Here is a 51,706-nt window from a genome sequence, read left to right on the forward strand (position 1 = left end):
GCCAGCGCCCGATGGCCGCGGCCGGGCCTGGCTGCGGCAAAGACCTCCTCCATCGCAAAGCGGCGGCGCCAGGATTCGTCCCGTGCCTCCTGGCTCGCGACGAACTCGTCGAACGGGATCGGACGGTGACGCGTCCAAATTCCGCCCGGCGAGCGGAAGTCGGGAATGCCGCATTCGGTCGAGATGCCGGCGCCGGTGAACGGGACGATGGTCCTTGCCTCGGCGATCATGTCGCCGAGCCGCTCGATCCCGCTCTGAACATCCGATGCGATCACTCGCGCCTCCCGAGTCCGTTTGGCCTGACAGCAACATGCGCAAGCGGCAAGATCGTTGACGCCGTCATCAAGCGCCAACGCAAGGCGCTCGGCAATTTCTTCCGACCTTCGCATATCACAATCCTGCAATGCCTCCTCCCCATTGACGCCCCATTCGGGAGTGCCAATGGATGTGTTGACGCGACTCAACGTGCGGCGGCAGTGCTTGAGTTCGGATGTGCACATACTCAAGGTGTAGAGGGGATTTGACATGACCGAAGACGAACAACGCAAAGAGCGCGAACGCGAGGAAATCGCCGCCCGTGTCGCCGCCTTCCGTGCCACCCAGGAAAAGTTCAAGCGCGAGCGTGAGGAATATTTCGTGTCGACGCTGGAGAATGCCCGCAAGGTCGAACGGCCCTCGCTCTGGCCGTAGCATCGTCGCGCCGGCAGGCACGACGACATGCGAATGAAAAAGCCCGGAGCAGCGCTCCGGGCTTTTCGCTATTGGCGATCACTCAATTGCTGACCTACCAATGGCTCCAGTGATGGTGGTGCCGGTAATACGGCCCGCCGTAATAGGCATACGGACCCGGTCCGTAATAATAGCTCGGGCCGTCATAATAGCCGTAGCCGGGACCGTAATACCCGTAGGGATGGGAGGCTGCGACCGCGCCCGCGGTGATCGCGCCGGCGGCAAGGCCGAATGCGAGGCCCGGCCCGATGCCGCGGTGACGTGCCTCGGCGGGCGCAGGAGCCGCGACCGCGGTTACGCCAACGGCTGCGACGGTGGCCAGAACTGCAAGTAGCTTCTTCATGCTCTTCTCCTTCGCGTCTTGCGGGAACAAGGAGCGCCTGCGATGGTTGCGCGGCGCGCGGGAACCGATCGCCGCCAAAAAATGTCGATGCAGTGGGAACCAAATCGCCTGCGGCGGATTGATGTTGCAAGTGCGGAAGCCTCCGCCATCCGGGTTGAGGCGACAGCACGAAGACCCCGTCAGCATCTCCGCGATGCTGGCGGGGTTTTCAGTTTCCCGGGAGCAGATGGCAGCAAACCATGACGGTTGCCAGCGGGGACGACGATTAAGGAGGAGAGTTTGCCCTTATCTGCTTTGCTGGCCCGTATCCGCAAATTGGTTCCCAGATCCGACGATGAGCACTACGACGAGATCGTCCGCAGCTTCGGTGACGGCACGCTGCGCCCGCCGCCGACGCCGATGAGCGACCGCGAACTGGCGCAGGCCATCGCCGAGTTCCTCAAGGAGCAGCCGTCGAGCGAATCCGTCGCCACCCTCGGCCGCCGGCTCGACCCGTCCACCCCGCTCTGAATTTCCTGGCGGGAGCATGGAACCAGGAATGCGCGCGGACGTTGAGTCCGTCCCTTGCTGAGCGGAGAGAAAGAGATATGCCCGCCTGGCTCGAAGTCTTGCTCAACCTGTCCGGCTATGCCGGCTTCGTGGCACTCGCCTCGCGCGGCGTCGGATGCTCGCAGGCGCGGGCCGACGACCGTCGCTGCGGCGACGAGCGCTAATTGGCGCGCGATGCCTGGCCTGCCGTGCGCACCAGCCGGTCGGCCTTGACCGCAACGCGCGTGTCCTCGGTCTGCGGCCGTAAGGAAAAGCTGATCACGACGAAAGCAACACAGAACAGCGTGCCGACGACGGCGACGCGCCGGTAGGTGTGCCGGTCGCCTTGGAAAAAGGACGGAGCTGAAAAAGGCATCATGGCAATTGCTGCTCGGCCAAATTGCTTCTTGGCAGGATCGTTTCTTGCCTGTCTTTGCCGGACACCTACCCCAACCCGCGGCAAGCGCAAACGCGATTGGGCTTTTAACCTAACCGAATAGGGTTATCGGCATCCGCAAAAGCTATCGTTAGCCACACCGCACCGGCACCTTCGCGGCGAGCGCGGCGCAACAACGACCGGCCTTGTTCCAGCTTCGACTCCGTTTCGTTCGCGAAGAACGAATCGGAGTCGCGAGAATGGGCGCAGAGCAAATCCTAACGATCAATGAAGCGTGCACGCTCACACGTTCGACGCGGCAGGACCCTTCTGCGATGAGACTCTTCTGCGGTCAGACTCTTCTGCGCAACACTCTTCCGCGACGACAAGCACAGCGGCGACAGATCAACGCGCACCCTCAGAGCGGGATCGCGCTTACATATCGCCGCGTGGCGTCGACGAGGGTCAGGCCGCCCGCTTCGGCTTCTCCTTCGAGAAGCATTCGAGGATCTGGATCCGAAGCTCTTCCGCCGCAGGGCCCTCGACCTTCCTGAGCTCGTTCCAGAGCCTGATCACTTCGCGCTGCTTTTCGACGGTCATGAGGCACCTCCAAGGGTCTACAAGGGTCTACCAAGGCAGCTCATGCTAGAACAAAACGAGAACAAAAGTCCAGCCCCGCGCGTAAAGATTTCGATGGGGGCGGCGTTGAACCTTTTTGGCGCTGCAAGCACCCATGGAAGCTGGGGATTTCAGCGCCCAGTTACACGGCAGCGCCGCCTGACGAACATACTCCGTCATGGCGGCGCTGTTGCTTTTTGCGATTTCAACTTTAGGTTAGTGCGATGGCTGTCGGCCAGGCGCTGAAATCCCAACGCCGTCAGCCAGAAAAGCCTCGCGCGAACGCGCGGGGCTTTTTCACCAACATCGCCTGCACGTCAGACGGCGTCCTTGGCAACCTTCAGCGGCGAGGCCTTGACCGACTTGCTGGCGGGCTTCGCCGCAAACTGCATCGGCTCCTTGGTGAAGGGATTGATGCCCATGCGGGCTTCGGTCGCCGGCTTGTTCACGACCGACATCTTCACGAATCCGGGAATGACGAACTCGCCGGACTCGTTGAGCTCCTTGTAGCCGACGGTCGCCATGTACTCGATCACCGACTTCACGTCGTTCTTCGAAAGCTGCGTGCCCTCGGCAATTGCATCGATCAATTGGGTCTTCGTCATCTTTGCCATGGTCTGAATTCCTTTGAATGGGTGCGCGGAGCAATTTGCTGCTGGGACGCGGCCGGACCCGCGAGTGCGCGCTGCTGATTCATGCCAGAGGTCATGAAGTGATCGGGCTTAGACCCTATCGAGGCCGAAAACGCAAGCACGGGCTCTGCGAGGTTCCCGACTTCCTGTGCAAGACGCTGCAGGACCTGCAATTTTCCCGAACCTTTCAGAGCAGCGTGACTGCTATAAGCCAGGAAAGGTATCTGATGGGGTTCTGATGAAGGTCGCTATCGTCATCGCAGGTTTGATCGTGGTCGCTGTCGCAGCCCTCGTCGCGATCCAGCCAGGCTTCTTGAAGCCTGCGGCCTTCGCCCTCGTGAAGAAGTCCGACATCTTCGGCTTCTCGCCCGGGATGTCATTCGAGGAGGCCAACAAGCTCGTTGCTCAACGCCACTATCTCTGCCGGCCGAGCCGAGGTCCGTACACGCTCGCGTGCGAGATCAACGGCGCCAAGGTCGCCGTTGAGGGCGAGGAGACCGACCCCAGGCATCCGATCTGGCGCGTCAATGCGACGCTGAACAATCCGGGATCGCAGGAAACTGCCGTCAAATCCATCTCCGACCAGTTCAACGCGCCGGCGATCAAGGACCGGGAAGGCTGGACCTGGATCGTCGGCCGCGGTCTCAAGCTGAGCTATGATGGCGCCAGCTTGACTCTCGTGGACGAGGCCGCCGAGGCCAGGCTGCGCAAGGAGGACGCCCGGCGCTAGATCGCATCGCGCTTAGAGCTTGGAATCACCTCGTCGTGAAACTTGTGGCTCCGCGCCCGTTGTTGACGCTTCGGTAACCTAACGCGACCAAGCTTCAGTCAGGTTGGTTGCGTTGGAGTATCCTGAACGTGCTGGATTTTAACGAGCTGCGTGAACTCGCGGCAGATGTTCGTATTTTTGTCGATGTCGCCGAAGACAAGGCCGAGGCGCTCAGAGCGGTGATCGCGGCCTACGACGTGGTGCTGGCGATCTTCCCGGTCGATGACGGCATGGGCCTCCACGTCATCAAGGGCAAGGAGATCCTGGACCGGATCGCGACGTCGCGGACACACGCGATGTACAGCCACACGGCGATCGCGGTTCCGGATCTCGCGCATGCCGAAGCGCTCAAGTTCCTGACGGCACCCGTCGAACACCGGATTGCGGCCTAGCCCGGCCGCAGCAAGGGCATGACGTGCGCACCGGCTTTCGGCGATGGAGGCAGGTCGCTGAGCAGCCTTGTCCGGACGCGCGGGCTTAAGCGGTTCGCCGCTTCCGTCGCAGCCCGATGCGCGTGCCCGGAAGATTGATGCCAAGCTCGATCGCACGCGACCTGATCGATGCGATGGGACGCTTGAGCTTCACGATCATCAGCGTCAGGCTCTTTCCGCTTTCACACATGGATCGAAGCAGCCGGTCGTCGTCTTCCGACCAGCGTTCGTGGTTGTAGGTGCGGGCAGCCATGGACGTTTGCCTCTGAGGCCAATGAGGCGGGACCTAAGCGGGAGAATGTCAAAGGACCCAGCTTCGCCTGTTCTGAGCGCGGCGGCTGGGTGTCAGTTGAAGGGCGGCTTGTTACGCTGCCGCCTGACGCACAGATAGTTTTTCGGCGTCGATTTTCAACCGACTTACGGATTTGTAATTGCCCGGCACGCGTGCATCGGCGTTCCAGGAAGCGGCGCGTTTTCCTGTTGAACTTTTCTGGCCTTCGCGCGTCTTACAGTTGAAGCGTCCCTAAGCTTCACCTCGACAGAGAACCCCGCTTCCCCCAGCTCGCTCTTACCCGGGAAGGCGCTCAGTTGAGCGCGCTGGAGACGGTATTGACGTCGTCAGCGCTCACGGAATGTCCGCGGCCTTCCTGTTGTCCCCGATCGAAACCGGCTTGTTCAAAAAATACTCGCGGTTGCCTGTCGCGGCTTCCGCGTATTGGTCGATGGCGACGATGATGGCCTGGACGTGGGCATAGCACCACCCTTCCCGCGTCGCGCGTCGGCGAACGTCCTCGAGCGCGGTGAGGAAGGGCGACAGGTCTCTCTCGTCGTCGAACCACCGCCTGCTCACCACGTCCTCCCGCCGAGCACCCGGCCCTTGGTCTGGCGCGGCTGCGCGGCCTTCAGCGCGTCGCGTTCGGCGCACAGGCTCTCGACCTTCGCCTCCATCCGCGACAGCAGCGCTTGTGCCGAGGCCGTGCCGATCCCCGCCCGCTGCAGCTGGAGGATCTCCTTCCTCTGCCTGCCCATCTGGATACGCATCCGTTCGATCTCCCGCCCGAGAAAATCCAGGTCCGGCATTGTTCCGCCTCGCGAATTCGAGATTTGAGCCATGAGAACAAAAACGGAACGAAGAGTCGAGTCCGACGTTCTACGGAAAACGGAATAGGAGATGTGCGATGGCCGACAACACCCGGAAGGACCCGAAGGACTGGGTTTCCGGCGACGACCCGATGACCGGAGCCCAGGAATCCTATCTCAAGACCCTCGCCGAGCAGGCCCACCAGGACCTGCCCGAGGAGGAGCTGACCAAGGCCGAGGCCTCGGAGCTGATCGACAAGATGCGGCAAAAGGCCGGGCTGGAGCAGTGAGCCGTCCGGTTGCGGGAACCCGGCTCCGTGCCTATGCAAACGAAATTGGGAATCGAGAATGCCTTATTTCGTTTGTGCCCGCGACGGAGCGGCCAGATCATCTTGAAGCGAGACACAAGGGAAGCGGCCGAGAAGAAAGCCGCCGAGCTGCGCGACATGGGCTATTTCGAAGTCGAGATCGTCGCGAAGGACGACGAGGAGACGGCGTGAGGGATCACGCTTCCCTCAGCACCTTGAAAGCGCTGAGAATGACGAAAGCACCCAGACCATAGATCAGCGCATTCACGACCCAGCAAATGGCGATGCCGAGGAAGGTGGATCCTCCGACCGCTCCCCAGAAAAAATACGCTGCGGTGATGCCCGGCCACTCCAGCCAAAGAAACGCGAAGTCGGTCAGCGGCTCCAGGACGAGGAGCACCGCCGAGATGAGCGCCCCCACGGCCAATGCGATGACGAGGTGTGTCCTTGCGAAGGGCATCAAAGACCCAGCAGGCCGGCGATCACAGGAATGAGGAAAAAGGCGGCGATCCCGAGAAGCCCGCCCACGACAAAGCGTGCAGCGCAGCTGTGAATCTTCATATCGAGCCACGCACAGATGGCCACCGCAGCCTGTCTCAGCCAGCTCCCCACGAGGGCTCTGACGAGATCGAACAGGAATTCTGCAACGAGGGCGGCCATGGCGTTTGGTCGGCGCCACCTCTGGCGGGGTTCACGAGGCCGGTCATCGCGGTGTCTCGATCGGCCAAACGCGGGCCGCTACGATGATGGCACCGCAACGGTTAGCGAGTCGGCGCCGCAGTCTCTTGCCGCCCTTGCTCTCGTCATTCAATTGAATTACATTGACCTATGGCATTCGGAGGAGGCAGACATGGCCGCAAATGCCCTTGTCCAGACACGCATCGACGCCGAAGTCCGTGATCGCGCCTCCGCGGTCCTTGAGAAGATGGGGCTTACGGTATCGGACGCGGTCCGCATCCTGCTGACCCGGACCGCCAACGAGGGCGCGCTACCGCTCGAACTCCTCACCAACAGCAAGGCTCATGACGTCAGGTTCCGCGCGAAGGTTCTGGAGGCATTGAACGATACGCGAGCCGATGTCTCTGACGAACAGGCAGAAGCGCATTTCGCAAAGCGGCGCGCGGCGGCTCGGCGTACTACGGACGAACCGAAGTCGTGAAGCTCGTCTGGTCCGCCTTCGCGCTGTCGGACCGCGACGGCATCTTCACCACATCATCGCTGAAAATCCTCGCGCAGCCATAGCGCTCGACGAGCGGATCGCTGCCGCTGCGCATCGACTTGTCGAATTTCCCGAGAATGGGCGCCCTGGCCGTGTGGCCGGCACACGCGAGCTCGTCATTGTCGGCACCCCCTATGTCGCAGCTTATACCGTAACGTAAACCTCGATCCGGATATTGCGCATCCTGCACGGCGCCCAGAAGTGGCCCGATGAGCTTCCTGCGGATTGAGTCTGCAGCAACCGTCGCGGCTCCATGAATTACAGCGCGTGCCGCTCGCCCGCTGCGCCGCTGGACTGCACCTCCCGAATAACACAAGATGGTTTCAGTGTCCGTGCAGCAGATGGCCGGCGGCCAACGTGAGTTACGTACGCCGCAATAAAAAAATGGCAGGGAGGAACGATGCAGCGAACAAGAAATGTGGCCCTTGATGGTGCCTTGGCTTGCCTGGCTCTGGTCGCGGCCATCATGGTCATTGCGATCTCGCCGGCAAGCGCCGACGATTCAGCCAACATAGCACCTGCGCTCAAATGCGCTGACTTGACCGGCTGGAAGATGCCCGTATCGACGGCAACAATCACCAAGGCCGAGGTGGTGCCGGAGGCGCCGCCTGGGACCGTGCAGCCGTCGCCGCCGGCGCCGGCCTCCGTATCGGTGGCGCTGCCGCAAAACTGTCGCGCGGATGGCGTGATCGATCAGCGCGTGGGGGTGGAGGGCAAGTCCTATGCGATCGGCTTTGCCGTCGCCCTGCCTGATCGCTGGAACGGCCGGTTTTTGTTTCAGGGCGGCGGCGGTTTGAACGGCTCGATCCGGCCGCCGCTGGGTTACCAGGCGGCCGGCGAGGTGCCGGCGCTGGCGCGCGGCTTTGCCGTGGTCTCGACCGATAGCGGTCATCAGGGCGCGGTGTTCGATGCCTCCTTCCTGAAGGATCAGGAAGCCGCGCTCAACTTCGCCACTGCATCCGTCGGCAAGGTGACGATGGCCGCCAAGGCGATCGTCGCGCATTATTATGGCCAGCCCGCAAAACGGTCCTATTTCACGGGGTGCTCGACCGGAGGCCGCGAAGGCATGCTGGCGTCGGCGCGCTATCCCGAACAATTCGACGGCATCGTCGCCGGCGCGCCTGCGATGCGCACCGGCAACTCCAATATCGGTCTCGCCTGGGCCAACGCTGCCTTCAGCCAGATCGCGCCGAAAGATGCGTCCGGCAAGCCGGAGCCCGCCAAGACTTTTTCCGCGGGCGAGCGCAAGCTGATCACGAACGCGATCCTCGACGCCTGCGACGCCACAGACGGCGTCAAGGATGGCTTGATCTTCGACGGCAAGGCCTGTCAATTCGATCCCGCGGTCCTCACCTGCAAGGGCGACAAGACGGATGACAAGACGGATTCTTGCCTGGCGCCGCCGCAGGTAGATGCCCTGAAGAAAGCTTTTGCCGGACCGAAGAATTCACGCGGCACGCAGGTCTATCCGCCGTTCCCCTGGGACAGCGGCGTGGCAGCCGAAGGCGTTGCCATTCCCGGCATTCTGACCACTGGCGCGCGCAGTCCGGTCGGACCTCCTGTTTGGCAAAGCATCGACGTCGATCAGCTCGAAGACCGGGTCAACGCCAGCGGGATGGATCGCCTCACCAACACCGCCTACTGGACCAACCTTTCGAGCTATTTCGGCCGTGGCGGCAAGATGCTGTTCTACCACGGTGTGAGCGATCCCTGGTTCTCGGCGTTCGACACCGTGAATTACTACGAGCGCATGGCGGCGGATTCCGGCGGCATGGAATTGGTGCGGGAGAAATCGAGCCGGGCCTTCCTGGTGCCCGGCATGGGTCACTGCTCGAGCGGCGCAACGCTCGATCGTTTCGATCTCCTCAGCGCGGTCGTGGACTGGGTGGAAGACGGCAAGGCGCCCGATCTGGTGGTCGCGACAGGACCAGCCTTTCCCGGCCGCAGTCGGCCGCTTTGCGCCTATCCGCAACGTGCGCAGTACAAGGGCCAAGGCGATCCGGAGAGCGCGGCGAGTTTTGAGTGCAAGTAGGGGAGATGTGCGCGGTCAAATGCGAACCATAGAACGCGATGCCAAGGATTGGCGCACGTGGCAGGACCATGACAATGCAAGCAAGCTCTCAGAACGTCGCGCATCGAGCTACGGTGACAGTGCACTCAACGCATCTTGCAGAGACTTCGAATAGTGGGCGGTGGAAAATTGAGTGCACTGTCACCGAAATTCCCAGGCCGTGATCGACGCCGGGGTGGATGCGGCTGAACTCGAAGGCTACACGTGGGGCTGGGGGCAGGAAGAAGAGTTGGTCAAGCGGGTCTGCCGGGCAATGGTGGCAGCGGCGTCATCGGGAAAATGCCCCCATTCGAGCGGTTCATAAGTTTCCAGTGGATGTGTCGAGTGACTTTCCCTGCATATATGAGCCTTGGCATTACGCCGGTCACTTCAGGGACGGTCATTTCCTTTAGTTTCCAGTGGGACCAAAACGAAGGAGCTCCATTCTCGTCCTGAAGGACTCTGCCGTGAGCAAGCATATTTCGTGCTTTTTGAACGTGAGCCATCGCCCAGCGCAGTTCCTTCACGAGATGAACGATTTCTTGGTCTGTTTCGGATCGCGAGGCGATCTTTATCTCTTGTAGTTTGGCGCTAAGAGTCTCTCCCGCGAGTCCCTTAGTTGGGCCTGCTTTTGTTGCTTCCGCTCGGAAGGACATGAGGACATCGTCAACCTGGTTTTCGAGGATGGCGCAATATACTATGAGCAAGCCCAATGACTGGAGTTCTTCTGCAGAAAATCCGAAGGTCGGGTAGTTCATGACCAAATCGCCCCAGATAAATACAGCGATCGAGAAGCCCAAGAGCGTTTCGAGGCTGCGCTACGTGGCGCGCTCAAGACGCCAGCGAAGCCATTGAAGGAAAAGCCGAAGAAGCGACCCGCGATTACGGTGACAGTGCACTGTGCACTGTCACCGTAAATTCCAAAGCTGATTGCTTGAGCATAGGACTATCTGACGCCGAAAAGCTTGTTGCAACGCCAACAAAGAAACCCATGAGGACTTTCGCCGTATCGATGGCGAAGGTTAGGCGGCGAGCGTGATTGGAGAACAGGATCATCCCGTCTCGGCGCTTGGCCCAGTATATGGAGTCCAACAGGAGGGCCAAGCAAGAGTTAGCTTCGTTCCGACTTGGCTTTCGCCAGCTCTCTTGCGCTTCGAGACATCGGTATCGGATCAATCAGATGCCTTTCATGTTTCTCGATTTTGCGCCACTTGAGGCCACCACGTTCATCGAAGCCTGTGCTTACAAATCCAAGCGCGCTCGCCGTTGAGTTATTTGCGCTGAACAAGCGATTGAGATTGCCTTCAAAAACATCTGCTGAATCCTGCAATTTTTCGCGCGGAGCCACGCCTGCGATCTCTTTCTTCAGTTTTTCAAACCCGGCCTTCGCTTCGGCAACCTCCTTAGTCGCCGCGTCGGCCCTGTCTTTCGCGAAGTTGAGCCGTTGGTCCAAAACCTCAACCTTACCCTTGAGTTCGGCGATTTCGCCTTCGGACAACTTTCCACCGAGCCACCACGCAAACCACACGATTCCCGCGAAAGCGGCCACCAGTATCGGTGCGGCCCAGTTGAAAAATGCAGGTGCGGCCAGATACAGCTCGCCCGCTTTTGTAAGAAAGTCTTTGAATGCGTCCATATCCACCCGCCCCGCAGGAAATATCTTCCCTACTACCACCAATTGAATGTAGGTTGTTCAAAAAATGCTCCCGATTACCCGTTGCGGCTTCCGCATATTAGTCGATCGAGGCCGCCCGTCCTTCGGACCTATTTGGGGAACCCACCCATCCCGCTTGCTGCACATCGACAGTGTTTTCCGAGATAGACAAAGGGCGACGACAGGCAGTGTGCTTGAGGCCGTGACATAGCGCCCCACAAAGCAGAAAGGCATGCCACTTTGCAGTGACGGGTATTCAACTCGCAAACTGCGGCTTGAGGTTGAGTGCACTGTCACCGAAGGAGGCGAAAAGATCCGAACGACCAGCACGCCCAAAGCGGGAAACGCACCGGGCCCAAGGGAGAGCCGCCGAACGACAACCAGCCGAGGGCGGTCTAAAACAAGAGAAGGTCTTGTCCCTCGGGTGGCTCAGCGGGCTCAAAAATGGACTCGTTGAAAAACTTGAGAACGTTGGTGCGCTTTTGCGCCGTCCAGCCGTCGTAGAAAGTGGGCGACAGCACGAAGTTCTCCACTCGCTGGAGAATGAGATGAGACAAAGCTTTCTTATTATCCGCGCCCTCAAATACTTTAGGCAGCTTGGCCTTGATCTCGGCCTTGTGCTCTTGAGGATAAGAGAGGATGGCGACCGTGTTTGTCGCATCCAACGGGACCACGTTGAACAGCGGCCCGATGATGTCTTCGTTCTCATCGAAGGCGACCGAGAAAAACGATGACACCGCCACCGTGGGTGCCTGGTCTTTCAATTCGATCGCGTAGTGCCCGAGCTGCAGCTTGTCGTGAAAGTGCTTCTCGCGATAGCGGAACACTCGCCACGCCTTTGTGAAGAACACCACCGCAGCGAGCCCGGGACCGTCAGGTTGCCCCTTCTTGGTGATTCCCTTCTCCACATTTTCGATGTGAGCGATTTGAAACCGAAACGCAGCCTCCAGGCACGTATGCAGCTCCCGCATCAACGATCGATAGGCGAGCTGATAGAGTTGGTAGAAATTTTTGACGTCTAAGGGCTCGGTATCAATGAGATTAAAAAGTTCGGTATCGTGCTTGCTGCAAAGCCCCGTGAACGTGGAGGCGTTGTTTCTCCCGATCAAGCCGAACTCAAATTCTGGATGCTCACCCCCCTTGATCTTTCCCAACGGGGTTCGGACGTGGTTGTCCTTTTGTAGTAGATCCAGAACCTTCGCGTTCTGAATCGAATGCGCTCTAATAGGCTCGCGCTCGCAGTCGAAAGCGCCGTGGAGGCACTTGCTATAGTCCTTCTTTTGAAGATCGAAGAAAGCTGCAGTTTTTTTGCCGTCCTTCTTTGCCATAGCGCCCCCCAAATAGGGGCATGCTACCACAGGTTACGGCAGCTTGAGGGCAGCAATCACTAAGCCTGTCACTGCGAATGCTGCACTGAAGCACCACTGCCAATGCTTGAGGTAAAACTCGGATACCCGATGTGCGGCCTTCGACGTCCAGTGGCGCTCGTACCGCCCCTGAGTGAAGAAGATTGCGGCGCCCGTGTCATTCTCCGGCGGCACATACCGCCCTTCCCACCAGCGTTTCAAAAGGTCTTTCATGCGAATCTCCGTGTGGTCACCACCTCCACGGATACCGAGTTGAATTTGAATGGTCAGGTTTTTGACCGGACTATCCGAGTTATTCGACCTATTCACAGCTAATAGCGCGGCCTAGTTACCCCAAGCCGTCCACAGGCCGGGGGCTTGCGTTTACCCAACGCCTCAGCTCTCGGCGCTATGCACACCCTCCGCCCGAGGGCTTAAGAGGGGTGCGGCCACAGATGCGGGCGATGCTGCCGATACCGAGGACGGGCGCCTACACCATCCCCAGAACAAACCAAGGTGAAGCCGCACGTAATCCGCACGCATGGCAGTGCCCCGATGCGGATTTTACTGCTATTTTGCTCCCTACTGCCATCAAGGGCGCAATGTCCTGGAACGTTCTCAAGGAGATAAGAAAAATGCGATACCTCCACACCATGCTGCGCGTGCGCAATCTCGATGTCGCGCTGAAGTTCTACCAGGATGCGCTGGGGCTGAAGGAGGTGCGGCGGATCGAGAACGAGAAGGGGCGGTTCACGCTGGTGTTCCTGTGCTCGGCGGACGATCTCGAGGGCCTGAAGAAACAGCCGCCGACGCGCGGGGCGCCGCTGGTCGAGCTCACCTATAATTGGGACGAGGAGACGTATGGCGAGGACCGCTTCTTCGGCCATCTCGCCTATGAGGTCGACGACATCTACGCCACCTGCGAAAAGCTGATGAAGGCGGGCGTCACCATCAACCGTCCGCCGCGCGACGGCAACATGGCCTTCGTGCGCTCGCCCGACCTGCACTCGATCGAGCTGTTGCAGAAGGGCGATCCGAAGCCGCCGCAGGAGCCCTGGGCCTCGATGCCCAATACCGGCCATTGGTAGGCCCATTCGCGCAGGAACAAGCACCAGCTGCCCGCGTTCACCCTCCAGTGATGCGATTGGAGGAGGAATGCGATGGCGAGAGGGCTGTTGCTGTGGATGCTTGGCGTGCCGATCCCGGTGATCATTCTGTTGTGGCTGTTCTTCGGCCGCTGAGCGTCAGTTTGAACTTTGCAATGAAAGCTCCGCCGCGTGTGGAGCTTTTTGCATGACGGGCGCGATGCAATCGCGCATCGCTCGGCACGCCGAATTCCGCTATCACCCCGAAGGTGGATTTGTAGCCCGCATGGAGCGCAGCGAAATGCGGGGACACCGGCCCCGGATTGCGCGGAGCCTGTCATCGGGCGGCGCTTCGCGCCGACCCGTTGGCTCCATCCAGGCTACGACACCGGACAACACCGCGGGGAGACGCTTCATGCCTGACACCAAGCTGACGATCTGGGGCCGCGCCAATTCGGTCAACGTGCAGAAGGTGCTGTGGTGCTGCACCGAGCTCGGCCTCGCCTACGAGCGCATCGACGCCGGCATGCAATACGGCAAGACGCGCGAGGCCGAGTACCTGGCGATGAATCCCAACGCACGGATCCCGACGCTGGTCGAGGGCGACTTCGTGCTGTGGGAGTCCAACTCCATCATGCGCTATCTCTGCCTCGCGCATGGCCGCGGCACCCCGATCTATCCCGAGGCGCCGAAGCAGCGCGCCTCGGTCGAGCGCTGGCTCGATTGGACGCTGTCGACGGTGCAGCCGGTCGACCGCCCGGTGTTCTGGGGCATCGTGCGCACCGCGCCCGCCGAGCGCGACATGATCCAGGTGCAGCGCGATGCCGATGCGGCCGCCGAGGTCTGGGCCATCGCCGACCGCCTGCTCGCCACGCGCCGCTTCATCGAGGGCGAGGCGTTCACGCTCGCCGACATCGCGGTCGGATCCTATGCGCGGCGCTGGCTCGGGGTGGAAGGCATCAGCCGGCCGGCGCAGCCGCACCTCACCCGCTGGCTCGCCGAGCTCGGCAAGCGGCCGGGATTTGCGCAATTCGTCGCACCGCCGATGTCGTGAGCACCTCGCGCGGGTTAAGCTGCGGCGAACGCGCCGGGAATCGGCGTTCCGGCGCGCGGCTGCGGCATCACGGCAGCGCTTGACGGCTACTGTGCATGGGGTTGTTTTCGCAGTTTTTGTTTCAGGCCGGCCAGCCGCGCTCGAACAGCAGCACGACGATGATCAGCAGCAGCGTCACCGCGGCCGTTGCCAGCCGTGCAGTCCAGCTGACGCCGCGGCCGACCCACCACAGCAGCGCGCAATACATCAGCACGGGGATGATGATGTCGAGCCGCACCAGATCCGCCGGCATGGGTCTTCAGCGCCGGATGCCGGTGTCGACGCTGGTCGAGCCGCCGAGCTTGACGCAGGTCGAGGTGCCCGCGGCCAACACGAAGCCCGGGCCGTAGGCCGCGCAGGCGCCTGCCCTCGCCTTGCCGGCCGTGCTGCCGTTCAGCGGCAGCGCCTTGCCCGCCTGTGGCCGCTCGGCAGGCGGCAGGCGCAGGCTCTCGGCCGCCGTCGCGGACGTGGCCAGCACGGAAAGCAGGATAAGGAGCGGCGTGCGCATCGCCGCCTTGTAGCGCGGACCGGCCGCGCGCGCCATCGGACCGTCCGCGATCAGAGGAACCTGACGCCGGCCGACTTGCCGCGTCGCCAGACCACCTGGCAGCTCCGCCCGGTGCGCGCATCGCGTGCGAAGGCCATCCGGATCACGCCGGGAAGCTGGCTCGCGTCCTCGTCCAGCGTGATCTTGGCGCCCGAATCCGAAATGTCCTGGACCAGGCAGTGCCGCGCGGCGAATCCGCCGTCGAGCGTGATCCAGGCGTGCTGCGACAGCAGCTTGCGGGCTGCGCGCTTCTTCGGCAGTGGCATCGGCAAAATCTCCCCGTCCAGCGCTACGCAGGGGACCCTAACAAACCGTTGAAATCGCCTCCGAATGATCCCGGGCCCTGTGCTGTCCACCGGCGCCAAAAGAGCGTTCCCGAACGGCTTGCCCGGGAGCGCAAAGGCCACTATACGTTCGCCCGCTGCAAGCCGCCGGGCCATGTTCGGCCAGCCAGCGGCCGTGCCGGGAAAACGGCAGGGCCCTGCGTTTGCTCCCTTCGTCTATCGGTCAGGACGCCACCCTTTCACGGTGGAGAGAGCGGTTCGATTCCGCTAGGGAGCGCCAAAGGCGCAAACCGCCGTGGCCGCATGAACCTCCTTGCCCCGCATCTCCGGCCAATGCCAGGCCGAAACCGGTCGAGGCCCGTGCCGCCGCACAAAGCCGACATTGCAATCGCCGATGCCGGCGCTTCCGCCATGGCTGCGCCACCGGCACCATTGCCCCGCGCCATTTACCGAAAATTTACCCCCGCTCTTGGGCAGCGGTATCATTTGCTTAGAGTTTGATTGCTACCGTGGAAATACGGAAATCACCCAAACCCCCGGTCAGCGCTCATGTCCGTCGCAGAGTTCCTGAGGCAGCGAGCAGTGGATGTTGCCGTCAGCGGCAGCTACTCGCTGCCCCGCTGGTACGATTGCGAAGGCAAGCTCCGCAGCTTCGCCTGCCGGACCAAGCGCGTCTCGCCCTTCCGGATGATCGTGGATGTGCCTGTGGTCGGCAAGGTCGGCGAGCGCGTGACCTCATACTTCCAGGATTTCGGCGAATTCCAGTGCACCATCAGCGCGACACTGAAGGCGGGTTTCCTGATGGAGCTCGAGATGACGCGGGCGCGGCGCGCCTGGATGTCGGAAAAGCTGACCTGGCTCGAGAAGAAGCAGAAGGATGCGAGCGTTCGGGAGCTGCGGCGTGACGCGCGTTTCGTTCCGCAGGTCTCGCACACCGTGCTGACCCTCGCGGACGGCAGCAGCCATCCCTGCTTCATCATCGACGTCTCGACGGCCGGTGTCGCGGTGTCCTCCGAGTACGATCCGGCGATCGGAACCCCGCTTGCGGTCGGCGCCTGTGTCGGCCGGGTGATCCGCAAATTCGGCCACGGCTTTGCGGTCAAGTTCGCCGAAAAGCAGAACCGGGACGATCTCGACCGCCTGATCGTCCGCACGCCCTTGCTGAAGTCGGCCTGACCCTCCGCCTCGCCGCCCTATAGCGGCCCCAATGCCGGATCAGCTTTTGCAGGTCTGTGCCTCGGGCCGGACGTCATTTTGCAGACTTGCGATCGGGGGACCGAATGGCAGTCGACAAGATCACGGTCGATAAGATCAAGGTTGGTAAGATCACCTGGGACAGGGTCGGCCGGGTCACCGAGCCCGGACGCTACATGTACACGTTCGGCTGGCTCACCATCACAGCCGGCGATCTGGAGATCTGGAAGCGATACCCGCAGGCGGCGTTCACGCTGCTCGCACAGAGTTCCGAATCGCCCGATTCCGCCGGCGAGGAATTCCATCTCGGCGCCTTCGACGTCGCACCTGACGCGCCGCCCGCGCTCACCACGCACTGAGCTCGAAAACCGGACTGTCGCGGGAACGCCTGGCATGGGCGTTGCTTTGTAATCGCCATGGGGTTGACCAAAGATACCCCGCGCATTTCCTTGAGCTCGCTAGCAAATCTCGATCCCTCACGCGCCGGGCAATCGTTGCCACGATTGGCGAGCATCTGCCATCATGCAATTGATTGCGTTTGTATTCTACTTCTCGGCAGATGGCGCGAATGAACGGCGGCTGTCGCGCTCGTTAAGCGAGCCGACAGCCAGCGCATGACACATGGTCGCATCGGCGAACGTAGATAAGCGGATCAAGGGAACCTATTTTCGGCGCCCATGTACCTGATCGAAGCGCTCCCCACCGTCATTGGAACTGCCGCCATCGCTCCGGCGCTGCTGTTGCTCTGGCTCGTCATCGCCGCCGAGGAACGCCCGGGGCCGCCGGCCCAGGTCTGGACCGCATTCCTGTTGGGCGCGGCGAGCATTTCGCTCCTGGGTCTCGCCCGCGCGCCCTTCGCCAAGATGGTCGCCGCCCCGGACGACCCCTGGGCGGCGCTGGCCATGCATTCGGTCTTCGGTGTCGCGCTGCCGGAGGAGGCCGTCAAGGTGATCGCCATCGTGCTGGTCTCATCGACCAAGCGGCGGACCTTTGCCAATCCGATGGACACCGTGGTCTACGGCGCCGCGGTCGGCCTCGGCTTCGCCGCCTACGAGAACCTCGCCTACCTGGTCCAGCACGCCGACATGTGGCGCTCGCTCGCCGCGCTGCGCAGCGTCCTGACGGTGCCGTTCCACGGCGCGCTCGGCATCATCGCCGGCGCCTACCTGACCATCGCGCGCGCCGGCACGGCGCTGGGCGCGAACCGCCACCATCGCGATTGGGCCCGTCTCTCCAGCCGGCTGTTGATCTTCGCCGGCCCGCTCGCGCTGCATTCGGCCTTCGACTTCCCGCTGCTGACGCTCCAGCGCATGCCCGATCTCGATCCGACACTCCGCATGTGGCTGGGCGCTGCGAGCCTATTGATCGGCTTCAGCTCAATTGCGTTCGCCATCCGCCTGGTCCGGCGCGTCGCCCGCCATCATGCGCCGCGAACCGATGTCGCGCGCGAGCGGCTCAGCCAGCTGCGCCGGATGTGGGCGCTGCTGCTCGCCGGCGGCGGCATCGGCTTCGTCGGGCTCGCCTTTGTCCTGACCTCGATCCATCACTGGCTGATCAACCCCGAGCGCAACCTGACGCTGGCGCTGATTCCGATCGGTTTCGTCTCGATCCTGCTCGGCCTCGCGCTTCTGATTGTCACAACGGCGATCTACATTCTCGGCCGCAACCGCCTTCGCACCAACGCGGAGGGCTTTTCGTCGGCGCCCGGTGGTACTTGATCCAACGCATGGCGAACGCGCGACAGGCCCACTAGATTGGGATGCAACCCTCTCGTTCCGGAGCCAGACGATGACATCGCCCGAGGAATTCTCCCGCCTCCAATCCGAGATGAACCAGGCGGTCAAGGCGCATTGGAAGGCTTTTCTGTTCGAAGGGATACTGCTTGCCGTCCTCGGCATTGCCGCGCTTGTCCTGCCGCCGCTCGCCAGTCTTGCGACCGCGATCTTTCTCGGCTGGATGTTCCTGATCGGCGGCATCGGCGGACTGATCGCGACCTATTGGGCGCGCAGCACGCCAGGTTTCTGGTGGTCGCTGATCTCGGCTGCGCTGGCCGTGCTGACCGGTTTGCTGCTGCTCGCGCGGCCGATTCAGGCCGTGCTGACGCTGACCATCGTGCTCGGCGCCTATTTTCTCGCCGAGGGCGTCGCGACCATCATGTACGCGCTGGAGCACCGCCGTGAGCTCAGCGGCCGCTGGTCGTGGCTGCTGATCGCGGGCCTGGTCGACATCGCGATCTCGTTCATGGTGATCACGGGACTGCCGAGCTCGGCGGAGTGGGCCATCGGCGTCCTCGTCGGTATCAACCTGCTGTTCGGCGGCGCCACCATGATCGGCATGGCGCTGGCGGCACGCAATGGCAACACCTGAGACGCCTCGTCGCTCCACACCCTGTTTGGGGGGTGACAAGGTGCCAGCGGCGGGCTATATGGCCTTCCCATGATCACCGTCGCCACCAGCTATTTTTGGTATTTTAGCTACGACAGCTCGCTGGCGGCCGGAGGATCGCGCTCAATCTAAAACATTGCAGCAATCGTCCGAACAGCCGCCAGACCTGGCGGCTTTTTTGTTGGCCGGCAGGTTCTAAAACAGACAGGAGCCCGCCGTGCTGAGCACGACCGACGATCTTCGTATCCGCGAACTGAAAGAGCTGAGCACGCCGGAAGAGGTGATGCGGGAGGTCCCGCGCACGCTCACTGCGACGCGTGTGGTGATGGCCGCGCGCAACGCCATCCGTGCCATCCTGAGCAATCAGGACGACCGCCTTCTGGTCGTCGTCGGCCCCTGCTCGGTGCACGATCCCAAGGCGGCACTCGACTATGCCGAGCGCCTGGCAAAACTGCGCGAGGATCTGGCCGATCAGCTCGAGATCGTGATGCGGGTCTATTTCGAGAAGCCTCGCACCACGGTCGGCTGGAAGGGCCTGATCAACGATCCCGACCTCGACGGCAGCTTCGACATCAACAAGGGGCTGCGGCTCGCGCGCAACGTGCTCTCCGCGGTGAACAATCTCGGTCTGCCCGCCGGCACCGAATTCCTCGACATGACGACGCCGCAATACATCGCCGACCTCGTTTCCTGGGCCGCGATCGGCGCGCGCACGACCGAGAGCCAGATCCATCGCGAGCTGGCTTCGGGCCTGTCCTGCCCGGTCGGCTTCAAGAACGGCACCGATGGGAACGTTCGCATTGCCGCCGATGCGGTGAAATCAGCTTCGCATCCCCATCATTTCATGGCGGTCACAAAGCTCGGCCGCTCGGCGATCGCCTCGACCGCCGGCAACGAGGACTGCCACATCATCCTGCGCGGGGGCAGCAAGCCGAACTACGACGCGGCAAGCGTTGCGTCGGCCTGCAATGAATTGACCAAATCCGGCGTTGCCCCGTTGGTGATGGTCGATGCGAGCCATGCCAATTCGAGCAAGAAGCCGGAGAACCAGCCGCAGGTCGCGGCCGATATCGCCCGCCAGATCTCGGGCGGCGAGAGCCGCATCATGGGCGTGATGATCGAGAGCAATCTCCTCGCCGGTCGCCAGGATGTCGTGCCGGGCAAGCCGCTCACGTATGGGCAGAGCATCACGGACGGTTGCATTGACTGGGCAACGACGTCGAAGACGCTCGAGCAGCTCGCCGACGCGGTTGAAATCCGCCGCAACATCCAGCGCGCCGGACTGCACGAGAGGTCGGCCTGACGGATGATCAGGTTAGGATGGCTCGTTCCTCACCTCTCCCCGACGGGCCCCGACGGGAGAGGTGAAAGCCTCAGCAGCCGCGGCAGATGCTCTTGATCTTCTTGTCGAGCGCCTGGTTTTCCTTGCTGAGCGGATCGTTCGCATCGCTCAGATTCTTCTCGCTAGGGACATCGCTGGCACGCGGCTGGCGATGACCGACCGGCGCCGGCAACACCGATCCGGAGGATGCGCCGCTTGATGTCGATCCCTTGGAGCCGCCGGTCTGCGCAACGGCCGCGCCGCCAAGCAGGACCACGAGCGATGCTGCCAGCATGATCTTCGTCATGTCCGTTTCTCCATTCTCAAATCTGCGTCCATGCCATCGCCACTCATGCCTCGGGCGGATAGAGATGAACGTCGCCGCAATAGTCGACGATACGATAGCGCGTTTCCGATTTCGCTTCACTTGTCTCGTCTGCGGTATTTTGCACCGCCAACACGTAATTCGGCCCCACCGGCGACTTGCCTGCACCGCCGGGAATGTCGATGACATAGTCCGGCTGACACAGGCCCGACACTCGCCCGCGCAACTGCCGCATCAATGCCTGGCCCTGCGCCAGCGTCGTTCGCAGATGCGCCGTTCCCGGGGCGAGATCGCCGTGATGCAGATAATACGGCTTGATCCGGCATTCGACGAAAGCTCGCATCAAATCCGACAGCGCGGCGATGTTGTCATTGACGCCGCGCAAAAGCACGGATTGGCTCACCAGTGGAATTCCAGCATCGACGAGCCGCGCGCAGGCAGCACGCGCGGGGCCCGTCAGTTCGCGCGCGTGGTTGGCATGTACCGCGACCCAGGTGGCCGCGCCCGCGACCTTCAGGGCCGCGACCATCTCCGCGCTGATGCGCGCCGGATCGGCCACGGGGACGCGGGTATGAAGACGGATGACCTTGACGTGATCGATGGCCGCAAGGTCGGCCATGATCTCGCTCATCCGCCGAGGCGACAGCATCAGGGGATCGCCGCCGGTCAGGATCACTTCCCAGATCTCGCCATGCGACCGGATGTAGTCGATCGCGGTGCGATAGGCACTCTCCGACAGCGCGTTGTCCTTGCCGGGTCCGACCATCTCGCGGCGGAAGCAGAAGCGGCAATAGACCGCGCAGACGTGCACGAGCTTGAACAGCACGCGGTCGGGGTAGCGGTGCACGATTCCCGCGACCGGCGAATGCGGGTGATCGCCGATCGGATCGGCATTCTCGCCCGGCTGCGCCTCGAGCTCGGCTGAAACAGGAACGAACTGCCGCGCGATGGGATCGTCGGGATCGGTCGTGTCGATCAGATCAACGAGATCAGGGGTGATGGCCACTGCATAGCGCGCCGCGACGCGTTCGAGCGCCGGCAGCGCCGATGCGGGGACGAGGCCCTCGGCCACCAGCTCGGCGGGCTCGCGCAGAGTGCGTGCAAGATTCGTCTTTGTCATCTCTCATCCGCAGGCGGTGTCCACACCACCTGATCAATTCGTGTGGCGCCGCTCGCCAGCATCACCAGCCGGTCGAAGCCGAGCGCGACACCGCTCGCCTCCGGCATTGCGGCGACCGCCGCCAGAAAGTCCTCGTCGAGCGGATAGGCTTCGCCGTAGCGGCGCTGCTTCTCAGTCATCGATTCCGTGAAGCGTTTGCGCTGCTCCTCGGCATCGGTCAGCTCTCCAAAGCCGTTGGCGAGTTCGACGCCGCAGGCATAGACCTCAAAACGTTCGGCGACCCTCGGATCATCCGTTTTTACCCGCGCCAGCGCCGCCTCTGGAGATGGGTATTCGAACAGGATGGTCAAACGCCCCTGCCCCAGCTGCGGCTCGACGTGCTCGACCAGGACCTTGCTGAAGATGTCCGACCAGGTGTCGTCCTCGGCGACACGGACCTTCCCGGCGGCCGCCGCGGCCAGCGCCGCACGGTTACCCTCGTCGCCCGAAATTGTCGACAGCAGGTCGATGCCGGCAAAGTGCGCAAAGGCGCCCGCGACCGTCAGGAGCTCAGGCTCGACGAAGGGATCGGCGGTCCGGCCGCGGAAGGAGAAGGTCCCGATCCCGGTCGCCTGCGCCGCACGGGCGATCACGACGACGCAATCAGCCATGATGGCATCATAGGGGGCGCCCGCGCGGTACCATTCTAGCATGGTGAACTCGGGCAGATGCAGGTCGCCGCGCTCTCGGTCCCGGAACACCCGTGCGAACTCGAAAATCCGCGTCTCGCCCGCCGCCAGAAGCTTCTTGCAGGCGAATTCGGGCGAGGTGCGCAGGTATCGGCTGGCCCGGCTGCCGTCGGGCCGCATGATCTCGGTCCGTGGGGCGTGCAGATGGGTCTCGTTGCCCGGTGAGACCTGGAGGACCGAGGTTTCGACCTCCACAAAGCCCTGTTCGGCGAAAAAGCCCCGCAAAGCTCCGGTCACGGCGCCCCTGGCCTTTAGGAACGGCCGCCGGTCGAGGTGCCGCGCAGGCGACCAGAACGGCGACATCGGCTTGTCCCCAGCCATCAACCGACCGCCCCAGCCGGCAGCAAAATGCTGGCATCCAACGGCAAAATCAGTATGTTGCGGCCCGAAACGGGCGCCGAGGTCCGATTTGAGGCCCCAAGTCCCCCATCAATTCGACCACGTCCTGGCTGGTGCCGGGCCAAGCAAGCAGGAAATACAGCTTTGAGAGTCATCGCCAGTTCTATTCGCAAGGGCAACGTGATCGAGCAAGACGGCAAGCTCTATGTCGTCGTGAGCGCCGAGAACATCCATCCCGGCAAGGGCACCCCGGTCAGCCAGATCGAAATGCGCCGAATCTCGGACGGGGTAAAGATCTCGGAACGCTACAAGACCACCGACCAGGTCGAAAAGGCTACGATCGAAGAGCGCAACTACACCTACCTCTATGAGGATGGCGACGGCTACCACTTCATGAACCCGGAGACCTACGACCAGGTCCAGGTCTCCAAGGACGTCGTCGGCGACGCCGCTGCGTATCTGCAGGAGAGCATGACGGTCAAGCTCTCCATGCACGACACCAACCCGGTGGCAATCGCCCTGCCGCAGCGCGTGACGCTGGAAGTGGTCGAGACCGAGCCCGTGACCAAGGGCCAGACCGCCTCCTCCTCCTACAAGCCGGCGGTGCTCTCCAACGGCGTGCGCACCACCGTGCCGCCGCACATCACGGTCGGCACCCGCGTCGTGGTGATGACCGAAGACGGCTCCTACGCCGAGCGCGCCAAGGATTAAGCGGGCAATCGAGGATCGGAACAAGTACCGCCGGGGGGCGAGGCAGTGGGCAGGAAGAGTTTCCGCTTCGTCTCGCTTCTCCTGGCGCTGCCGTCGCTCCTCGTTGCCGCACCGCTCGCTGCGGATGAATTCCGCAGCCCGTCGCTGACGGCCCTGCGCGTCGATTGGCGCGCGGCGCTCGATCAGCTTCGCAGCGAGATCAACAGCCATCCCCAGATTGCGGGCGACTTCATCTTCGCACCCCGCCGTTCGGTGCCGCGCTACGATCCGCGCGCGATGCCCGCACTGGTGCAACTCAACGCGATCTCCTCGCGCTTCTTCACCGGCATTACCCGAAGTCCCGTCCCCGTGCTGCTGCCGTTCGACGGCGCGGCGTATCTCGATGCGCAGCGCAGCGGCGCGCCGGCGACGCTCGCGCTGTCGCGTTACCAGGCCGACTTCAATCCCGTCGACATGTTCGATGCCGGTCCTGCCGGCTACAGCGCGACTTTCTCGCTTGATCCGGGTGCCGGCGACGGCATGCCGACCCGGGTCTACGCAAGGCCCGTCGAGGTGCAAATCACGGGCTCGGCGCTCGTCTACGACATCGCCGATCCCGCCGGCGGCAAGGGCGAGCCGGTCAAGCCGCTTGCCGCAACCTACCCGGATCTGCGCAGGTTCATCCGGGAAGGCTATGTGCGCTACGCCTTCACCCGCTTCGGCGCCGCCTATGTGGTCTCGATCCAGTGCCTCGACAGTGTCGCGAGGCCGCGGCGGCTCGCCTGCAAGGAGGCCTATCCGGTCGCCGAGCGTTTCCTCAAGGCGCTGCGCATCGCGGGCGGCCAGCGCATGCGGCCGCTGACGGACGTTGCCTCCAACATTATCGATCGCCCCGCCGTGCGTTCACCGGATTTCAGCTATCGGCCGAGCGGCGACATCATTCCGAACACCGGTTACCGCAAGCAGGGCGGCCATCCCGATGCCATGGCCTACGCCCAGATCCGCTTTCCGTTGGAGAAGGCGCCCGCCATCGTGCGTTCGCAATCCTACGGCAAGCGCGACAAGAGCGAAGGTCCCACCGCCTATCCCTGGCGCGACAATTTTTGCGAGTCGCGTAGTTTCGAGGTGTGGCAATGCGGCGGAGGTTACGGCCACCAGGGCGAGGACATCCGCGCCGCCGACTGCCCGCCGCCCGGTGAAGGCCGCGAGCCCTGCGATGCCAAGCGGCGCGGCGTCGTCGCCGTCCGTGACGCAATCGTCATCCGCAGCACCAAGGACCAGGCGGCGACGCTTCAGGTCAACAGCCGCACCGAGCACATCCGTTTCCGCTACATGCACATGAATCCGCAGGCGATGAACGCCGACGGCCTCGTCAACGGCCGCCTCGTCGGCGAAGGCGAGAAGATCGGCGTGGTCTCGAACTATCTCGACCGTCCCGCCGGAACGTCGCTGCACCTGCATTTCGACGTCCAGGTGTTCACCCGCGACGGCTGGATCTGGGTCAGTCCCTACGTCACGCTGGTGTCGGCCTATGAGCGGCTGATACGCGCCCGCGGCCGCGAGATCGGCCCGGAGATCGCAGTCACGTCGCAGCCGGTGGCTCACGCGCTGCCGGAAGACGTGATCAAGCCTGACTTGCGCGAGGGAGCGGGCGGCGAGGAGAACTGAGAGCGTACTCGTTCGTTGCCGGAGCGGGCAGGAAAGCATCTGGTCGCGCACTCCCCCCGCTCGAACGAAGAAGGATGGGTTGATGAGTGTCGGACTGATCGGTCTTCTCGACGACATCGCGGCGATCGCAAAGGTGGCTGCAGCCTCGCTCGACGATGTCGCCAGCCAGGCTGCCAAGGCAGGCACAAAGGCGGCTGGCGTGGTCATCGACGACACGGCGGTCACGCCGAACTACGTCATCGGTTTCGCTTCGAAACGCGAGCTGCCGATCGTCGGCAAGATCGCGCTCGGATCGCTGCGCAACAAACTGCTTATTCTGCTGCCCATTGCCCTGCTGCTCGGCTATTTCCTTCCCGCTGCGGTCACGCCGCTGTTGATGCTGGGCGGCGCCTTTCTCTGCTATGAGGGCGCCGAAAAGGTGCTCGAAGCCGTGATGCCGCATCATGCGCACCAGCACGAAGCTCAGCTCCAGCCGATTGCGCTGAATGCGCAGTCGGTCGAGGACGAGAAGGTCGCTGGCGCCATCAAGACGGATTTCATCCTGTCGGCGGAAATCATGGCGATCACGCTGGCGGCCCTGCCGGCGGGCAGCATCTGGACGCAGGCGCTGGTGCTGGCGCTGGTCGGCCTCTTCATCACCGTCGGGGTCTATGGCGTGGTCGCCCTGATCGTGAAGGCAGACGATGCCGGAATCGCCCTTGCGCGCTACGACGGCACCTCACTCGCCGGCGGCGCGATCCGCTTGCTTGGACGCGCGCTCGTCCGCGGCATGCCCGCTTTCCTGGCTGCGCTGAGCACGATCGGCACCGCCGCCATGATCTGGGTCGGCGGCGGCATCATCCTGCACGGCATCGAGAAGTACGGCCCGCCCGCGATCGGCCACTCGGTCCATGCCGTAACCGAGGCTGCCGCACATCTCCTTCCATCCATTGCCGGCATCGTCGAATGGTCGGTCGAAGCAGCCATATCTGGCGTGCTTGGACTGCTGGTCGGAGCGATTGCCATTCCGGTCGTCCAATACGGACTCGCGCCGGCCTGGAAACGCCTGAAGCGATCGCGACCGGCCTGAGCACGGCCGCCGCGTACACCCTACTCCAGGAAGGTCGTCAGCTGCGCGCCCTCGTCCGCCACGAACACCGCGATCAGTTCCGCCGGTTCGGTCATGCTGGCATTTGCCGAGATCAGATGCGTCGACCCCGGCGGCTCGAAGAAGGACTGGCCGACGCCGAACGTCTCGACCGGACCACCGCCGAGCTGCGAGCGGATCTCGCCCTTGGTGATGTAGGCGGTGACGGAGCCCGCGTGGCGATGCGGCCGCGAAAACCCGCCCGGACCGTAGGACACGCGCACGATGGTGACGCGCTTGCCGGGCACGTTCGGAAGCGCGTAGGAACCGATCGGCTCGACCTTGTCGAGCGGCGAGCCCTCCGCTGCTGTCGCGCAGAGCGGCGCGAGGGAGCTGGACACGCTATCGATCGTCACCGGCAGAGCTTTGCCAATCACGAGCGCGCAGACAAATCCTGCGACGACGGCGAACGCCGTCGAACGTGACGGCGCCGGACACTGCACGGCACAAAGGCTCATGGCTGTCATTGTGACTCTCCCCTCTCTCCGTCAGGACGAAGCTGCAGCGTCGGCCGCCGGCCGCAGTGCAGGCGTCCAGCGAAACGCCGCACCAAAACGGTTCCAGACGTTGATCGAGGCGACCGCCGAGGTCAGGTACGTCAGTTCAGTCTCGGAGAATTCGCCGGACGCTTCCGCGTAAACCTCCTCGCTGACGCCGTCAGGCAGACAGGTCAGCGCCTCGGCCCAGGCGAGCGCGGCCCGCTCTCGCCGCGAAAAGATCGGCGCCTCACGCCAGACCGCGACCAGATGGAGCTTGTCGACGGGAACGCCGATCCGTTCCGACAGCAGGACGTGGTGCTGCACGCAGAACGCGCAGCCGTTGATCTGCGAGGCGCGCAGCTTGATCAGCTCGAGCAGCTGCTTGTCGAGGCCGGCCTTGGCCGCAACCTGGCCCAGCGCCAGCACCAGATCATACGCATCGGGCGCGATCCGCTTGAAATCTTCATATTCGCTGCGGGCGTGTGACATTGCCATTCACCTCGGCCTGTTATAAGAGCTAGGATATCTTATAAGAGCTCTTATATGTCACGCAAGACGAATGTCGCGAAGTCGCAAACGGGACGCAAGGCCGTTGCAGCCGGTGCGGTGCATGTCCCGGCACCGGGCGAAGGCAAGCGCGGCGAACAAGGCTATCTCGGCTATCTGCTGCGCCAGGCCCACGCCGCGGTTCGTCTGACGATGGAACGCACGCTCGCCGATCTCGGCGTGACCTCGCCGCAATTCGCGGTGCTGACGATGCTGAACGCTTATCCAGGCTTGTCGGGGGCCGATGTCGCCCGCCTCACCTTCCTGACGCCCCAGACCGTCAGCGTTATCATCCGCAATCTCGAACGCGACGGCGCGATTGTGATGACGCCTCATCCCATCCATGGCCGCATCCAGCAATGGACGCTGACGCCGCGCGGCGCGACACTCTTGAAGACGTGCCGGCAGCGTGTGCTCGAATTGGAAAAGCGCCTCGCTCGCAATCTGGATTCCAAGGCTGAAACCACGATCCGGCGCTGGCTTGCCGGCATCGCGGCTGAACTGCAGGAAGACTAGAGAGCCGCCATCGCGGCTGTCGCGGCCGCAGTGCTAGCCGTCTTTCAAGGCGTTCTTGACTGCGCCGTCCGGCCAGGTCTCGTCGGCCGCGATCACCCGCACGCGGGTCTGGTCGGCGGTATTGACCAACACGTGTGAATTCACCCGCTCACCGCTCGGCTCTAGACGCAGATCGGTTTCCGGCTTCCAGCTCAGCGTCGTCGCGAGATCGCCGGGGAAGATCTTCCATTGCGATCCATCGTCGAGCTCGACGACATGGCTTTCCGCATGCGTGCGTATCTTCATTCCAACCCGTTTTTTCGATGAACAGATTGCCGGCCCCGGCTTGTATGGAGGAATGCGGGAGTGCGACACTTGTTCCGGGGAACAGATGCTCAGGCACGATGACGCACGTTCCTGGAACCGACTCACGCGTGCCATGTTTCCGGCTAGAATGTGCCCATGAAGCACACTGATTCCACGCCCGGTCACACCCGCCGCGCCCTGCTCCAGTCGACGCTCGGTGCAGCCGCTTTGCTTGCGCTTCCCAACCGCACTCTCGCCGCACCTCCCGGCTTCGACGAATGGCGTGAGAGCTTTCGTGCGCGCGCGATGGCAAAAGGTATTGCCGTCGCGACATGGCAGCGCGCGATGGGACGGGTAGAACCGGACATGAGCGTGTTTGCGCAGATGCGCAACCAGCCCGAATTCCACGAGCAGGTCTGGCAGTACATCAACCGCCGCGTCTCGGACTGGCGCATCATCAACGGCAAGATCGCGCTGAAGAACAACGAGGCGCTGTTCGCCCGCATCGAACGCGATTTCGGGGTCGAGCGCGGCACGCTGCTGGCGCTGTGGGGCGTCGAGTCCGCCTATGGCGATCCGCTGGTGCAGCAGAATCACATGAGGCCGGTGTTTCCCTCGCTCGCCGCGCTCGCCTGGAACGAGCCGCGCCGCAAAGCCTATTGGGAGACCGAGCTGATCAACGCCCTGCGCATCGTCGACAAGGGCTGGAGCACGCCCGAGGAGATGCGCGGATCATGGGCTGGGGCGATGGGCCATTCGCAATGGATGCCGGAGGTCTGGCTCAATGTCGGCATCGATTATGACGGCGACGGCAAGGTCTCGCCATTCGGCAAGCCCGACGATGCGCTGGGCTCGACCGCAAAATATCTCGTCAATCGCGGCAAGTGGCACCGCGACGAGCACTGGGGTTACGAGGTGCGCGCGCCCGGCAACATGAGCGGCAGCCGCACCTATGTGGCCTGGCAGGCCGCCGGCGTGAGCCGCGCGGACGGCCAGCCGTTTCCGCAGCCCAACGCATCCGCGCAAATGTGGACGCCGGTTGCGGGCGGGCCGACCTTCCTGCTCGGGCCGAACTTCTACTCGGTGAAGAGCTATAACCCCTCCATGAACTACGCGCTGGCGATCTGCCACCTCGGTGACCGCTGCCTCGGAGCCCCGCCCTTCATCCAGCCGTTCCCGGGCTCCGAGCGTGCGTTGACGCTCGCCGAGGTGCAGGAAATGCAGACGCGCCTCACCAAGGCCGGCTTCGACACCGGCGGCACCGACGGTCGCGTCGGCAACGACACCATGAAGGCGGTCAAGGATTTCCAGCAGCGCGCCGGCATCACCCCGGCGGACGGATATGGTGGGCTGAAGGTGCTGGCGAAGCTGCGGCAGGGGTCATAGGACTCCGTCATTCCGGGGCGCGCCACTTGGCGCGAACCCGGAATCCATTCCACCGCGTCGCTTGCTGCACGATGGATTCCGGGCTCGCGCTTCGCGCGCCCCGGAATGACGCCGTGGTCAATGCCGATATTGCGGCTCTTCCGCATCGAGCTGTCTGCGTATCGCGGCAAGATGCAGCCGCGCGGATTCGGAATCGCCCTCGCGCATCTGCCTGTAGGTCTCCGCCGCAACGGCCGGATCGACCGGCAGCACCTTCCGCCCCGTCGACATCGCCAGCACCTGCACCTCGGCGGCGCGCTCGAGATAATAGAGATCGTCCCAGGCGTCCGCGATGGTCGGCGCCAGCACCATCACGCCGTGATGTTTCATGAAGACGATGTCGGCATCGCCGACGGCGGAGGCGATGCGCGCGCCTTCGCGGCTGTCGAGCGCGAGGCCGTTGTAGTGGCGGTCGACCGCGGTGCGGCCGTAGAATTTCAGCGCGGTCTGGCCGGCCCAGATCAGGGGATCGCCCTCGGTCATGGACAGCGCCGTCGCGTAGGGCATGTGGGTGTGGAAGGCGACCTTGGCGCGCGGCAGGCGCCTGTGCATCTCGGCATGGATGTAGAACGCGGTCGCCTCGGGCACGCCCTCGCCGTCGAGCACGTTGCCGTGGAAATCGCAGATGAGCAGCTTCGACGCAGTCAGCTCGCGGAAGGCGTAGCCGTAGGGGTTGACTAGGAAGAGGTCGTCGTGGCCGGGCACGACCGCCGAGAAGTGGTTGCAGATGCCCTCCTCAAAGCCGTTGCGCGCGGCCATGCGGAAGCAGGCAGCGAGATCCTCGCGCGCGGTGCGGATCGCGTCGGTGGCGAGATCCGGCCGGTTCGAGCGGAATGTCGCGGGCGCGGGTGAGGATGCGTGAAGGCTGTGCGCCATGGCGAGGAATCCCTCTGTCGGTTGGCAATTGCCCATCTTCTACAGGGGCTGCGCCTGCGCGTCAGCCCCTGCGGCCGCCACCCTGCCCTGCGCAGCTCAAGCGCGCCGCGGCACGCCGCCGGCGTTCATGCCGCCGTCGATGACGAGCTCGCTGCCGGTGACGTAGCGCGAGGCATCGGAGGCGAGATACAGCACGCCCGCGGCGATCTCCGCGGCCTGGCCGGCGCGGCCAAGCGGCGTGACGACACGGGCGCGCTCCTCCGGATCGATTGGGGCGTTCTGGCCTGCGCCGGCCGCCCCTGTCGGGATCTTCCCCCAGATTGGCGTGTCGATGATGCCGGGATGCACGGAGTTGACGCGGATGCCATCGCCGGCAGCCGCGCACTCCATCGCGATCGACTTCGCGAACAGCCGCACGCCGCCCTTGGTCGCCGAATAGGCCGACAACCCGGGCGCACCGCGCAGGCCGGCGAGCGAGGACATCATGACGATCGAGCCGCCGCCGGTTTTGCGCATCAAGGGCAGGCAATGCTTGACCGAGAGAAACACGCCGTCGAGATTGATCGCGTTCTGCTTGCGCCAGTCAGCGAGCGTCATGTCGACGATCGACGGCACCGAAATGCCGATGCCGGCGTTGGAGACGAGCACGTCGAGCCGGCCGAAGCGCTTTGCGATCTCGGCGACGATCTCGATCCAGCGCTCCTCGCTGGTGACGTCCTGCTCTAGGAAGATCGCCTTGCCGCCGGCTTTTGCAACGCGCTTGGCGAGCTCAGGGCCGCGCAGCTCGTCGATGTCAGTTGCGACGACCGTGGCGCCTTCGCGCGCAAATAATTCGACGATGGCCTCGCCAATACCGGAGGCGCCGCCCGTCACCAGTGCGATCTTGCCCTCAACCTGCCCTGCCATGCTCACTCCCTTTTTTGTTGTTTGAGCAACCTACTTCTTACGCATGATCTCGTCGATCATGCGTCATCTAATCACGGATGGCCCCTGGTCCGGTAGCGCGACGTCGACGACGCGGAATTGCACGCGCTCGGCGCCCTGGTAGCGGTCGACCGAGAGCGAACCCGCGACATGCATCTGCTGGCCGCGGTTTGCGAGCAGCGCATTGCCGAGCTTCTGGCCGACCGAACGGAACGCGACGCCGTTGACGATGGCGCCGTCGCCCGCCTTGAAACGCAGACGCAGATGCGCCTGGCCGACCTCGTCGGCAATCACGAGTTGATGCGCCGGCAGCGCCAGCACCGGCTCCGGATTGCCGCTGCCGAAGGGACCGGCGCGGTTGAGAATCGTCGCCAGCTCCGGCGTCACCGCGCGCGCCGAGACTGCGCCGTCGATATAGAGCTCGTTGACGTGGCGCGCCTCGGCGACATCGCGCGCCAGCGCGGCCTCGAGATAGGCGCGGAATTCGGCGAGCTTCTCCTTGCGCAGCGTCACGCCCGCGGCCATCGCGTGCCCGCCCCCTTTCAGCAGAATGCCGTCGGCGACCGCCTGCCGCACCGCCTTGCCGAGATCGACGCCGGCGATCGAGCGGCCCGAGCCGGTGCCGATGCCGCCGGGCTCCAGCGCAATGGCAAAGGCAGGCCGCGAAAACTTCTCCTTCAGGCGCGAGGCAACGAGGCCGACCACGCCGGGATGCCAGCCTTCCGAAGCCGTGACGATCACGGCGAGCTTGTCCTCCAGCCCGATCGAGGCCAGCGCCTCGGCTTCGGCCTGGGCTTCGGCTGCCTGCTCGATGACGCGGCGCTCGCTGTTGAGACGGTCGAGCTCGGCCGCGATCCGCGCCGCCTCGACGCTGTCGCCTTCGAGCAGCAGCCGCACGCCGAGATCGGCGCGGCCGATACGGCCGCCGGCATTGACGCGCGGCCCCAGCATGAAGCCGAGATGCCAGGCTTCCGGCGGGCCGTTGAGCCGTGCCACGTCCATCAGCGCGGTGTGGCCGATATGGTCGCGCCGACGCATTGCGATCAGCCCCTTGGTGACGAAGGCGCGGTTGAGACCGGTCAGCGGCGCGACGTCGGCGACGGTGCCGAGCGCGACGTGATGCAGCATGCCCAAGAGATCGGGCTCCGGCATCTCGCTCGTCCAGAAACCGCGCTGGCGCAGCTCGCGATTGACCGCGACCAGCGTCACCAGCACGAGGCCGACGGCGGCGAGATGACCGAGGCCGGAGAGGTCGTCGGGGCGGTTCGGATTGACCAGCGCGTCGACCTCGGGGAGATCGAGGCCGCATTGGTGGTGATCAATCACGACCACGGACATGCCGAGGCGCTTCGCCTCGGCGAGCGGCTCGATGCTGGTGGTGCCGCAATCGACGGTGACGAGCAGCGTTGCCCCTTTCGCGGCGAGCGCGCGCACCGCCTCCGTGTTCGGGCCGTAGCCTTCGAAAATCCGGTCGGGGATATGGATCAACGGATCCAGCCCGCAATGACGCAGGTGCCAGGCCAGCAGCGCTGCAGAAGTGGCGCCATCGACGTCGTAGTCGCCGAAGATCGCAACCTTCTCGCCCCTCGCCGCGGCATCCGCGATGCGTTTGGCGGCGGCCTCCATCTCCGTCACCGTGAACGGGTCCGGCAGCAGCTTGCGGATGGTCGGGTCGAGGAAGTCCGGCACGGCGTCGATGTCGACGCCGCGGCCGGCCAGCACCCGCGCCAGCAGCTCCGGCAATTGGTGCCGCTGCACGATGGCGAGGGCCTGGGCCGCCCCGCGCCCGTCCAACCGGTCGCGCCACAGCTTGTCGGTGAGCGAGCGCGCGACGCCCAGGAACGCCTGGGGCGCTTCGACGGGGAGTGCGGATGCGGGAGGGGCCATATGCATTCAGTCCGTACGACGAGGGTAGCACATCGGGCAATCACCCGGCGCCTTGGCCGGGCGGTTTTGCACAACGCAGCCGAGGCCAAATTTCATCCTGGTCTGCACGGCATCTGCTGAAAAGCCCCGCATTTTGGCCTCTTGGACGAGTTGCCATCGCTCGATATCAGCGGAAACAATCCGTGCAGGCCGAAATGTTAGACGCCAGCGTCGCAAGGGACACGATCTCGCGGCTCGCCCCTCCGTTCTGGGCAGTGCTCGGCCTCAACATCATCGCGCGGGGCCAAGCCCTGTTTGCGCCGATGTACTCCATCGACAGCTATGACGTTGCGCGGAAGTCATTCAGCGGCGAAATCGCCTATTCGCTCAGCGACGGGCGCTTCGTTCGCGCAGCAATGTGGTGGCTGCAGGCGCAAATCGGGTTCCTGCCGATCGAATCAATGTCCGCATCGATGTGCCTGTCGATTCCGCTCTTCATCATCGCCGGATTCATCTTCGCGGCCGCGATCGTCGAAGACATCAGCCCGCAAGAGGCATTCGCATTTGCGGCACCATTTACGCTGCATCCGTTTGCGACCGAATATTTTTACTACGGTGAGGTCGCCTTCGTGACCGTGCTGGCGGTCTTCTGCGCGGCAATTGGCTGTATGGAGCGCCTATCGTGCGCCGCCCTCTTCGGTGCCGTCGTCCTTGCGCTGGGAAATTATCAGGTTGTAATCGGCCACATTGCGGCAGGCAGCCTGCTTGTCCTGGTCGCCGACCTCTGCCTTTGCGACGGCGCCTCGAAGTCCGACCTTTCCGTTCTGCTCAGCCGTTTCCTGCGCCGTACTGCAGTCCTCTTGGCTGGCCTCACCGTTTACGTGCTGTGCCTGATTTCAACCAAATATCTATTTCCTGCTGTTGCTTCAGGGCGAGCCTTTCGCGCTAGCTCGCTAGAGCTCTTCCAAAGGCTTCGCACACTCGGCGCGGCCGTGGCGTCTTCATTTCTTCCACCGCAGGGCATCATCCCGACGGCGTCGATTGTGGCAGTTCTTGCGCTCGTGCTCAGCATCTTCCTGCTGCTGCGAGCGACCTTGCAACGGCGGGACAGTTCCGCGGCGCTCGTTGCGGCGCTGGCCATCGTGGCAGCGCTGGTTTGCGCCACGATTGCTCCACTCATCGGCGATATCGCCTGGCTGGCGCCGAGGCTGTTATCACCAATCGCGCTATGGATCGCGGCCCTCGGCCCGATCGGCTTTCGATGTGCATTCGCTAAACTGAACCTTTGCCTGGTTGCCGCATTCGCCATCGTCATCGCGGGCTACGTTGGTGCCGACGCCTCGATCCTGTTTGATCAGCGGCGCATGAATTTATGGGATCATCAGGAGGCAAGCCGCATCATCGCGCGACTTGAAGCCGATCCCGCCTTTGGCGAGGTGACATCGCTGGCTGTCGTCGGCCGTCGGAAGACGCACCCCCTCGCGCTTGCTACATCGTCCGTCGACATGAATACATCCGGCCTCGGTTCGCCCTGGTCCAAGCTGGGGCTGTTTGAGCAAGCGACCGGCTACAGATTCGCGACACCGACCGATGCCCAATGGCAAGCTGCGATCGACTATTGCAGGCATGGGACAGTCTGGCCGCTGCCCGGTTCGGTCGGCCTGGTTCATGAGCTTGCCGTCGTCTGCCTTCCCCAGCGCTGACCTTACGAAGCGGAGGACGGCAGGCCGGAGTGACTACTATTTAGGCACTCCGCCAAACAGCAAATTAAGCAGGCGTTAGGCGGAATCCGCGAAAAAGAATCGTATTCGATCTGTAAGTTGTAGTTCCGGGTTCATTGCAGATCAGACCTCATTGCCAAGGGAAGTCCCCGATGTCTGCTGCGCCGGGTCTGAAAGCCAAGACGGTCGCCACCGAACCTGCGGACGATGATTCCGACATCTCCGCGCTGATCAATCGCCTCACCGCGGAGGTCAACCAGATCGCGGTCGACAAGACCAAGTCGATCCAGCAGATCACGAACCAGATGAAGATGCTGGCGCTGAACGCGCTGATCGAGAGCTCGCGCGCCGGGGCGCAGGGCGCCGGCTTTGCGGTGGTGGCGCAGGAGGTGCGCGGGGTCGGCCAGCAGGTCGAGACCATCGCCCGCGAGCTCGAGACCCAATTGACGAAGCGGACCGGCGACCTCGTCGCCTCGATCGAGCGCATGAGTCAGCGCTCCCGCGGCGAGCGCATGGTCGACCTGTCGCTGAACGCCATCGAGCTGATCGATCGCAATCTCTACGAGCGCACCTGCGACGTGCGCTGGTGGGCGACCGATTCCGCCGTGGTCGATTGCGCGGCCTCGCCCAGTGCCGCGGCCGTCTCCCATGCCTCGCAACGCCTCGGCGTGATCCTCGGGGCCTACACCGTCTATCTCGACCTCTGGCTCTGCGACCTCGACGGCAACGTCATCGCCAACGGCCGCGCCGACCGCTTCCGCGTCGTCGGCCAGAACGTCGCCCACACCAAATGGTTTCGCGACGCGCGGGCCTTGCGCTCCGGCGACGACTATGTCGCCGGCGACGTCGAGAACCAGCCGCTGCTCGGCAATGCACAGGTCGCGACCTATTGCGCCAGCGTCCGCGCCGGCGGCCAGGCCAATGGCGCCCCGATCGGGGTGCTCGCCATCCATTTCGACTGGGAGCCGCAGGCCCGCGCCATCGTGCAAGGCGTGCGCGTCGGCGACAGCGACAAGGCGCGCGTGCTGCTGGTCGATTCGAATTTCCGCGTGATCGCTGCGTCCGACGGCCAGGGCATCCTCAGCGAGCGCATCTCGCTGTCTCTGAACGGGCAGCGCTCCGGCTTCTACCACGACCGCACCGGCACGCTGGTCGCGTTCCATGCCACGCCGGGCTACGAAACCTATCGCGGGCTCGGCTGGTACGGCGTGATCATCTGCGGGACGTGAGGAGAGCGGGTCCGCCCCGATCAAAACCCATAAAACAACCCCATGCACAGTAGCCATGGGATTGTTTTCTCTGGTGTTTTTCGTCAGCCCGAGCGGCTTTGACACGTCTGGCAAATTAGCCGCAATCTCCTAAGCACCGGCGAGAGGGCCAATGCGGCGGTGCAGTTGTCCGTGTCCGATAACCGTCTCTGGATCAGGTCATTGAGCGCGGCGATCTAGCACACACTGAACGCAACGCCGTCTCGACGCAGTCCTTGCTCCAGCTCCCGTGTTGGGGAACTATGCTGGTCAATGCAAGAGCCTCACCGTGGGCTCTCAGGCTTCTTCTGGGCAGGGAGAACAAGCTTGAGCGAACAAATGCATCCGGCAGCGCCTCATCATCTGCCGTTCTTCGTGCCCGGGCCCGACGGGTCGGATGCCCTGATGGTCGTGATGGCCATCTTCCTCATCGTCATCGTGTTGTGGGTAGGCACTCTGTATTGGAAGCTGCACAGCCTTCCGGAGCGCATGGCGCACAAATCGCAGAAGCTGCAATTCGAGATCGTCGCCGTGCTCGGCCTCATCTCGCTGTTCACACACATGCACATCTTCTGGATCGCAGGTCTCCTGCTCGCGATGATCGACCTGCCGGACTTCTCGACGCCGCTGCGCACCATCGCCGGCTCAGTGGAACGGATCGCCGATGCGGCGCCGCAGACGCCTCAATTGGCACCCGATGACGGGCGGATCGGCAATTCCGGCCCGAAGAGCACGTCGAACGAGGGAGTTCAAGATCATGCTTGAGCTCCTGCTCTGCTCGCTCGTGACGATCCTGCCGGACTACCTCTATCGCCGCTATCAGCAGAACAAGCGGTTCGGACAGGAAATCACGCTCTACTCGGTCTGGTATGAGCTGAGGTGGGGCATCACCGGCTGCCTGATGCTGACCGTCGCGCTGATCACCATGATCTTCTACTATCATCCGTCGACCACGTCCGCAGCGCTCTACTTCCGCACCGTGCCGATCCTGCCCGAAGTGGCCGGCCGCGTCGTCGAAGTCAACGTCGACTACAGCGCGCCTGTGAAGAAAGGCGCCGTCCTCTTCCGGCTGGACAGTACGAAGCAGCAGGCGGCGCTCGAAACGGCGAAACGAAAGGTCGCCGAAGTCGATGCCTCGCTGATCAGCGCACGGGCCGATGTGGTCAAAGCGGAGGCCCAGATCGGAGAAGCGAAGGCGGCCTGGCAGCAAGCCAGGGATGAGCTCGACACCAAGAGCGAATTGCAGCGCCGCAATCCCGGGATCGTGCCGCAGCGCGACATCGAGAAACTCCAGGTCACCGTCGACCAACGGCAGGCAGGCATCGATGCCGCCAATGCTGGCAGGGAGGCTTCGACGCTGCGGGTTTCCACGCTGCTGCCGGCCGAGAAGGCGAGCGCCGAGGCCGCAATGGCAGAGGCGCAAGTCGACCTCGACAAGACCTTCGTGCGGGCCGGCGTCGATGGACGGGTAGAGCAATTCCTTCTGCGTCCGGGCGACGTCGTCAATCAGATGATGCGACCGGCCGGCCTCTTGATTCCGGAGGGCGCCGGCCGGCGCGCATTGCAGGCCGGCTTCGGTCAGATCGAAGCCCAGGTCATGCGCCCCGGCATGCTTGCGGAGGCGACCTGCATCTCGAAGCCCTGGGTGATCATTCCACTCGTGGTCACAGGCGTGCAGGACTACATCGCCGCGGGTCAATTCCGCTCGGGCGAACAGCTCGTCGATCCGCAAAACCTGCGGCAGCCGGGCACGATCCTGGTGTTTCTGGAACCCCTCTATAAGAATGGGCTGGAGGGCGTCACGCCAGGCTCAACCTGCATCGTCAACGCCTATACGAGCAACCACGATGTGATTGCAGACCCCAAGACCAGCACGCTGAGGGGATTTGCCCTGCACGTCGTCGATGCCACCGGGCTCGTGCATGCTCTTCTGTTGCGCATTCAAGCGCTGCTGTTGCCGGTCAAGACGTTGGTGCTGAGCGGCCACTGATCCCGAGACTTAGGGGAATGATCCCTGAACAATCGTGCCGTGTCGTAACAATCTCTCTGAAGCATTTTTCGGCAAGGCAGGCGTTTCGGACAAGAGCCTGCCCTGATTGCTCGGGTAAGACATGTTCGGATCATTGAGGGCGTTGGTGGGAGAGCTGGGAGCTGGCATCAGTATCTCGCGCTCCGCAATCGCAAGGAGGCAAGCCATGAAGATCGTCGTGATCGGCGGAACCGGATTGATCGGATCAAGACTGGTGGCGAAGCTCAAGCAGCAAGGCCACGAAGCGGTGGCGGCCTCGCCGAAATCGGGCGTGAACGCCGTGACCGGGGAAGGCCTTGCCGCAGCGCTTTCGGGCGCGGATGTGGTCGTCGACGTCGCCAACGCGCCGTCCTGGGAACCGGCAGCGGTGCTCGCGTTCTTCCAGCGATCGAGCGAGAATCTCGTCGCGGCGGAGGCCGCAGCAGGCGTGAAGCATCACGTGGCGCTCTCGATCGTCGGCACCGACCGCTCGCCCGACAACGCCTATTTCCGTGCCAAGCTGGCGCAGGAAACGGTCATTAAGTCCGCCTCTATCCCCTACTCGATCGTGCGCGCCACCCAGTTCTTCGAATTCCTCGCGGCCATTGCCGACACAAGCGCGATCAATGGAAAGATCGTGGTTCCCACGGCTCAGTTTCAGCCAATCGCGGCCGACGACGTCGTCGATCGCCTCGCGGAGGTCGCAACCGGCCGGCCGCTCAACGGCACGATCGATATCGCCGGCCCTGAGAAGGCCCCCTTCAATAAATTCATCGCACGCCGCCTGAAGGCGTCCGGCGACCCACGCCCCGTGATCGGAGATCCGAAGGCGCTGTATTACGGCGCCCCCATCGACGACACGTCGCTGAACCCGCTCGGCGAGGCACGGCTCGGGGCGACGCCGCTCGCAAAATGGCTCGCGCGCCTCTGAGGCTCGGGCCGGCCTGCCATCACGCAGCAATCAGCTCACGATATCGGTCTTCATACTGGCGCGCCATTCGGTGTGCAGTGAACCGCTCCTCGAAACGGGCGCGCACCCTCCTCCGATCCAGCTTGCCCAATTCGCTGATCGCCTTGACGGCTTGCTCCTCGTTCTCGACGATGAAACCGGTCAGGCCGTGCTCGATGACCTCGGGAACCGAGCCGGAGCGGTAGGCGATCACGGGCGTTCCGCAGGCCATCGCCTCGATCATCACCAACCCGAAAGGCTCCGGCCAAGCGATCGGAAATAACAGAGCAGCGGCTCGGCTAAGGAACGGCTGCTTCTGGGCGTCATCGACTTCGCCGACAAGCTGGATCTTCTCACCGTCGATGCGGGGCTGCAGGTGCTTTCTGAAATAGGCCGTCTCGGCGCGCGGTATCTTCGCTGCGATGCGGAGAGGCATCCGGGCTGCGTGTGCGATGCGGATGGCGTCTTCTGGCCCCTTGTCTTCCGTGAGGCGGCCAAGAAACGCCAGATAGGACCCCTCCTCGTAAGAGGGTTGCAACAGCTCCGACGGCAACCCGTGCTGGATCGTTTCCACCCATTTCGCATCCGGAAGCGGCAGCCGCTGGTGATCGGAAATCGACACGAAGCACGCCTCGGGGAACTGCCGAACCACGTCAGGCAAGCCTGGCAAGTCGAGGCGCCCGTGCATGGTCGTCAGGAACGGCACGCCAAGGCGACTGAGCAACGGCAGTGGCAGCCAGTCGACATGCGAGTGGATCACATCGAAGTCCCCGGCTCGTCTCGCGATCGCTTCCAGCAGCATCGCGCAGGCTGCACTCGGATCGGCGCCCTTTCGGCCGAGACGTAGCGCGCGTGGCCACACTGGGTGGAGTTTACCTGTCGTTCGGGAGTCGCCGCTGGCGAAGAGAGTGACGTCGTGGCCGAGCGCGACAAGCTCGTCCACAAGCCAGGCCACCACCCGCTCGGTGCCGCCGTAAAGCTTCGGAGGGACGCTTTCGGCCAGCGGAGCAAGCTGGGCGATGCGCATCGGAGCCCGCTACACTGCTGACAGCAGGATCAGCACGACAGCTGCGGATAGGAGGTTCGATATCGCGAGCAACGTCCAATCCGGCCTTGCGCTTGCGCTCGCCAGGCGGCAGATGCGCCTCTCAATGAGCCTCAACATTCGTCATCGGAGAGCCGTTCGAGATAGGCGAGCCCGAATGCTGCGAGTTCCTGGGCATCACCGTTTCTCTCGCGCGCTTCCCGTCTCCCTTGCAGATGACGCTCGAGCAGGCAGCGACGGCCATCCGCAGCATCGACATCCTGATGCCGCGCGCGGTACACGCACCAAGCGGTGTCCACCGCTGTTCGTAGCGGGCCTTCGTCGACCATGTTCCAGCTCCGACATGGAGATTGTCCATGGCACGCCAACTCGTCGCAGCGGTGGAAGTTTCCACTATTTCCCGAAAGTCTAATCCTGCACGCAAGACGAGCGCAGTCAGGCCGCGTTCCTTGGTGCGTGTAGATCAGACGGTGCGGCGCGCCGCCATCTGCGCTGCGAGCAGCAGCGCGGCGCGGCTGGCACCAATCGAGGCGATGCCTTGCCCCGCGATGTCGTAGGCGGTTCCGTGCGCGGGCGTGCAGATCGGAAAAGGGAAGCCGCCGAGCAAGGTCACGCCGCGATCGAAACCCATCAGCTTCATCGCGATCTGGCCCTGGTCGTGATACATCGTCAGCACGGCATCGAAGGCGCCAGCCTTGGCGCGCAGGAACACGGTGTCGGCGGGAAACGGTCCCTCCGCGGCAATGCCCTCGCGCTGGCTCGCCGCGACCACCGGCGCAATCAACTCGATCTCCTCGCGGCCGAAATTGCCGCCGTCCCCGGCATGGGGATTGAGGCCTGCGACCGCGATGCGCGGCCGCACAAAGCCGGCATTGCGCATGCAGGAATCCGTCAGCTTGAGCGCGCGATGGATGCGTTCGCCGGACAGCTTTGCAGCGACGTCCTTGAGCGGGATGTGCGACGTGACCCGTGCGTTCCAGAGCCGGTCCAGCACGTTGAATTCGCTCGCCGGCGTTTTGAGACCGACGACCTCGGCCGAGAACGCGATCTCGTCGTCGTACTCGGCACGGGCAAGGCGCATCGCCTGCTTGTTGAAGGGGGTGAAACAGACCGCATCGACATGGCCGTCGCGGCCGAGTTCGAGGGCATGACTGTAATTGGCCAGCGCAAATTTTCCGCCGGCAAGGGTCGCGGTCTTCGGCTCGACCTCACTGGGGTCGAGGTGGCGGAGATCGATGAACAGCGCATCTTCCTGCGCCGCGCGAAGGTCGGCACCCTGCTCCACCGCGGACAAGTCCGGTCGGACGCCAGCGACGCGCGCCCCCTCGTCGAAGATACGGCGGTCGCCGATGACGACGAGCCGGCAGCGCGCGCGGATGTCGTCCTGCGCCACGAGCTTCGCCGTCAGCTCCGGACTGATGCCGGCAGGATCTCCCATTGCCAATGCAACGAGCGGCTTTGAGGTCATATGATCACCTTTTCCTGGACTGACGTCTCGGTCGCGGCGGATGCGGGTTTGCGCCAGAGCCGCGTCAGCTGCAATACGAGCGGAAGCAGCAGCAGCGCGATGCCGCCCACGATCAGGCACGTCACCAGGTTGTTCGCAAAGAAGATGCCGAGCGATCCCTTGGAGATCAGCATCGACTGCCGGAACGCGTCCTCGGCCTTGTCGCCGATGACGATCGCGAGCACGAGCGGCGCTAAGGGATAGAACAGCTTCTTGAAGAGATAGCCGACGATTCCAAAGCCGAGCATCATGACGACGTCGAGATAGGAGTTCGACACCGAATAGGCGCCGACGACGCAGATGATCACGATCAGCGGCGCGATCACCACGAAGGGAATCCGCATCAGGGCGGCGAACACCGGCACCGTCAGCAGCACCAGGACGACGGCAACGATGTTGCCGACATACATCGAGGCGATCAGGCCCCAGACGAAATCCTTTTGGTCCACGAACAGCATGGGCCCGGGATTGAGGCCCCAGATCATCAGCCCACCCATCATCACGGCCGCGGTCGCCGAGCCGGGAATGCCGAGCGAGAGCATCGGCAGCAGCGCGCTGGTCCCGGCGGCATGATCGGCCGTCTCCGGCGAGATGATACCTTCGACCTCGCCCGTGCCGAAATGCCGGCCGCGGCGTGAAAAGCGCCGCGCGATGCCGTAGCTCATGAAGGAGGCCGCGGTCGGACCGCCCGGCGTGATGCCCATCCAGCAGCCGATCGCGGCACTGCGCAGCAGGGCGACGCCGTGCCGCGGCAGGCGGGCGACGGCGCGAAACACCTCGCGCCAATCGATCGTCGAGGAGACCGCGCGGGCGTGAAATTCCTCCTCGACTGCGACCAGCAGTTCGCCGATGCCGAACAGCCCCATCACCGCGACGACGAAGCTCACGCCCTTGACCAGCTCGTCCACGCCCATGGTGAGGCGCACGCTGCCGGACACCGTGTCGATGCCGATGGCGGCGATGGCAAAGCCGAGCGCCAGCGCCACGACCGTCTTGATCGGTGCCGCGCCGCCCATGCCGACGAAGCTGGCAAAGGCGAGGAAATACACCGCAAAATACTCGGCCGGCCCGAAGGCGAGCGCAACCTGCGCCACCCAGGAGGCGAGGAAGGTGATCAGGATGACGCCGACCAGCGCGCCGAACGCCGCCGAACCGAAGGCGGTCGCGAGCGCTGTGGTCGGCCGGCCGTCGCGCGCCATCGGATAGCCGTCAAAGGTGGTCGCCACCGACGACGGCTCGCCCGGAATGTTGAACAGGATGGAGGTCACCGATCCCCCGAACAGTGCGCCCCAATACATGCTGGAGAGCAGGATGATGGCCGAGACGGGCTGCATGCCGAAGGTGAGCGGCAGGAGCAGCGACACGCCGTTCGGCGCGCCCAGCCCCGGCAGCACGCCGACGAGAATGCCGAGCAGCACGCCGACCACCATCAGCGCCAGATGCGGTGCCGTGACCGCGATGGTGAAGCCGTGCAGGAGCTCCGCGAGATTGTCCATCGGGCCCTCCGTCAGAACCCGAAGGCGGCGAGCGCGCCGTGCGGCAGACTGACCTGGAACATGCGCTCGAACACGAGGTAGAGCGCGAGCGCTGTGGCTCCTGCCATGGCGAGCGCGCGCGGCACCGATTGCTGCCGGGGGATCGCCAGCACGGCGAAGACATAGAGGGCCGAGGCGACGTACATCCCGGCGAGCGGGATCGCGGCGACGAAGATCGCGGCCGGCACGAACAGGCCGGCGAGCCGGCGCAGCTCGATCGACGTGATCGCGATGGGAACGTTTGCGAGCGTCGCGGCCGGCAGCAGGCCTCGCACCAGATTGTAGAGGCTGCCGAGCACGACGATGATCCCGGTCAGGAACGGGAACGTGCCAGCGTCGACGCCCGCGCTCGACCAGCCGATGCCGTTGTCGAGGCTGGAGACGACGACGGCCACGCCGAAGCTGCCCGTGAGCACGGCGGTGGCAAGTTCAAGCGCGCGGCGAGAGATCATGGCGTGGTCCTTTGAAGCGATCCCGTGACTATCGGAAAGCCTGCCGAACGAGCTGGGCCTGCATGGTTCGAGACGCCCGCTTTGGCGGGCTCCTCACCATGAGGGTCTGGCATCTCGCCACAACCGGCGACCTCATCCTGAGGGCCCGCCGCAGGCGGGCGTCTCGAAGGATGGCCGCGGGCGATCTGGCCGCCAAACCTCACTTGACCAGCCAGCCCTGCTCGCCTGCGACCTGCTTGACGCGCTCGAGGTCCTCCTTGATGAATTTTTCGAGCTCGGCACCGGTCAGGAACGTGTCGACCTGGGAGGTCTTCTCGATATAGTCCTTCCACTCCGGCGTTGCCTGCACCTTCTTCATGAGATCGACATAGAACGCGGCCTGCTCCGGCGTGACCTTGCCGGGCAGCCACACCGTGCGCGGCTGCTCATATTGCTTGATGTCGAGGCCCTGCTCGACGCAGGTCGGAACGTCGCTCCAGCCTTCGGTCGCCGTGATTTTCGGCCCCTGCGGCAGCCGCTTCGGGCTGAACACGCAGAGCGGTCGCTGCGTGCCGCCGCGCCATTGCCCGAGGCTTTCGCTGGGGTTGTTGACGTGGGAGTCGAGATGGCCGCCGGCGAGCTGCACGGCGGTCTCGGCGCCGCTCTTGAAGGGGATGTAGGTCAGCTTGACCTTGCCGACCTTCTCGATCATGCGCGTCAGCACCTCGTCGGTGTCCTTGGACTGCGCGCCGCCCATCTTGAATTCGCCCGATGCAGCCGCCTTCAGATAATCGCCCGCGGTCTTGTATGGCGCGTCCTGCTTGACCCAGAGCAGGAACTCGTCCTGCGCCATCGCCGCGATCGGGGTGAGATCGGTGTAGTTGAAGGCGACCTTGGAGACGAGCGGCTGCTGCCAGGCGTTCGAGGTGCCGAAGATCACCTTGTAGGGATCGCCTGCGGACGCCTTGCCGTAGACATAGCCCTCGGCGCCGCTGCCGCCGCCCTTGTTGACGACGACGATCGGCTGCTCGATCAACTTGTGTTTGGTGATGATGTTCTGCACCGCGCGCGCGAGATTGTCGGTGCCGCCGCCGGGCCCGGCGGTTGCAATGAACTCGATCGGCTTTTGCGGTTGCCAAGCCGCGAGCGCCGGCATGGTGCCGCCGAGCACGGCTACAGCGGCGGAGAGCAGAAATGTTGACGTCCGACCCATGATTTCCTCCAGCTGATTCTTTATCTTTTGTCGTTGTCGTATCGACGTCCGGTCAGGCGACGTGTTCCTCGCGTCTTTCCAGGGCCGAGACGATCGCGCCTTCTTTTTCGAGCGCTTCGATTCGTGACTGGTCGAATCCGTGCTCGGCCAGAACCTCTCGCGTGTGCTCACCATAGACCGGTGCGCCTGAGCGCACTTTGCCCGGGGTCTCCGAAAACTTGACGGGAAGCCCGATCGTCTTGACGGGCCCGAGCGTGGAGTGCTCGACCTCCACCACCATCTCGCGCGCCAGCGTCTGCGGGTCGCTGAGAGCCTCCAGCATGTCGTGCACAGGGCCGCACGGCACGCCCTTCTCGTCCAGCGCCGCCAACCAATGCGCCCGCGACCTGGTGCGGAAGCGCTCGCTGAGGACGGCTTCGAGCTCCTTCAGGTTGGCCATGCGATCGGCACCGGTGACGAAGCGCGGATCGTCGGCGAGCTCGCTCGCGCCGAGCGCTTCCAGCATCAACAGCCAATGCTTCTTGTTGGCGCCGCCGACCACGAGCCAGCCGTCCGAGGCTTCGAAGGCCTGGTACGGCGCGTTGAGCGGATGCGCCGAGCCCATCGCGCGCGGCGCGGTGCCCGCCGCGAGCGCGATGGTCGACTGCCAATAGGTCTGCACCAGCGCAGCTTCATAGAGCGAGGTCTCGACCCACTGCCCTTCGCCGGTCTTGAGGCGATGGGTGTAGGCCGCAAGGATGCCCATGCTCGCGAGCAGGCCGGCGGTGATGTCGGACAGCGGCGGCCCGCATTTGACCGGCGGGCCGTCGGGGCGCTCGCCGGTAAAGCTCATGATGCCGCTCATGGCTTGCGCGACGAGGTCGAATCCCCTGCGGTGCTTGTAGGGCCCGGTGCGGCCGAATCCCGACAGCGAGCAATAGATCAGCGCCGGGAATTCCGCGTGCAGCGCTTCATAGCCGAAGCCGAGGCGCTCCATCGCGCCCGGCGCAAAGTTCTCGACCAGCACGTCGGCATCCGCGATCAGCCGGCGCAGCACCTCTTTGCCACCATCGGTCTTCAGGTCGAGCACGATGCCGCGCTTGTTGCGGTTCATCATCAGGAACGACGCCGCCTCGTCGCCGATCTTCGGCGGCACCGAATGGCGGGTGTCATCGCCGTTCGGCCATTTCTCGATCTTGATGACGTCGGCGCCCATGTCGGCGAGCATCAGGGTGCAGGTCGGTCCCGCCATGACGTGAGTGAGATCAATGACCTTGAGGCCGGCCAGCGGTCCCGAACGGCGAGAGGTGGATTGCGATCGATCGCTTTGCATCGGCTCGTCCTATTGGCCGCGCCATTGCGGCGCGCGCTTGTTGAGGAAAGCATCGAGCCCTTCGCGAAAGTCCTGGCTCGTGTAGCACATCAGGATGAGGTCCTCGCCCTCGTCCTGCGTCAGCCGGCGTTGCAGACGGCTGACAGCCTGCTTGGTCGCATTCAGCGTCAGCGGCGCATGGCTCGCGACGAGCCGGGCCACCTCGTCTGCGCGTCGTTCAAGGGCGGCAAGATCGTCGACGACCTCGCCGAGCAGCCCGACGCTTGCGGCCTCCGCGGCGTCGACGAGGCGCGCGGTGAAGATGAGATCCTTGACGCGCGCGGCGCCGATCAGCGCGGTGAGACGGCCGACATTGGACATCGACAGGCAATTGCCGAGCGTCCTGGCGATGGGGAATCCGATTTTCGCAGCTTTCGTGCCGATGCGGAGGTCGCAGGCCGCGGCAATGCCGGCACCGCCGCCGGTGCAGAACCCGTTGATCGCCGCAATCGTCGGCACCCGGCACTGCTCGAGTGTGGTCAGCACGCGGTCGATCCGGTTCTCGTAGTCGATGGCGTCCTGCGGCGTTTTGAATTCGCGGAACTGGTTGATGTCGGTGCCGGACGCGAAGGCCTTGTCGCCGGCCCCGCGCAGCACCAGCACCTTGATCGCATGGTCGCGGTTGGCCTCCTCGCAGATCGCGGCGAGCCGCTCGTACATGGCGAAGGTGAAGGCATTGCGGGCCTGCGGGCGGTTGAAGGTGATCCGCCCGATGCCGTCGTTGCATTCAAAAACGAGGTCGTCCGCCTCCGCAGCCAGGTCCATTCCTCATGTCCTCTTGTTTTTTGCATTTTTGAATGCAAAATTTGCGATTAGCAAGCTAAAACTTCCGAATATTGCCAGATAATCTCTCTTTTGCATTCAAAACGGAGCGCTTCCATGCTTCACGAGGAGGTTGTTGGCCGCATCCGCGCCATCCTGCTCGACGGCGAAATCCCGCCGGGCGCGCGGATTCCCGAGCGCGAGCTGTGTGAGCGGCTCGAGATCTCGCGCACGCCGCTGCGCGAGGCGCTCAAGGTGCTGGCCGCCGAAGGGCTCGTGCAGCTGCTGCCGCATCGCGGCTCGCGCGCAGCAAAGCTGACCGACAAAGACATGCGCGACCTGTTCGAGGTCTGCCAGGGCTTGGAGGCCCTCGCTGGCGAACTCGCCTGCGAGCGCATCAGCGACGCCGAGATCGACACGATCGCCGCCGCGCATGCGGACATGGTGCAGCATTATCGCGAGCGCGACCTGATCCAGTACTATCGCGGCAACCGCGCCATTCACGAGGCCATCGTGAATGCAGCCGGAAATCCCGTGCTCGCCGGGCTTTATGCCTCGGTGACCGCGCGCATCCGGCGCGCGCGCTATGTCACGCCGATGACGCCGCAGCGCTGGGCGCTCGCCGTGAAGGAGCACGAGGCGATCCTCAACGCGCTTCAGCGCCGCGACGGCGTCGGCCTCGCCCACATCTTGCGGGCGCATCTGCGTCACAAGCGCGAAGAGGTGTTGCAGGCGGGTTTTGCCGAGACGGAAGGCAATGACGTCACATTGAGTATTGCGTAACGCTCAATTCCACGTGCTCTGGTTGGGCACAGCGAGCCTTTGCACGCGGCATTCGCCCTCTGCGTGCGGTGTCAAGCAATTCCACTTGCTAGCTTGTCGCAACCGGCGCAGCATGCTTTGCACCGTCTCTGGCCGCGGGGCCAATATCAGGCGGTCGCAAGGCGCGAACAATTGCGCAAAACAAAAGACAAAGGCGGAGAAAACGTATGACAATCGATGTCTCACGTCGGTCCCTACTCGCACTCGGCGCCGGTCTCGGCGCCAGCGCCATGCTCGGCAGCAGCGCGATGGCACGGGCGCCCAAGCTCGGCACCCAGACGCCCTACTGGCACCGCTTCATTCTCGGCGAGGCCGAGGTGACCGTCGTGTCCGACGGACCGCTTCCGCTCGGCGATCCCTCCGGGACCTTCACCGGCGTTCCCAAGGAAGAGGTCAAGAAGATGCTGGCCGACAATTTCCTGTCGCCGGACAATGTCGTGCTCGAACAGAATTCCCCGATCGTCAACACCGGCGACAAGCTCATCCTGTTCGACACCGGCATGGGCTCATCGAAGATGTTCGGCGCCAGCACCGGACGGCAGCAGAAGAGCATGACAGAGGCCGGCATCAAGCCGGATGACATCGATGCCGTCGTGTGCTCGCATGCCCATATCGATCATATCGGCGGCATCGTCGACGAGGGCGGCAAGCCGCTGTTCCCCAACGCGCAAGTTTACATTGCCCAGAGCGATTTCGACTTCTGGACCGACGAAGGCAAGCTCGGCAGCGCCGCCAAGGACTTCGTCGTCCACGCCCGCAAGAACCTGCTGCCGGTCCGGGATCGGATCAAGTTCTTCAAGGACGGCGAGGAATTCCTGCCGGGCGTGCAGGCGATCGCGGCGCCCGGCCACACCGTCGGCCACACCATCTTCATGGTCACATCGGCAGGCAAGTCGTTCGCCTTCCTCGGCGATCTCTCGCACCATTCGGTGCTGCTGCTGGAGAAGCCGCGGATGGAGTTCTCGTATGACACGGATCCCAAGCAGGCAGCGGAATCGCGGGTGAAGTTGTTGACGATGCTGGCCGCGAACAAGATCCCGGTGATGTCCTATCACTTCGCCTGGCCAGGCTATGGCCACGTCGCCAAGGCCGGAGATGGCTTCCACTACTATCCCCAGCCGATGCAGATGACGCTATAGCCATCAGTTCAGGTCCGGGCGGCGCGAGCCGCCCGGACCTGTGCGGTCCCCACGAGGCGAACCTTACAGGCACTCCAGGCGGGCCCGCAGGCGAGCGTCGCTCTCACGGCCCAATGCAAGCAATCCGGAATACGGATCCCCGGCAATGCCGAGCACCGCGGCAAACGCAGGTTCGGTCTTCATCCCGCGCGCCCTGTGTCCGGCCACCGCTTTGCGCAGGCGCCCGTCGTCGAGCGCGAGCAATCTCCGCTCGATCTCGAAGTGCAGCCAGCCTTCCTGCTGATCGACCGGCCTCGGATCGCCGAACAGCTCGAACGGCCAGCCGCCCCATTCGAAGCGGGCGACCACCGGCCGTCGGCTGGAGCACCATTGGTAGAGCGCAAACCCATCGCAGGAGCGGTACCGTCGCCAGACCATTTCGGCGAAAACTGCCGCGTCCGGGACGTGGCAGACGACATCGATATCGCTTGTCGGCATCGAGAGCCCCAAGGGCAGCGTCCCGACCACACGGGGATCGAACTCCCGCAGCTCATCGAGCAGTCCCGAACTGCCAATCGCGGCTTCGTAGCTATCGATCCGCCTCGGCATCGCCGAAGACCTCGACGAGACGAAAACGCTCGCACATCAGCATCATGTCGTCGCTGTAGCGCCCGAGCCTGCCGAAATAGTTTTGATGGGCACGGCGCCAATAGGCCAGGCTCCGGTCCCCCTCTCCCTCGTCATGTGCAAAGGCTGCGTCGACTTCGTTGAAGCGCCGGTATGTCACCTCGACGGATTCGATAACGCAGCACGGCTCTCCGCGCCCGTCGAGCACGACCCAGCGCTCACCGGGCGTGGACGTGTTCGGCTCGTCCTCGGTGCTGCAGGTTGCGGTCTTGATGCCCTTGATAACGAGCTCGACCAATTCGTCCGCCAGCGCAGGGCTGTCGCCGAACGCGAAGGTTCGCAGATCTCGATAGCGTTCGGGGATCTGCTTGCCCATCCTAGCAGCCGAGCTTGTCGGCGATGCCGCCGAAATCCTTCGCGACGATGTCCCAGTTGCCGGTCGCTTCGAAATCGACCTTCTGGAGCGGGCCATACTCGGTCGGCCGCGCCACGAAGGCGGTCTTCAATCCGTTTTTCTGGGCAGCCGCGAGATCGCCATTGTGGGCGGCGACCATCATCACCTCGCCCGGCTCGAGGCAGAGCAGCTTTGCTGCGCCGAGATAGGTTTCCGGATCGGGCTTGTAATGCTCGAACAGCTCGGCCGACATGATGAGATCCCACGGCAGGCCGGCGAACTTCGCCATGTTGGTGAGCAGCGCGACGTTGCCGTTCGAGAGCGGCGAGATCACGAACTTCGATTTCAGCCGCATCAGGCCGGCGACGCTGTCGGGCCAGGGATGCAGCCGATGCCAACCCTTGGTGAGGTAATCGAGATCGGCCTCGGCAAGGCCCTTGATCGCGAATTTCTCGACGAGTTGCTCCAGCGAGCGGCGATGCAGGTCGTCCAGCATGACATAGCCGCGCTCGGGATGTTTGCGCACGTCATCCATGGACGCGACGTACAGGCCGCGCCAGCCGTCGACGAGCGCGGTCCAGTCCGCGCTGATGCCGCGCTGCTTGCCCCACCACATGAAGTCGGTGATCAGGCTGGTGCGCCAATCGACGACCGTGCCGAACACATCGAAGACCAGGGCTTTGACGGCGGAGAGATCGGATGGTGTGGTCATGCTTCGCTCCGCTGATTATGTCTCGGCCCGGCTAGCTCCGGCCGAGATTGAGGGCTTTAAAGCACGATCCGTTGCATGCAACAATAGCGGTTGCCCGCCGCATCAGGCTCGCCCAGCGCGAGCGATGTAATCAGCCTGCCCATCGCGTGCAATCGCATCTTCCATGACAAGTATCCCTATCGCTTTCATAATGCTCGAAGATGCCCGTCTCCCGGACGAGGAAGCTTTAATCCAGTCAATACGCGTTCGTCATCCCGACTTGCGGTGCAGTCGCAGCACCGTCGCACCAAGCGACAGGGCGACGCGCCCGATGTTCATCCGCATCGGAGATCACGTCATGACGATCTTCCTGATACCGGAGCCGCTGCCTTTTGATCAGCGACTTTGGGAGCGAGCCTCGTGGCTATGGCCGGAAGCTTTCGACGCCGCCGGACGCCATCGCGCGCACCTCGTCGTCGCGGCGATGGACTCGGCCAAAAGCAATGCTGAAACGAAAGCGCTAGGATTTGCCGAGCGTACGCCGCTCACGACCGCCCTTGTAGGCGCAGTGCTCGCGGCGATGCCTGGTGTCGTCGCCGTCATCTGGTGCGGAAAGGTCGGCCGTTCGCCCGAGATGTGGCTCGAGCAGTCGAGCCGCGCGTTCGAGCCGTATCCAGATCAGCCGTTCGGATTATGGATGGACATCGTCCCCTTCCGCTCCGGCAAGACCTTGGGAGCTTTTACGGACGGATTGTCGGAGTTCACGGGACGAGAGATCGAGTTTGAGGTGGATGGGCTTGATGAACGCACCGTCACCGCCCGCGTTGCCCAAGTCTCAGCATTTCTCATCGCAGCCGGCCCCGACGCGGGCTTCAAGAACGGCGAGGTGTTCGAAGCGGACTCCGAGATCGATCACCGCGTTGCTGTGCTCCATCGCAAGTCGCGCTTCAACATGGGGCCGGTCATTTCCTTCTCATCTCTTGATGATAGATCGGGAAGAATCAGAACCTATCCGATCATTCCCCCTTCCATCGCCAGAAATCATCCTCTGCTGATTATGCTGGCAAAGGTCGGGCTTTTCGATCCGGCACATCCAAAAAACAAAATCGGGCTAAAGCCTGATCACTACCTGTCCGAAGTGCGCCTGGAGAGCTTCGATGAAGGCCTCGCAAAGGCGCTGTCTCGTATGGTCGCAACTGATACCTATGCCGAGGCCGACATGAACGCGCGCAGCGCGCTCGCGCGCGGAGACACGGCAGCCGCGAAGTCCGTTCTTCAGCCGTGGGCCGATGAAGTCGGGCAGCTCCAGGAGGCAGTCATGCTCGCTCTGACGTTGCGCGACGTGCACATGTTCGCCCCGGCACCGTACCGCAGCCCATA

The 51,706-nt window shown here is 63.6% G+C and carries 65 protein-coding genes, 1 tRNA gene and 2 pseudogenes (2 of these 68 only partly in view); 31 read left to right on the forward strand and 37 right to left on the reverse strand.

Going from position 1 to position 51,706, the window contains the following annotated elements:
• Positions 1 to 275: the 5' end (the start) of an SIR2 family NAD-dependent protein deacylase gene (locus tag HZZ13_RS06120; protein WP_197958734.1), read on the reverse strand. The gene continues 487 nt to the left of window position 1, outside the view; 275 of the gene's 762 nt are visible here — the first part of the coding sequence; the start codon lies at positions 273 to 275; its stop codon lies beyond the left edge, outside the window.
• 250 nt (positions 276 to 525) lie between these two features.
• Between HZZ13_RS06120 and HZZ13_RS06125 the strand changes: the two genes are divergently transcribed.
• Positions 526 to 690 (forward strand): hypothetical protein, encoded by a 165-nt coding sequence (locus tag HZZ13_RS06125; RefSeq protein ID WP_008558907.1) that lies wholly within the window; start codon positions 526 to 528, stop codon positions 688 to 690.
• Between the two features lie 94 nt (positions 691 to 784).
• Here HZZ13_RS06125 and HZZ13_RS06130 read toward each other — a convergent pair whose 3' ends face one another.
• Complete coding sequence (locus HZZ13_RS06130; protein ID WP_197958735.1) at positions 785 to 1,072, reverse strand: hypothetical protein; 288 nt, start codon at positions 1,070 to 1,072, stop codon at positions 785 to 787.
• A gap of 279 nt (positions 1,073 to 1,351) precedes the next feature.
• On the opposite strand from HZZ13_RS06130, the gene HZZ13_RS06135 reads away from it, so the two are divergent.
• Both HZZ13_RS06135 and HZZ13_RS37155 read left to right on the forward strand, forming a co-directional pair.
• Positions 1,352 to 1,582, forward strand: a complete 231-nt coding sequence (locus HZZ13_RS06135; RefSeq protein ID WP_197958736.1) for a hypothetical protein — start codon at positions 1,352 to 1,354, stop codon at positions 1,580 to 1,582.
• Positions 1,583 to 1,659: 77 nt separating this feature from the next.
• Entirely contained in the window at positions 1,660 to 1,785 is a 126-nt protein-coding gene (locus HZZ13_RS37155) for a hypothetical protein (protein WP_283815869.1), read from the forward strand.
• On the opposite strand, the gene HZZ13_RS06140 is transcribed toward HZZ13_RS37155, so the two are convergent.
• The 3 genes from HZZ13_RS06140 to HZZ13_RS06145 form a co-directional block, all read right to left on the reverse strand.
• A complete protein-coding gene (locus tag HZZ13_RS06140) occupies positions 1,782 to 1,979 on the reverse strand; it encodes a hypothetical protein (RefSeq protein ID WP_197958737.1) in 198 nt (65 codons plus the stop codon). The genes HZZ13_RS37155 and HZZ13_RS06140 overlap by 4 nt on opposite strands.
• Positions 1,980 to 2,441: 462 nt before the next feature.
• Complete coding sequence (locus HZZ13_RS37160; RefSeq protein WP_260347228.1) at positions 2,442 to 2,576, reverse strand: hypothetical protein; 135 nt, start codon at positions 2,574 to 2,576, stop codon at positions 2,442 to 2,444.
• 335 nt (positions 2,577 to 2,911) lie between these two features.
• Positions 2,912 to 3,208, reverse strand: coding sequence for an HU family DNA-binding protein (locus HZZ13_RS06145; protein ID WP_008558895.1), 297 nt, complete (start codon positions 3,206 to 3,208; stop codon positions 2,912 to 2,914).
• A 256-nt stretch (positions 3,209 to 3,464) separates the two neighbouring features.
• Between HZZ13_RS06145 and HZZ13_RS06150 the strand changes: the two genes are divergently transcribed.
• A complete protein-coding gene (locus HZZ13_RS06150) occupies positions 3,465 to 3,956 on the forward strand; it encodes a hypothetical protein (RefSeq protein WP_197958738.1) in 492 nt (163 codons plus the stop codon).
• 128 nt (positions 3,957 to 4,084) lie between these two features.
• The gene (locus HZZ13_RS06155; RefSeq protein WP_197958739.1) at positions 4,085 to 4,387 is read left to right on the forward strand and encodes a hypothetical protein; all 303 of its coding nucleotides are present in this window, start codon (positions 4,085 to 4,087) and stop codon (positions 4,385 to 4,387) included.
• Between the two features lie 85 nt (positions 4,388 to 4,472).
• Here the strand turns inward: HZZ13_RS06155 and HZZ13_RS06160 are convergent, their stop codons facing one another.
• From HZZ13_RS06160 to HZZ13_RS06170, 3 genes are all read right to left on the reverse strand, one after another.
• On the reverse strand, positions 4,473 to 4,679 hold the full coding sequence (locus tag HZZ13_RS06160) for a hypothetical protein (protein WP_197958740.1): 207 nt from the start codon (positions 4,677 to 4,679) through the stop codon (positions 4,473 to 4,475).
• A 372-nt stretch (positions 4,680 to 5,051) separates the two neighbouring features.
• Complete coding sequence (locus HZZ13_RS06165; protein WP_085974320.1) at positions 5,052 to 5,276, reverse strand: hypothetical protein; 225 nt, start codon at positions 5,274 to 5,276, stop codon at positions 5,052 to 5,054.
• Positions 5,273 to 5,506 carry a hypothetical protein gene (locus HZZ13_RS06170; protein WP_197958741.1) on the reverse strand — a complete coding sequence of 78 codons (234 nt, stop codon included), beginning with the start codon at positions 5,504 to 5,506 and terminating at the stop codon, positions 5,273 to 5,275. The genes HZZ13_RS06165 and HZZ13_RS06170 overlap by 4 nt, the downstream gene beginning before the upstream one ends.
• Positions 5,507 to 5,604: 98 nt before the next feature.
• Between HZZ13_RS06170 and HZZ13_RS06175 the strand changes: the two genes are divergently transcribed.
• The gene (locus HZZ13_RS06175; RefSeq protein ID WP_197958742.1) at positions 5,605 to 5,796 is read left to right on the forward strand and encodes a DUF3072 domain-containing protein; all 192 of its coding nucleotides are present in this window, start codon (positions 5,605 to 5,607) and stop codon (positions 5,794 to 5,796) included.
• Positions 5,797 to 6,010: 214 nt separating this feature from the next.
• On the opposite strand, the gene HZZ13_RS06180 is transcribed toward HZZ13_RS06175, so the two are convergent.
• Both HZZ13_RS06180 and HZZ13_RS06185 read right to left on the reverse strand, forming a co-directional pair.
• Positions 6,011 to 6,274 carry a hypothetical protein gene (locus HZZ13_RS06180; protein ID WP_197958743.1) on the reverse strand — a complete coding sequence of 88 codons (264 nt, stop codon included), beginning with the start codon at positions 6,272 to 6,274 and terminating at the stop codon, positions 6,011 to 6,013.
• Positions 6,274 to 6,474, reverse strand: coding sequence for a hypothetical protein (locus tag HZZ13_RS06185; RefSeq protein ID WP_197958744.1), 201 nt, complete (start codon positions 6,472 to 6,474; stop codon positions 6,274 to 6,276). Before HZZ13_RS06185 ends, HZZ13_RS06180 begins: the two co-directional genes overlap by 1 nt.
• A gap of 190 nt (positions 6,475 to 6,664) precedes the next feature.
• Between HZZ13_RS06185 and HZZ13_RS06190 the strand changes: the two genes are divergently transcribed.
• The 4 genes and pseudogenes from HZZ13_RS06190 (at position 6,665) to HZZ13_RS37600 (ending at position 9,065) form a co-directional block, all read left to right on the forward strand.
• Entirely contained in the window at positions 6,665 to 6,973 is a 309-nt protein-coding gene (locus HZZ13_RS06190) for a type II toxin-antitoxin system RelB/DinJ family antitoxin (protein ID WP_197958745.1), read from the forward strand.
• A pseudogene (locus tag HZZ13_RS06195) lies at positions 6,970 to 7,262 on the forward strand (type II toxin-antitoxin system RelE/ParE family toxin). Before HZZ13_RS06190 ends, HZZ13_RS06195 begins: the two are co-directional and overlap by 4 nt.
• Positions 7,263 to 7,586: 324 nt before the next feature.
• Positions 7,587 to 8,519 (forward strand): annotated as a pseudogene (locus HZZ13_RS37595) (tannase/feruloyl esterase family alpha/beta hydrolase); the annotation flags it as partial.
• Positions 8,520 to 8,525: 6 nt separating this feature from the next.
• Positions 8,526 to 9,065, forward strand: a complete 540-nt coding sequence (locus HZZ13_RS37600) for a tannase/feruloyl esterase family alpha/beta hydrolase (protein WP_512699604.1) — start codon at positions 8,526 to 8,528, stop codon at positions 9,063 to 9,065.
• Between the two features lie 272 nt (positions 9,066 to 9,337).
• On the opposite strand, the gene HZZ13_RS06205 is transcribed toward HZZ13_RS37600, so the two are convergent.
• The 4 genes from HZZ13_RS06205 to HZZ13_RS06220 form a co-directional block, all read right to left on the reverse strand.
• Complete coding sequence (locus tag HZZ13_RS06205) at positions 9,338 to 9,841, reverse strand: hypothetical protein (RefSeq protein ID WP_197958747.1); 504 nt, start codon at positions 9,839 to 9,841, stop codon at positions 9,338 to 9,340.
• 353 nt (positions 9,842 to 10,194) lie between these two features.
• Positions 10,195 to 10,719: a hypothetical protein gene (locus tag HZZ13_RS06210; RefSeq protein ID WP_197958748.1), complete on the reverse strand. Its 525-nt coding sequence runs from the start codon at positions 10,717 to 10,719 to the stop codon at positions 10,195 to 10,197.
• Positions 10,720 to 11,132: 413 nt separating this feature from the next.
• The gene (locus tag HZZ13_RS06215) at positions 11,133 to 12,065 is read right to left on the reverse strand and encodes a hypothetical protein (protein WP_197958749.1); all 933 of its coding nucleotides are present in this window, start codon (positions 12,063 to 12,065) and stop codon (positions 11,133 to 11,135) included.
• Positions 12,066 to 12,098: 33 nt separating this feature from the next.
• Positions 12,099 to 12,317 carry a hypothetical protein gene (locus HZZ13_RS06220; RefSeq protein WP_197958750.1) on the reverse strand — a complete coding sequence of 73 codons (219 nt, stop codon included), beginning with the start codon at positions 12,315 to 12,317 and terminating at the stop codon, positions 12,099 to 12,101.
• Between the two features lie 401 nt (positions 12,318 to 12,718).
• Here HZZ13_RS06220 and HZZ13_RS06225 point away from each other — a divergent pair, with 401 nt between their 5' ends.
• Complete coding sequence (locus HZZ13_RS06225) at positions 12,719 to 13,171, forward strand: VOC family protein (RefSeq protein ID WP_197958751.1); 453 nt, start codon at positions 12,719 to 12,721, stop codon at positions 13,169 to 13,171.
• Positions 13,172 to 13,583: 412 nt separating this feature from the next.
• Positions 13,584 to 14,222: a glutathione S-transferase family protein gene (locus HZZ13_RS06230; RefSeq protein WP_197958752.1), complete on the forward strand. Its 639-nt coding sequence runs from the start codon at positions 13,584 to 13,586 to the stop codon at positions 14,220 to 14,222.
• Between the two features lie 121 nt (positions 14,223 to 14,343).
• Here HZZ13_RS06230 and HZZ13_RS06235 read toward each other — a convergent pair whose 3' ends face one another.
• The 3 genes from HZZ13_RS06235 to HZZ13_RS06245 are packed head-to-tail and all read right to left on the reverse strand — an operon-like array spanning position 14,344 to position 15,074.
• Positions 14,344 to 14,514 carry a hypothetical protein gene (locus tag HZZ13_RS06235; RefSeq protein WP_197958753.1) on the reverse strand — a complete coding sequence of 57 codons (171 nt, stop codon included), beginning with the start codon at positions 14,512 to 14,514 and terminating at the stop codon, positions 14,344 to 14,346.
• Between the two features lie 6 nt (positions 14,515 to 14,520).
• Positions 14,521 to 14,769: a hypothetical protein gene (locus HZZ13_RS06240; protein WP_197958754.1), complete on the reverse strand. Its 249-nt coding sequence runs from the start codon at positions 14,767 to 14,769 to the stop codon at positions 14,521 to 14,523.
• A gap of 50 nt (positions 14,770 to 14,819) precedes the next feature.
• The gene (locus HZZ13_RS06245) at positions 14,820 to 15,074 is read right to left on the reverse strand and encodes a PilZ domain-containing protein (protein ID WP_197958755.1); all 255 of its coding nucleotides are present in this window, start codon (positions 15,072 to 15,074) and stop codon (positions 14,820 to 14,822) included.
• A 223-nt stretch (positions 15,075 to 15,297) separates the two neighbouring features.
• On the opposite strand from HZZ13_RS06245, the gene HZZ13_RS06250 reads away from it, so the two are divergent.
• From HZZ13_RS06250 to HZZ13_RS06275, 6 genes are all read left to right on the forward strand, one after another.
• Positions 15,298 to 15,372: transfer RNA gene (locus HZZ13_RS06250), tRNA-Glu, on the forward strand.
• A gap of 269 nt (positions 15,373 to 15,641) precedes the next feature.
• Entirely contained in the window at positions 15,642 to 16,268 is a 627-nt protein-coding gene (locus HZZ13_RS06255) for a PilZ domain-containing protein (protein ID WP_197958756.1), read from the forward strand.
• Positions 16,269 to 16,372: 104 nt separating this feature from the next.
• Positions 16,373 to 16,645, forward strand: coding sequence for a hypothetical protein (locus tag HZZ13_RS06260; protein WP_197958757.1), 273 nt, complete (start codon positions 16,373 to 16,375; stop codon positions 16,643 to 16,645).
• 318 nt (positions 16,646 to 16,963) lie between these two features.
• Complete coding sequence (locus HZZ13_RS06265) at positions 16,964 to 18,004, forward strand: PrsW family glutamic-type intramembrane protease (protein ID WP_197958758.1); 1,041 nt, start codon at positions 16,964 to 16,966, stop codon at positions 18,002 to 18,004.
• Positions 18,005 to 18,074: 70 nt separating this feature from the next.
• Entirely contained in the window at positions 18,075 to 18,653 is a 579-nt protein-coding gene (locus tag HZZ13_RS06270) for an HdeD family acid-resistance protein (protein ID WP_197958759.1), read from the forward strand.
• A gap of 235 nt (positions 18,654 to 18,888) precedes the next feature.
• The gene (locus tag HZZ13_RS06275; RefSeq protein ID WP_197958760.1) at positions 18,889 to 19,974 is read left to right on the forward strand and encodes a 3-deoxy-7-phosphoheptulonate synthase; all 1,086 of its coding nucleotides are present in this window, start codon (positions 18,889 to 18,891) and stop codon (positions 19,972 to 19,974) included.
• 70 nt (positions 19,975 to 20,044) lie between these two features.
• On the opposite strand, the gene HZZ13_RS06280 is transcribed toward HZZ13_RS06275, so the two are convergent.
• The 3 genes from HZZ13_RS06280 to epmA are packed head-to-tail and all read right to left on the reverse strand — an operon-like array spanning position 20,045 to position 22,486.
• Positions 20,045 to 20,299 carry a hypothetical protein gene (locus tag HZZ13_RS06280; RefSeq protein WP_197958761.1) on the reverse strand — a complete coding sequence of 85 codons (255 nt, stop codon included), beginning with the start codon at positions 20,297 to 20,299 and terminating at the stop codon, positions 20,045 to 20,047.
• 43 nt (positions 20,300 to 20,342) lie between these two features.
• Entirely contained in the window at positions 20,343 to 21,437 is a 1,095-nt protein-coding gene (locus HZZ13_RS06285) for a lysine-2,3-aminomutase-like protein (protein ID WP_197958762.1), read from the reverse strand.
• Positions 21,434 to 22,486: an EF-P lysine aminoacylase EpmA gene (gene epmA / locus HZZ13_RS06290; protein WP_197958763.1), complete on the reverse strand. Its 1,053-nt coding sequence runs from the start codon at positions 22,484 to 22,486 to the stop codon at positions 21,434 to 21,436. The genes HZZ13_RS06285 and epmA overlap by 4 nt, the downstream gene beginning before the upstream one ends.
• Positions 22,487 to 22,648: 162 nt before the next feature.
• Here epmA and efp point away from each other — a divergent pair, with 162 nt between their 5' ends.
• The 3 genes from efp to HZZ13_RS06305 all read left to right on the forward strand — a co-directional run bounded on the left by efp (position 22,649) and on the right by HZZ13_RS06305 (position 25,931).
• Positions 22,649 to 23,215, forward strand: a complete 567-nt coding sequence (gene efp, locus HZZ13_RS06295; protein ID WP_024337831.1) for an elongation factor P — start codon at positions 22,649 to 22,651, stop codon at positions 23,213 to 23,215.
• 45 nt (positions 23,216 to 23,260) lie between these two features.
• Entirely contained in the window at positions 23,261 to 24,862 is a 1,602-nt protein-coding gene (locus HZZ13_RS06300) for a DUF4397 domain-containing protein (protein WP_197958764.1), read from the forward strand.
• Between the two features lie 82 nt (positions 24,863 to 24,944).
• Entirely contained in the window at positions 24,945 to 25,931 is a 987-nt protein-coding gene (locus tag HZZ13_RS06305; RefSeq protein WP_197958765.1) for a DUF808 domain-containing protein, read from the forward strand.
• Between the two features lie 20 nt (positions 25,932 to 25,951).
• On the opposite strand, the gene HZZ13_RS06310 is transcribed toward HZZ13_RS06305, so the two are convergent.
• Together HZZ13_RS06310 and HZZ13_RS06315 are read right to left on the reverse strand one after the other, a co-directional pair.
• Complete coding sequence (locus HZZ13_RS06310) at positions 25,952 to 26,455, reverse strand: cupin domain-containing protein (RefSeq protein ID WP_197958766.1); 504 nt, start codon at positions 26,453 to 26,455, stop codon at positions 25,952 to 25,954.
• A 21-nt stretch (positions 26,456 to 26,476) separates the two neighbouring features.
• On the reverse strand, positions 26,477 to 26,956 hold the full coding sequence (locus HZZ13_RS06315) for a carboxymuconolactone decarboxylase family protein (protein WP_197958888.1): 480 nt from the start codon (positions 26,954 to 26,956) through the stop codon (positions 26,477 to 26,479).
• Between the two features lie 54 nt (positions 26,957 to 27,010).
• On the opposite strand from HZZ13_RS06315, the gene HZZ13_RS06320 reads away from it, so the two are divergent.
• On the forward strand, positions 27,011 to 27,529 hold the full coding sequence (locus tag HZZ13_RS06320; RefSeq protein WP_197958767.1) for a MarR family winged helix-turn-helix transcriptional regulator: 519 nt from the start codon (positions 27,011 to 27,013) through the stop codon (positions 27,527 to 27,529).
• A gap of 33 nt (positions 27,530 to 27,562) precedes the next feature.
• Here HZZ13_RS06320 and HZZ13_RS06325 read toward each other — a convergent pair whose 3' ends face one another.
• Positions 27,563 to 27,814, reverse strand: a complete 252-nt coding sequence (locus HZZ13_RS06325) for a hypothetical protein (RefSeq protein WP_197958768.1) — start codon at positions 27,812 to 27,814, stop codon at positions 27,563 to 27,565.
• A gap of 156 nt (positions 27,815 to 27,970) precedes the next feature.
• Between HZZ13_RS06325 and HZZ13_RS06330 the strand changes: the two genes are divergently transcribed.
• On the forward strand, positions 27,971 to 29,200 hold the full coding sequence (locus HZZ13_RS06330; protein ID WP_197958769.1) for a lytic murein transglycosylase: 1,230 nt from the start codon (positions 27,971 to 27,973) through the stop codon (positions 29,198 to 29,200).
• A gap of 117 nt (positions 29,201 to 29,317) precedes the next feature.
• Here HZZ13_RS06330 and HZZ13_RS06335 read toward each other — a convergent pair whose 3' ends face one another.
• The 3 genes from HZZ13_RS06335 to recJ all read right to left on the reverse strand — a co-directional run bounded on the left by HZZ13_RS06335 (position 29,318) and on the right by recJ (position 32,926).
• The gene (locus HZZ13_RS06335; RefSeq protein WP_197958770.1) at positions 29,318 to 30,115 is read right to left on the reverse strand and encodes an aldolase; all 798 of its coding nucleotides are present in this window, start codon (positions 30,113 to 30,115) and stop codon (positions 29,318 to 29,320) included.
• Between the two features lie 96 nt (positions 30,116 to 30,211).
• Complete coding sequence (locus HZZ13_RS06340; protein ID WP_197958771.1) at positions 30,212 to 31,021, reverse strand: SDR family NAD(P)-dependent oxidoreductase; 810 nt, start codon at positions 31,019 to 31,021, stop codon at positions 30,212 to 30,214.
• Positions 31,022 to 31,084: 63 nt separating this feature from the next.
• Positions 31,085 to 32,926, reverse strand: a complete 1,842-nt coding sequence (recJ, locus tag HZZ13_RS06345; protein ID WP_197958772.1) for a single-stranded-DNA-specific exonuclease RecJ — start codon at positions 32,924 to 32,926, stop codon at positions 31,085 to 31,087.
• A gap of 182 nt (positions 32,927 to 33,108) precedes the next feature.
• Here recJ and HZZ13_RS06350 point away from each other — a divergent pair, with 182 nt between their 5' ends.
• The 5 genes from HZZ13_RS06350 (at position 33,109) to HZZ13_RS06370 (ending at position 38,812) form a co-directional block, all read left to right on the forward strand.
• Positions 33,109 to 34,608 carry a glucosyltransferase domain-containing protein gene (locus HZZ13_RS06350; protein WP_197958773.1) on the forward strand — a complete coding sequence of 500 codons (1,500 nt, stop codon included), beginning with the start codon at positions 33,109 to 33,111 and terminating at the stop codon, positions 34,606 to 34,608.
• Between the two features lie 170 nt (positions 34,609 to 34,778).
• The gene (locus HZZ13_RS06355; protein WP_197958774.1) at positions 34,779 to 35,855 is read left to right on the forward strand and encodes a methyl-accepting chemotaxis protein; all 1,077 of its coding nucleotides are present in this window, start codon (positions 34,779 to 34,781) and stop codon (positions 35,853 to 35,855) included.
• A 345-nt stretch (positions 35,856 to 36,200) separates the two neighbouring features.
• The gene (locus HZZ13_RS06360) at positions 36,201 to 36,638 is read left to right on the forward strand and encodes a hypothetical protein (RefSeq protein ID WP_197958775.1); all 438 of its coding nucleotides are present in this window, start codon (positions 36,201 to 36,203) and stop codon (positions 36,636 to 36,638) included.
• Positions 36,631 to 37,863, forward strand: a complete 1,233-nt coding sequence (locus HZZ13_RS06365) for an HlyD family secretion protein (protein ID WP_197958776.1) — start codon at positions 36,631 to 36,633, stop codon at positions 37,861 to 37,863. Before HZZ13_RS06360 ends, HZZ13_RS06365 begins: the two co-directional genes overlap by 8 nt.
• 205 nt (positions 37,864 to 38,068) lie before the next feature.
• Positions 38,069 to 38,812, forward strand: a complete 744-nt coding sequence (locus tag HZZ13_RS06370) for an SDR family oxidoreductase (protein ID WP_197958777.1) — start codon at positions 38,069 to 38,071, stop codon at positions 38,810 to 38,812.
• Between the two features lie 19 nt (positions 38,813 to 38,831).
• Here the strand turns inward: HZZ13_RS06370 and HZZ13_RS06375 are convergent, their stop codons facing one another.
• From HZZ13_RS06375 to HZZ13_RS06410, 8 genes are all read right to left on the reverse strand, one after another.
• Positions 38,832 to 39,857, reverse strand: a complete 1,026-nt coding sequence (locus tag HZZ13_RS06375; protein WP_197958778.1) for a glycosyltransferase family 4 protein — start codon at positions 39,855 to 39,857, stop codon at positions 38,832 to 38,834.
• Between the two features lie 131 nt (positions 39,858 to 39,988).
• Complete coding sequence (locus HZZ13_RS06380; RefSeq protein ID WP_197952943.1) at positions 39,989 to 40,204, reverse strand: hypothetical protein; 216 nt, start codon at positions 40,202 to 40,204, stop codon at positions 39,989 to 39,991.
• A 134-nt stretch (positions 40,205 to 40,338) separates the two neighbouring features.
• Positions 40,339 to 41,343 (reverse strand): 4-hydroxythreonine-4-phosphate dehydrogenase PdxA, encoded by a 1,005-nt coding sequence (locus HZZ13_RS06385; protein WP_197958779.1) that lies wholly within the window; start codon positions 41,341 to 41,343, stop codon positions 40,339 to 40,341.
• Positions 41,340 to 42,878, reverse strand: a complete 1,539-nt coding sequence (locus tag HZZ13_RS06390) for a tripartite tricarboxylate transporter permease (protein ID WP_197958780.1) — start codon at positions 42,876 to 42,878, stop codon at positions 41,340 to 41,342. Before HZZ13_RS06390 ends, HZZ13_RS06385 begins: the two co-directional genes overlap by 4 nt.
• 11 nt (positions 42,879 to 42,889) lie before the next feature.
• On the reverse strand, positions 42,890 to 43,369 hold the full coding sequence (locus HZZ13_RS06395; protein ID WP_197958781.1) for a tripartite tricarboxylate transporter TctB family protein: 480 nt from the start codon (positions 43,367 to 43,369) through the stop codon (positions 42,890 to 42,892).
• Between the two features lie 199 nt (positions 43,370 to 43,568).
• Positions 43,569 to 44,561 (reverse strand): Bug family tripartite tricarboxylate transporter substrate binding protein, encoded by a 993-nt coding sequence (locus HZZ13_RS06400; RefSeq protein WP_197958782.1) that lies wholly within the window; start codon positions 44,559 to 44,561, stop codon positions 43,569 to 43,571.
• Positions 44,562 to 44,613: 52 nt separating this feature from the next.
• Positions 44,614 to 45,873: a CaiB/BaiF CoA transferase family protein gene (locus tag HZZ13_RS06405; protein WP_197958783.1), complete on the reverse strand. Its 1,260-nt coding sequence runs from the start codon at positions 45,871 to 45,873 to the stop codon at positions 44,614 to 44,616.
• Positions 45,874 to 45,882: 9 nt separating this feature from the next.
• On the reverse strand, positions 45,883 to 46,677 hold the full coding sequence (locus tag HZZ13_RS06410) for an enoyl-CoA hydratase/isomerase family protein (protein WP_197958784.1): 795 nt from the start codon (positions 46,675 to 46,677) through the stop codon (positions 45,883 to 45,885).
• A 114-nt stretch (positions 46,678 to 46,791) separates the two neighbouring features.
• Here HZZ13_RS06410 and HZZ13_RS06415 point away from each other — a divergent pair, with 114 nt between their 5' ends.
• Together HZZ13_RS06415 and HZZ13_RS06420 are read left to right on the forward strand one after the other, a co-directional pair.
• Positions 46,792 to 47,457 carry a GntR family transcriptional regulator gene (locus HZZ13_RS06415; protein WP_197958785.1) on the forward strand — a complete coding sequence of 222 codons (666 nt, stop codon included), beginning with the start codon at positions 46,792 to 46,794 and terminating at the stop codon, positions 47,455 to 47,457.
• A 206-nt stretch (positions 47,458 to 47,663) separates the two neighbouring features.
• Positions 47,664 to 48,635, forward strand: a complete 972-nt coding sequence (locus HZZ13_RS06420) for an MBL fold metallo-hydrolase (protein WP_197958786.1) — start codon at positions 47,664 to 47,666, stop codon at positions 48,633 to 48,635.
• Positions 48,636 to 48,698: 63 nt separating this feature from the next.
• Here HZZ13_RS06420 and HZZ13_RS06425 read toward each other — a convergent pair whose 3' ends face one another.
• Genes HZZ13_RS06425 through HZZ13_RS06435 form a run of 3 tightly spaced genes read right to left on the reverse strand, consistent with a single transcriptional unit; the run spans position 48,699 to position 50,347 of the window.
• Positions 48,699 to 49,223 (reverse strand): DUF4269 domain-containing protein, encoded by a 525-nt coding sequence (locus HZZ13_RS06425; protein WP_197958787.1) that lies wholly within the window; start codon positions 49,221 to 49,223, stop codon positions 48,699 to 48,701.
• Complete coding sequence (locus HZZ13_RS06430; protein ID WP_197958788.1) at positions 49,204 to 49,617, reverse strand: ASCH domain-containing protein; 414 nt, start codon at positions 49,615 to 49,617, stop codon at positions 49,204 to 49,206. Before HZZ13_RS06430 ends, HZZ13_RS06425 begins: the two co-directional genes overlap by 20 nt.
• Position 49,618: 1 nt before the next feature.
• Positions 49,619 to 50,347 (reverse strand): haloacid dehalogenase type II, encoded by a 729-nt coding sequence (locus HZZ13_RS06435; protein ID WP_197958789.1) that lies wholly within the window; start codon positions 50,345 to 50,347, stop codon positions 49,619 to 49,621.
• Between the two features lie 337 nt (positions 50,348 to 50,684).
• Here HZZ13_RS06435 and HZZ13_RS06440 point away from each other — a divergent pair, with 337 nt between their 5' ends.
• A protein-coding gene (locus HZZ13_RS06440) for a hypothetical protein (protein WP_246504323.1) crosses the window boundary here: on the forward strand, positions 50,685 to 51,706 show its 5' portion. 1 nt of this gene lie beyond the right edge of the window; only the first 1,022 of its 1,023 coding nucleotides appear in the window; it begins with the start codon at positions 50,685 to 50,687; the stop codon is cut by the window's right edge — 2 of its three bases fall inside, at positions 51,705 to 51,706.

The organism is Bradyrhizobium agreste (genome assembly GCF_016031625.1).
In the GTDB taxonomy this organism is placed as follows: Bacteria; Pseudomonadota; Alphaproteobacteria; order Rhizobiales; family Xanthobacteraceae; genus Bradyrhizobium; species Bradyrhizobium agreste.

What these genes read in the sequence shown, in the direction of transcription:
- HZZ13_RS06170 (WP_197958741.1), bottom strand. Translation starts at nt 5,506, where the DNA reads ATGCCGGACCTGGATTTTCTCGGGCGGGAGATCGAACGGATGCGTATC.
- HZZ13_RS06130 (WP_197958735.1), bottom strand. Translation starts at nt 1,072, where the DNA reads ATGAAGAAGCTACTTGCAGTTCTGGCCACCGTCGCAGCCGTTGGCGTA.
- HZZ13_RS06125 (WP_008558907.1), top strand. Translation starts at nt 526, where the DNA reads ATGACCGAAGACGAACAACGCAAAGAGCGCGAACGCGAGGAAATCGCC.
- HZZ13_RS06405 (WP_197958783.1), bottom strand. Translation starts at nt 45,873, where the DNA reads ATGCAAAGCGATCGATCGCAATCCACCTCTCGCCGTTCGGGACCGCTG.
- HZZ13_RS06230 (WP_197958752.1), top strand. Translation starts at nt 13,584, where the DNA reads ATGCCTGACACCAAGCTGACGATCTGGGGCCGCGCCAATTCGGTCAAC.
- HZZ13_RS06160 (WP_197958740.1), bottom strand. Translation starts at nt 4,679, where the DNA reads ATGGCTGCCCGCACCTACAACCACGAACGCTGGTCGGAAGACGACGAC.
- HZZ13_RS06365 (WP_197958776.1), top strand. Translation starts at nt 36,631, where the DNA reads ATGCTTGAGCTCCTGCTCTGCTCGCTCGTGACGATCCTGCCGGACTAC.
- HZZ13_RS06225 (WP_197958751.1), top strand. Translation starts at nt 12,719, where the DNA reads ATGCGATACCTCCACACCATGCTGCGCGTGCGCAATCTCGATGTCGCG.
- HZZ13_RS06220 (WP_197958750.1), bottom strand. Translation starts at nt 12,317, where the DNA reads ATGAAAGACCTTTTGAAACGCTGGTGGGAAGGGCGGTATGTGCCGCCG.
- HZZ13_RS06385 (WP_197958779.1), bottom strand. Translation starts at nt 41,343, where the DNA reads ATGACCTCAAAGCCGCTCGTTGCATTGGCAATGGGAGATCCTGCCGGC.
- HZZ13_RS06190 (WP_197958745.1), top strand. Translation starts at nt 6,665, where the DNA reads ATGGCCGCAAATGCCCTTGTCCAGACACGCATCGACGCCGAAGTCCGT.
- HZZ13_RS06215 (WP_197958749.1), bottom strand. Translation starts at nt 12,065, where the DNA reads ATGGCAAAGAAGGACGGCAAAAAAACTGCAGCTTTCTTCGATCTTCAA.
- HZZ13_RS06370 (WP_197958777.1), top strand. Translation starts at nt 38,069, where the DNA reads ATGAAGATCGTCGTGATCGGCGGAACCGGATTGATCGGATCAAGACTG.
- HZZ13_RS06335 (WP_197958770.1), bottom strand. Translation starts at nt 30,115, where the DNA reads ATGGCGCACAGCCTTCACGCATCCTCACCCGCGCCCGCGACATTCCGC.
- HZZ13_RS06395 (WP_197958781.1), bottom strand. Translation starts at nt 43,369, where the DNA reads ATGATCTCTCGCCGCGCGCTTGAACTTGCCACCGCCGTGCTCACGGGC.
- HZZ13_RS06305 (WP_197958765.1), top strand. Translation starts at nt 24,945, where the DNA reads ATGAGTGTCGGACTGATCGGTCTTCTCGACGACATCGCGGCGATCGCA.
- HZZ13_RS06145 (WP_008558895.1), bottom strand. Translation starts at nt 3,208, where the DNA reads ATGGCAAAGATGACGAAGACCCAATTGATCGATGCAATTGCCGAGGGC.
- HZZ13_RS06420 (WP_197958786.1), top strand. Translation starts at nt 47,664, where the DNA reads ATGACAATCGATGTCTCACGTCGGTCCCTACTCGCACTCGGCGCCGGT.
- HZZ13_RS06355 (WP_197958774.1), top strand. Translation starts at nt 34,779, where the DNA reads ATGTCTGCTGCGCCGGGTCTGAAAGCCAAGACGGTCGCCACCGAACCT.
- HZZ13_RS06245 (WP_197958755.1), bottom strand. Translation starts at nt 15,074, where the DNA reads ATGCCACTGCCGAAGAAGCGCGCAGCCCGCAAGCTGCTGTCGCAGCAC.
- HZZ13_RS06400 (WP_197958782.1), bottom strand. Translation starts at nt 44,561, where the DNA reads ATGGGTCGGACGTCAACATTTCTGCTCTCCGCCGCTGTAGCCGTGCTC.
- HZZ13_RS06150 (WP_197958738.1), top strand. Translation starts at nt 3,465, where the DNA reads ATGAAGGTCGCTATCGTCATCGCAGGTTTGATCGTGGTCGCTGTCGCA.
- HZZ13_RS06410 (WP_197958784.1), bottom strand. Translation starts at nt 46,677, where the DNA reads ATGGACCTGGCTGCGGAGGCGGACGACCTCGTTTTTGAATGCAACGAC.
- HZZ13_RS06180 (WP_197958743.1), bottom strand. Translation starts at nt 6,274, where the DNA reads ATGCCCTTCGCAAGGACACACCTCGTCATCGCATTGGCCGTGGGGGCG.
- HZZ13_RS06185 (WP_197958744.1), bottom strand. Translation starts at nt 6,474, where the DNA reads ATGGCCGCCCTCGTTGCAGAATTCCTGTTCGATCTCGTCAGAGCCCTC.
- HZZ13_RS06140 (WP_197958737.1), bottom strand. Translation starts at nt 1,979, where the DNA reads ATGATGCCTTTTTCAGCTCCGTCCTTTTTCCAAGGCGACCGGCACACC.
- HZZ13_RS06310 (WP_197958766.1), bottom strand. Translation starts at nt 26,455, where the DNA reads ATGACAGCCATGAGCCTTTGTGCCGTGCAGTGTCCGGCGCCGTCACGT.
- HZZ13_RS06330 (WP_197958769.1), top strand. Translation starts at nt 27,971, where the DNA reads ATGAAGCACACTGATTCCACGCCCGGTCACACCCGCCGCGCCCTGCTC.
- HZZ13_RS06270 (WP_197958759.1), top strand. Translation starts at nt 18,075, where the DNA reads ATGACATCGCCCGAGGAATTCTCCCGCCTCCAATCCGAGATGAACCAG.
- HZZ13_RS06340 (WP_197958771.1), bottom strand. Translation starts at nt 31,021, where the DNA reads ATGGCAGGGCAGGTTGAGGGCAAGATCGCACTGGTGACGGGCGGCGCC.
- HZZ13_RS06285 (WP_197958762.1), bottom strand. Translation starts at nt 21,437, where the DNA reads ATGACAAAGACGAATCTTGCACGCACTCTGCGCGAGCCCGCCGAGCTG.
- HZZ13_RS06435 (WP_197958789.1), bottom strand. Translation starts at nt 50,347, where the DNA reads ATGACCACACCATCCGATCTCTCCGCCGTCAAAGCCCTGGTCTTCGAT.
- HZZ13_RS06210 (WP_197958748.1), bottom strand. Translation starts at nt 10,719, where the DNA reads ATGGACGCATTCAAAGACTTTCTTACAAAAGCGGGCGAGCTGTATCTG.
- HZZ13_RS06265 (WP_197958758.1), top strand. Translation starts at nt 16,964, where the DNA reads ATGTACCTGATCGAAGCGCTCCCCACCGTCATTGGAACTGCCGCCATC.
- HZZ13_RS06255 (WP_197958756.1), top strand. Translation starts at nt 15,642, where the DNA reads ATGTCCGTCGCAGAGTTCCTGAGGCAGCGAGCAGTGGATGTTGCCGTC.
- HZZ13_RS06430 (WP_197958788.1), bottom strand. Translation starts at nt 49,617, where the DNA reads ATGGGCAAGCAGATCCCCGAACGCTATCGAGATCTGCGAACCTTCGCG.
- recJ (WP_197958772.1), bottom strand. Translation starts at nt 32,926, where the DNA reads ATGGCCCCTCCCGCATCCGCACTCCCCGTCGAAGCGCCCCAGGCGTTC.
- HZZ13_RS06425 (WP_197958787.1), bottom strand. Translation starts at nt 49,223, where the DNA reads ATGCCGAGGCGGATCGATAGCTACGAAGCCGCGATTGGCAGTTCGGGA.
- HZZ13_RS06415 (WP_197958785.1), top strand. Translation starts at nt 46,792, where the DNA reads ATGCTTCACGAGGAGGTTGTTGGCCGCATCCGCGCCATCCTGCTCGAC.
- HZZ13_RS06390 (WP_197958780.1), bottom strand. Translation starts at nt 42,878, where the DNA reads ATGGACAATCTCGCGGAGCTCCTGCACGGCTTCACCATCGCGGTCACG.
- HZZ13_RS06320 (WP_197958767.1), top strand. Translation starts at nt 27,011, where the DNA reads ATGTCACGCAAGACGAATGTCGCGAAGTCGCAAACGGGACGCAAGGCC.
- HZZ13_RS06380 (WP_197952943.1), bottom strand. Translation starts at nt 40,204, where the DNA reads ATGGTCGACGAAGGCCCGCTACGAACAGCGGTGGACACCGCTTGGTGC.
- HZZ13_RS06175 (WP_197958742.1), top strand. Translation starts at nt 5,605, where the DNA reads ATGGCCGACAACACCCGGAAGGACCCGAAGGACTGGGTTTCCGGCGAC.
- HZZ13_RS06240 (WP_197958754.1), bottom strand. Translation starts at nt 14,769, where the DNA reads ATGCGCACGCCGCTCCTTATCCTGCTTTCCGTGCTGGCCACGTCCGCG.
- HZZ13_RS37155 (WP_283815869.1), top strand. Translation starts at nt 1,660, where the DNA reads ATGCCCGCCTGGCTCGAAGTCTTGCTCAACCTGTCCGGCTATGCCGGC.
- HZZ13_RS06235 (WP_197958753.1), bottom strand. Translation starts at nt 14,514, where the DNA reads ATGCCGGCGGATCTGGTGCGGCTCGACATCATCATCCCCGTGCTGATG.
- HZZ13_RS06280 (WP_197958761.1), bottom strand. Translation starts at nt 20,299, where the DNA reads ATGACGAAGATCATGCTGGCAGCATCGCTCGTGGTCCTGCTTGGCGGC.
- HZZ13_RS06205 (WP_197958747.1), bottom strand. Translation starts at nt 9,841, where the DNA reads ATGAACTACCCGACCTTCGGATTTTCTGCAGAAGAACTCCAGTCATTG.
- HZZ13_RS06260 (WP_197958757.1), top strand. Translation starts at nt 16,373, where the DNA reads ATGGCAGTCGACAAGATCACGGTCGATAAGATCAAGGTTGGTAAGATC.
- HZZ13_RS37160 (WP_260347228.1), bottom strand. Translation starts at nt 2,576, where the DNA reads ATGACCGTCGAAAAGCAGCGCGAAGTGATCAGGCTCTGGAACGAGCTC.
- epmA (WP_197958763.1), bottom strand. Translation starts at nt 22,486, where the DNA reads ATGGCTGGGGACAAGCCGATGTCGCCGTTCTGGTCGCCTGCGCGGCAC.
- HZZ13_RS06375 (WP_197958778.1), bottom strand. Translation starts at nt 39,857, where the DNA reads ATGCGCATCGCCCAGCTTGCTCCGCTGGCCGAAAGCGTCCCTCCGAAG.
- HZZ13_RS06315 (WP_197958888.1), bottom strand. Translation starts at nt 26,956, where the DNA reads ATGTCACACGCCCGCAGCGAATATGAAGATTTCAAGCGGATCGCGCCC.
- HZZ13_RS06325 (WP_197958768.1), bottom strand. Translation starts at nt 27,814, where the DNA reads ATGAAGATACGCACGCATGCGGAAAGCCATGTCGTCGAGCTCGACGAT.